The 57,671-nt window shown below is 71.4% G+C and carries 49 protein-coding genes (2 of these 49 running past the window's edge); 32 read left to right on the forward strand and 17 right to left on the reverse strand.

The features are described 5' to 3' along the window. Together ACXR8F_RS10315 and ACXR8F_RS10320 are read left to right on the forward strand one after the other, a co-directional pair. A protein-coding gene (locus ACXR8F_RS10315) for a molybdopterin oxidoreductase family protein (RefSeq protein WP_458800200.1) crosses the window boundary here: on the forward strand, positions 1-1,395 show its 3' portion. Its footprint begins 1,032 nt before the window's first position; the window shows 1,395 of its 2,427 coding nt (coding positions 1,033-2,427); its start codon lies beyond the left edge, outside the window; its stop codon occupies positions 1,393-1,395. Beyond that, positions 1,395-1,877, forward strand: a complete 483-nt coding sequence (locus tag ACXR8F_RS10320; protein ID WP_458800201.1) for a hypothetical protein — start codon at positions 1,395-1,397, stop codon at positions 1,875-1,877. Before ACXR8F_RS10315 ends, ACXR8F_RS10320 begins: the two co-directional genes overlap by 1 nt. Positions 1,878-1,915: 38 nt before the next feature. On the opposite strand, the gene ACXR8F_RS10325 is transcribed toward ACXR8F_RS10320, so the two are convergent. Beyond that, positions 1,916-2,824 carry an SDR family NAD(P)-dependent oxidoreductase gene (locus ACXR8F_RS10325; RefSeq protein WP_458800203.1) on the reverse strand — a complete coding sequence of 303 codons (909 nt, stop codon included), beginning with the start codon at positions 2,822-2,824 and terminating at the stop codon, positions 1,916-1,918. 145 nt (positions 2,825-2,969) lie between these two features. On the opposite strand from ACXR8F_RS10325, the gene ACXR8F_RS10330 reads away from it, so the two are divergent. The 4 genes from ACXR8F_RS10330 (at position 2,970) to ACXR8F_RS10345 (ending at position 6,332) form a co-directional block, all read left to right on the forward strand. Further along, complete coding sequence (locus tag ACXR8F_RS10330; RefSeq protein ID WP_458800205.1) at positions 2,970-4,568, forward strand: phytoene desaturase family protein; 1,599 nt, start codon at positions 2,970-2,972, stop codon at positions 4,566-4,568. Beyond that, positions 4,565-5,011, forward strand: coding sequence for an SRPBCC family protein (locus tag ACXR8F_RS10335; RefSeq protein WP_458800207.1), 447 nt, complete (start codon positions 4,565-4,567; stop codon positions 5,009-5,011). The genes ACXR8F_RS10330 and ACXR8F_RS10335 overlap by 4 nt, the downstream gene beginning before the upstream one ends. 124 nt (positions 5,012-5,135) lie before the next feature. Then, the gene (locus ACXR8F_RS10340; protein WP_458800210.1) at positions 5,136-5,552 is read left to right on the forward strand and encodes a hypothetical protein; all 417 of its coding nucleotides are present in this window, start codon (positions 5,136-5,138) and stop codon (positions 5,550-5,552) included. 81 nt (positions 5,553-5,633) lie between these two features. Further along, the gene (locus tag ACXR8F_RS10345) at positions 5,634-6,332 is read left to right on the forward strand and encodes a DUF6766 family protein (protein ID WP_458800212.1); all 699 of its coding nucleotides are present in this window, start codon (positions 5,634-5,636) and stop codon (positions 6,330-6,332) included. A 189-nt stretch (positions 6,333-6,521) separates the two neighbouring features. On the opposite strand, the gene ACXR8F_RS10350 is transcribed toward ACXR8F_RS10345, so the two are convergent. Both ACXR8F_RS10350 and ACXR8F_RS10355 read right to left on the reverse strand, forming a co-directional pair. Further along, positions 6,522-6,854, reverse strand: coding sequence for a hypothetical protein (locus tag ACXR8F_RS10350; protein WP_458800215.1), 333 nt, complete (start codon positions 6,852-6,854; stop codon positions 6,522-6,524). Between the two features lie 123 nt (positions 6,855-6,977). Then, positions 6,978-7,820, reverse strand: a complete 843-nt coding sequence (locus ACXR8F_RS10355) for a sigma-70 family RNA polymerase sigma factor (protein ID WP_458800216.1) — start codon at positions 7,818-7,820, stop codon at positions 6,978-6,980. Positions 7,821-7,983: 163 nt separating this feature from the next. Here ACXR8F_RS10355 and ACXR8F_RS10360 point away from each other — a divergent pair, with 163 nt between their 5' ends. Further along, positions 7,984-8,919 (forward strand): SDR family oxidoreductase, encoded by a 936-nt coding sequence (locus tag ACXR8F_RS10360; RefSeq protein ID WP_458800218.1) that lies wholly within the window; start codon positions 7,984-7,986, stop codon positions 8,917-8,919. 75 nt (positions 8,920-8,994) lie between these two features. On the opposite strand, the gene ACXR8F_RS10365 is transcribed toward ACXR8F_RS10360, so the two are convergent. Further along, positions 8,995-9,369: a hypothetical protein gene (locus ACXR8F_RS10365; RefSeq protein WP_458800220.1), complete on the reverse strand. Its 375-nt coding sequence runs from the start codon at positions 9,367-9,369 to the stop codon at positions 8,995-8,997. Positions 9,370-9,400: 31 nt separating this feature from the next. Beyond that, the gene (locus ACXR8F_RS10370; protein WP_458800222.1) at positions 9,401-10,582 is read right to left on the reverse strand and encodes a zinc-dependent alcohol dehydrogenase; all 1,182 of its coding nucleotides are present in this window, start codon (positions 10,580-10,582) and stop codon (positions 9,401-9,403) included. Between the two features lie 87 nt (positions 10,583-10,669). Here ACXR8F_RS10370 and ACXR8F_RS10375 point away from each other — a divergent pair, with 87 nt between their 5' ends. The 3 genes from ACXR8F_RS10375 (at position 10,670) to ACXR8F_RS10385 (ending at position 12,645) form a co-directional block, all read left to right on the forward strand. Further along, a complete protein-coding gene (locus ACXR8F_RS10375) occupies positions 10,670-11,644 on the forward strand; it encodes an SDR family NAD(P)-dependent oxidoreductase (RefSeq protein ID WP_458800224.1) in 975 nt (324 codons plus the stop codon). 88 nt (positions 11,645-11,732) lie between these two features. After that, complete coding sequence (locus ACXR8F_RS10380; RefSeq protein ID WP_458800226.1) at positions 11,733-12,002, forward strand: DUF7218 family protein; 270 nt, start codon at positions 11,733-11,735, stop codon at positions 12,000-12,002. Positions 12,003-12,030: 28 nt separating this feature from the next. Then, a complete protein-coding gene (locus tag ACXR8F_RS10385) occupies positions 12,031-12,645 on the forward strand; it encodes a flavodoxin family protein (protein WP_458800228.1) in 615 nt (204 codons plus the stop codon). A 9-nt stretch (positions 12,646-12,654) separates the two neighbouring features. Here the strand turns inward: ACXR8F_RS10385 and ACXR8F_RS10390 are convergent, their stop codons facing one another. The 3 genes from ACXR8F_RS10390 to ACXR8F_RS10400 all read right to left on the reverse strand — a co-directional run bounded on the left by ACXR8F_RS10390 (position 12,655) and on the right by ACXR8F_RS10400 (position 15,417). Beyond that, positions 12,655-13,407: a phosphodiesterase gene (locus ACXR8F_RS10390; RefSeq protein ID WP_458800230.1), complete on the reverse strand. Its 753-nt coding sequence runs from the start codon at positions 13,405-13,407 to the stop codon at positions 12,655-12,657. A 184-nt stretch (positions 13,408-13,591) separates the two neighbouring features. After that, a complete protein-coding gene (locus ACXR8F_RS10395) occupies positions 13,592-14,107 on the reverse strand; it encodes an FMN-binding protein (RefSeq protein ID WP_458800232.1) in 516 nt (171 codons plus the stop codon). Next, positions 14,104-15,417, reverse strand: coding sequence for a ferredoxin reductase family protein (locus ACXR8F_RS10400; protein ID WP_458800234.1), 1,314 nt, complete (start codon positions 15,415-15,417; stop codon positions 14,104-14,106). Before ACXR8F_RS10400 ends, ACXR8F_RS10395 begins: the two co-directional genes overlap by 4 nt. Before the next feature lie 212 nt (positions 15,418-15,629). On the opposite strand from ACXR8F_RS10400, the gene ACXR8F_RS10405 reads away from it, so the two are divergent. Together ACXR8F_RS10405 and ACXR8F_RS10410 are read left to right on the forward strand one after the other, a co-directional pair. Beyond that, positions 15,630-16,331: a response regulator transcription factor gene (locus ACXR8F_RS10405; protein ID WP_458800236.1), complete on the forward strand. Its 702-nt coding sequence runs from the start codon at positions 15,630-15,632 to the stop codon at positions 16,329-16,331. Positions 16,332-16,393: 62 nt separating this feature from the next. Next, positions 16,394-17,656, forward strand: a complete 1,263-nt coding sequence (locus ACXR8F_RS10410; protein ID WP_458800238.1) for a sensor histidine kinase — start codon at positions 16,394-16,396, stop codon at positions 17,654-17,656. Positions 17,657-17,953: 297 nt separating this feature from the next. Here ACXR8F_RS10410 and ACXR8F_RS10415 read toward each other — a convergent pair whose 3' ends face one another. The 4 genes from ACXR8F_RS10415 to ACXR8F_RS10430 form a co-directional block, all read right to left on the reverse strand. Beyond that, positions 17,954-19,072 (reverse strand): DUF3800 domain-containing protein, encoded by a 1,119-nt coding sequence (locus tag ACXR8F_RS10415; protein ID WP_458800240.1) that lies wholly within the window; start codon positions 19,070-19,072, stop codon positions 17,954-17,956. Between the two features lie 93 nt (positions 19,073-19,165). Continuing rightward, positions 19,166-19,933, reverse strand: a complete 768-nt coding sequence (locus tag ACXR8F_RS10420; protein ID WP_458800242.1) for an amino acid ABC transporter ATP-binding protein — start codon at positions 19,931-19,933, stop codon at positions 19,166-19,168. Beyond that, a complete protein-coding gene (locus ACXR8F_RS10425) occupies positions 19,930-20,721 on the reverse strand; it encodes an amino acid ABC transporter permease (protein WP_458800244.1) in 792 nt (263 codons plus the stop codon). The genes ACXR8F_RS10420 and ACXR8F_RS10425 overlap by 4 nt, the downstream gene beginning before the upstream one ends. A gap of 35 nt (positions 20,722-20,756) precedes the next feature. Then, positions 20,757-21,587, reverse strand: a complete 831-nt coding sequence (locus ACXR8F_RS10430; protein WP_458800246.1) for an ABC transporter substrate-binding protein — start codon at positions 21,585-21,587, stop codon at positions 20,757-20,759. 326 nt (positions 21,588-21,913) lie between these two features. On the opposite strand from ACXR8F_RS10430, the gene ACXR8F_RS10435 reads away from it, so the two are divergent. From ACXR8F_RS10435 to ACXR8F_RS10485, 11 genes are all read left to right on the forward strand, one after another. Beyond that, complete coding sequence (locus tag ACXR8F_RS10435; protein WP_458800248.1) at positions 21,914-22,630, forward strand: hypothetical protein; 717 nt, start codon at positions 21,914-21,916, stop codon at positions 22,628-22,630. Positions 22,631-22,676: 46 nt separating this feature from the next. Beyond that, the gene (locus ACXR8F_RS10440; protein WP_458800250.1) at positions 22,677-23,525 is read left to right on the forward strand and encodes a YcnI family protein; all 849 of its coding nucleotides are present in this window, start codon (positions 22,677-22,679) and stop codon (positions 23,523-23,525) included. 17 nt (positions 23,526-23,542) lie between these two features. Further along, the gene (locus ACXR8F_RS10445) at positions 23,543-25,177 is read left to right on the forward strand and encodes a copper resistance CopC/CopD family protein (RefSeq protein ID WP_458800252.1); all 1,635 of its coding nucleotides are present in this window, start codon (positions 23,543-23,545) and stop codon (positions 25,175-25,177) included. A 340-nt stretch (positions 25,178-25,517) separates the two neighbouring features. Continuing rightward, entirely contained in the window at positions 25,518-25,700 is a 183-nt protein-coding gene (locus ACXR8F_RS10450; RefSeq protein WP_458800254.1) for a hypothetical protein, read from the forward strand. Between the two features lie 315 nt (positions 25,701-26,015). Continuing rightward, positions 26,016-26,945 carry a YihY/virulence factor BrkB family protein gene (locus ACXR8F_RS10455; protein WP_458800256.1) on the forward strand — a complete coding sequence of 310 codons (930 nt, stop codon included), beginning with the start codon at positions 26,016-26,018 and terminating at the stop codon, positions 26,943-26,945. A 348-nt stretch (positions 26,946-27,293) separates the two neighbouring features. Then, entirely contained in the window at positions 27,294-29,246 is a 1,953-nt protein-coding gene (locus tag ACXR8F_RS10460; protein WP_458800258.1) for a hypothetical protein, read from the forward strand. Between the two features lie 8 nt (positions 29,247-29,254). Further along, on the forward strand, positions 29,255-29,908 hold the full coding sequence (locus ACXR8F_RS10465; RefSeq protein ID WP_045192627.1) for an MBL fold metallo-hydrolase: 654 nt from the start codon (positions 29,255-29,257) through the stop codon (positions 29,906-29,908). Between the two features lie 20 nt (positions 29,909-29,928). Further along, a complete protein-coding gene (locus tag ACXR8F_RS10470; RefSeq protein WP_458800259.1) occupies positions 29,929-30,735 on the forward strand; it encodes an ABC transporter ATP-binding protein in 807 nt (268 codons plus the stop codon). A gap of 59 nt (positions 30,736-30,794) precedes the next feature. Then, on the forward strand, positions 30,795-32,282 hold the full coding sequence (locus ACXR8F_RS10475; protein WP_458800261.1) for a hypothetical protein: 1,488 nt from the start codon (positions 30,795-30,797) through the stop codon (positions 32,280-32,282). Positions 32,283-32,783: 501 nt separating this feature from the next. Further along, a complete protein-coding gene (locus ACXR8F_RS10480) occupies positions 32,784-33,854 on the forward strand; it encodes an AfsR/SARP family transcriptional regulator (RefSeq protein WP_458800263.1) in 1,071 nt (356 codons plus the stop codon). 121 nt (positions 33,855-33,975) lie between these two features. Next, the gene (locus tag ACXR8F_RS10485; protein WP_458800265.1) at positions 33,976-39,810 is read left to right on the forward strand and encodes a peroxidase family protein; all 5,835 of its coding nucleotides are present in this window, start codon (positions 33,976-33,978) and stop codon (positions 39,808-39,810) included. A gap of 159 nt (positions 39,811-39,969) precedes the next feature. On the opposite strand, the gene ACXR8F_RS10490 is transcribed toward ACXR8F_RS10485, so the two are convergent. Further along, positions 39,970-41,550 (reverse strand): serine/threonine-protein kinase, encoded by a 1,581-nt coding sequence (locus tag ACXR8F_RS10490; RefSeq protein ID WP_458800266.1) that lies wholly within the window; start codon positions 41,548-41,550, stop codon positions 39,970-39,972. A gap of 328 nt (positions 41,551-41,878) precedes the next feature. Between ACXR8F_RS10490 and ACXR8F_RS10495 the strand changes: the two genes are divergently transcribed. Together ACXR8F_RS10495 and ACXR8F_RS10500 are read left to right on the forward strand one after the other, a co-directional pair. Continuing rightward, positions 41,879-42,598, forward strand: a complete 720-nt coding sequence (locus ACXR8F_RS10495; RefSeq protein ID WP_458800268.1) for a cytochrome b N-terminal domain-containing protein — start codon at positions 41,879-41,881, stop codon at positions 42,596-42,598. Beyond that, entirely contained in the window at positions 42,595-43,527 is a 933-nt protein-coding gene (locus ACXR8F_RS10500; RefSeq protein WP_458800269.1) for a serine/threonine-protein kinase, read from the forward strand. The genes ACXR8F_RS10495 and ACXR8F_RS10500 overlap by 4 nt, the downstream gene beginning before the upstream one ends. 39 nt (positions 43,528-43,566) lie before the next feature. On the opposite strand, the gene ppgK is transcribed toward ACXR8F_RS10500, so the two are convergent. Both ppgK and map read right to left on the reverse strand, forming a co-directional pair. Continuing rightward, entirely contained in the window at positions 43,567-44,325 is a 759-nt protein-coding gene (gene ppgK, locus ACXR8F_RS10505) for a polyphosphate--glucose phosphotransferase (protein WP_045192619.1), read from the reverse strand. Positions 44,326-44,429: 104 nt separating this feature from the next. Next, entirely contained in the window at positions 44,430-45,308 is an 879-nt protein-coding gene (gene map, locus ACXR8F_RS10510) for a type I methionyl aminopeptidase (protein ID WP_045192618.1), read from the reverse strand. Between the two features lie 122 nt (positions 45,309-45,430). Between map and ACXR8F_RS10515 the strand changes: the two genes are divergently transcribed. Then, on the forward strand, positions 45,431-45,640 hold the full coding sequence (locus ACXR8F_RS10515; RefSeq protein ID WP_045192617.1) for a methionine aminopeptidase: 210 nt from the start codon (positions 45,431-45,433) through the stop codon (positions 45,638-45,640). Between the two features lie 85 nt (positions 45,641-45,725). On the opposite strand, the gene panB is transcribed toward ACXR8F_RS10515, so the two are convergent. Next, on the reverse strand, positions 45,726-46,628 hold the full coding sequence (panB, locus tag ACXR8F_RS10520; protein WP_082081105.1) for a 3-methyl-2-oxobutanoate hydroxymethyltransferase: 903 nt from the start codon (positions 46,626-46,628) through the stop codon (positions 45,726-45,728). Positions 46,629-46,903: 275 nt separating this feature from the next. On the opposite strand from panB, the gene ACXR8F_RS10525 reads away from it, so the two are divergent. From ACXR8F_RS10525 to ACXR8F_RS10540, 4 genes are all read left to right on the forward strand, one after another. Continuing rightward, complete coding sequence (locus ACXR8F_RS10525; RefSeq protein WP_458800272.1) at positions 46,904-49,210, forward strand: immune inhibitor A domain-containing protein; 2,307 nt, start codon at positions 46,904-46,906, stop codon at positions 49,208-49,210. A gap of 249 nt (positions 49,211-49,459) precedes the next feature. Next, complete coding sequence (gene glnA / locus ACXR8F_RS10530) at positions 49,460-50,797, forward strand: type I glutamate--ammonia ligase (protein WP_458800274.1); 1,338 nt, start codon at positions 49,460-49,462, stop codon at positions 50,795-50,797. Positions 50,798-50,811: 14 nt separating this feature from the next. Beyond that, entirely contained in the window at positions 50,812-53,844 is a 3,033-nt protein-coding gene (locus ACXR8F_RS10535; protein WP_458800276.1) for a bifunctional [glutamine synthetase] adenylyltransferase/[glutamine synthetase]-adenylyl-L-tyrosine phosphorylase, read from the forward strand. Next, complete coding sequence (locus ACXR8F_RS10540) at positions 53,841-55,109, forward strand: MFS transporter (protein ID WP_458800278.1); 1,269 nt, start codon at positions 53,841-53,843, stop codon at positions 55,107-55,109. The genes ACXR8F_RS10535 and ACXR8F_RS10540 overlap by 4 nt, the downstream gene beginning before the upstream one ends. Before the next feature lie 47 nt (positions 55,110-55,156). On the opposite strand, the gene ACXR8F_RS10545 is transcribed toward ACXR8F_RS10540, so the two are convergent. Then, positions 55,157-56,155 carry a peptidoglycan-binding domain-containing protein gene (locus ACXR8F_RS10545; protein ID WP_458800279.1) on the reverse strand — a complete coding sequence of 333 codons (999 nt, stop codon included), beginning with the start codon at positions 56,153-56,155 and terminating at the stop codon, positions 55,157-55,159. A gap of 520 nt (positions 56,156-56,675) precedes the next feature. Here ACXR8F_RS10545 and ACXR8F_RS10550 point away from each other — a divergent pair. Continuing rightward, positions 56,676-57,278, forward strand: a complete 603-nt coding sequence (locus ACXR8F_RS10550) for a sensor histidine kinase (RefSeq protein ID WP_458800280.1) — start codon at positions 56,676-56,678, stop codon at positions 57,276-57,278. 12 nt (positions 57,279-57,290) lie between these two features. Further along, a protein-coding gene (locus ACXR8F_RS10555; RefSeq protein WP_458800282.1) for a response regulator crosses the window boundary here: on the forward strand, positions 57,291-57,671 show its 5' portion. 273 nt of this gene lie beyond the right edge of the window; only the first 381 of its 654 coding nucleotides appear in the window; it begins with the start codon at positions 57,291-57,293; the stop codon falls past the right edge of the window.

Genomic DNA, 57,671 nt, shown 5'->3' on the forward strand with positions numbered 1-57,671 from the left:
GCGGTGCAGGTCAACAACGTGCACCTCGTGCGCGGCATGATCGGTCGCCCGGGATGCGGCATCCTCCAGATGAACGGGCAGCCGACGGCGCAGAACACCCGTGAGTGCGGTGCGGACGGCGACATGGCGGGGTTCCGCAACTGGAGCAACCCGGACCACGTCGCCGATCTGGCGAAGGTGTGGAACATCGAGCCGAAGCAGATCCCGCACGCCACCCCGCCGACCCACGCGATGCAGATCATGCGCTACGTCGAGGACGGCTCGATCCGCCTGCTCTGGGTGTCGGGCACCAACCCGGCGGTCTCGATGCCCGAGCTGGCCCGGATGCGCGAGATCCTCTCGCAGGACCGGCTCTTCCTCGTCGTCCAGGACATCTTCCTCACCGAGACCGCGCAGCTGGCCGACGTGGTGCTCCCGGCAGCCGCGTGGGGCGAGAAGACGGGCACGTTCACCAACGTCGACCGGACCGTCCACCTCTCGGAGCAGGCGGTCGACCCTCCGGGTGAGGCGCGTTCGGACCTCGACATCTTCGTCGACTTCGCCCGCCGGATGGACCTGCGGGACAAGGACGGTGGCCCCCTGGTCAAGTGGAGCACGCCCCAGGAGGCCTTCGACGCCTGGCGCGAGTGCAGCCGCGGCAGGCCGTGCGACTACAGCGCCCTCAGCTACGACAGGTTGCGGGACGGCGGGGTGCAGTGGCCCTGCACCGAGGGCGCCCCCGACGGCACCGAGAGGTTGTATGCCGGTGGCGTCTTCTGGGCGTCACCCGAGGAGTGCGAGAGCTACGGCCGCGACCTCGTGACCGGGGCGCCGTTGGAGGCCAAGGACTACCGGGCCCTCAACCCCTTCGGTCGCGCCGTCATCAAGGCGGCCGACTACCGCTCACCGCACGAGATGCCCGACGACGACCATCCGCTCCAGCTGATCACCGGCCGCACCGTCTACCACTTCCACACCAGGACCCGGACCGCCCGTGCACCCGAGCTGCAGGCCGCGGCGCCGGAAGTCTGGGTCGAGCTGTCAGCACACGACGCCACCATTTTCGGGATCGCGGAAGGCGACCTCGCGGAGGTGCGCACGGCACGAGGCGCGGTCCGCGCGAAGGTGCGGGTCAGCGGCATACGCCCGGGAGTGGTCTTCCTGCCGTTCCACTACGGCTACTGGGACACTCCCGAGGGGTGGCGTCCAGGAGAGCACGGCAGGGCGGCCAACGAGCTCACGCTCACGGACTGGGATGCCGCATCCAAGCAGCCGATCTTCAAGACGGCGGCCTGCTCGGTGAGCAAGGTGGCCGACGGGGACGGTTCCCCGTCCCCTGCACCGGTCGGGCTCTCGTCGACACCCGTGACGCCGCGGGCGGCCGTGGTGGACCACTCCGCCGGAGGAGAGCAGTGATGAAGATCGGGATCGTCCTGCGGGACCTGCACCAGGACGAGACGGAGCTGGCGAGGACCCTCATGCAACTGGCCTACGAGCACCATGTCGATCATGAGATCCAGCACCTCGGCTATGACCTCGCCGACTGGTCGTTGCGTCACGTGCGCGAGATCGCCCGCGTGGCAGAGCAGTTCGGTGAGAACCTCGAGCCGGCTCCCGACGGGACGCCGCCGCTGGTCGACCGGGCCCGGCGCTGGGCCTCGGAGCGCACGGGTCGTTCCAAGGACGCCGAGCTCGTCATGGTGCGAGACCTCAAGGACGTCTACCTACGGGCCTCGGGCGTGCTCACCGACTGGGAGATGGTCGGCCAGGCGGCCCAGGCGATCGTGCACGACGAGCTCGTCGAGCTGGCGACACGGTGCCAGGCCGAGACGAAGCGGCAGATGACGTGGGCCAACGCGAAGATCAAGGAGGTCTCGACGCAGGCGCTCGTCGTCTGAGCGAGCCAGTCGCCCGCGCACCCGGCCGGCGGTCGGGCTCAGCCGCGGCGGCGCAGCAGGCCCGCCACCGTCGAGAAGGCCGCCCGCAGCCCGGAACCGTGTCCGCCGCCGAGGCGGTTGCCCCCCGGGACACTGCGCTCGACGTTGCCCTCCTGCGGCGGCAGGTGGGTCGAGGGATCGGAGGCGAAGCGGTCGAAGAGGGGGCCGACCCAGGCGTCGTAGACGCGGGGGAGCAGCGTGAAACCGAGACGCGTGACGCCGTCGAACGCACCGCCGTGCACGACCGGTCGCGAGCGGTCGAGCGCATGCACGACGACGCAGGCCGCCTTGTCGGCCGACCACACCACGGGCGGTGGGCGCCCCGCCGGGCCGCCCACGTACGCTGCCTGCCGGTAGATCGGGGTGTCGACCCCCGGCAGCGACACGTAGGACACGTGGAGCCCGGGGACGTCGCGGTTCTCGAGCGCGGCCTGGCGGGCCAGGGCTCGCACGCCCCACTTGCTCACGGTGTAGGCGCTCATGGTGGGCACGGCGATGTGGCCGATCATCGAGCCGATCAGCACCACGGCGCCGGCGCCCGCGTCACGCATCCCGGGCAGCGTGTGCCGCAGGACGTTCGCCGAGCCGAGCAGGTTGGTGGCTACGACGCCGTCGAACGTAGCGGCCGGCAGCTCGTCCAGCCGGCCGTAGGCGACGACGCCCGCGCTGGACACGACGGCGTCGAGCGGACCCTGCGACGCCGTGAGCTCGCGTACCGCGTTGCCGACAGCGGCGTCGTCGCGCACGTCGACCGCGAGGGCGCCGACCCATGGGGCTCCGACGGCCCGACACTGCTCGGCCGCGCGCTCGAGCGGTCCCTCGCCCCGCGCCAGCAGGGCAAGACGCCGGCCCTGCCGCGCGAGACGGAGAGCCGTGGCCAGCCCCACCCCGCTCGAAGCACCCGTCACGAGGACGAGGGGGCCGCGGGCCGCACCTCCCGATGATGTCTGCACCCTTGTCCCGTGCCCGTCGCGTGCCCGCTTCTAACGCGTTTGGTGGCCGGGTGGCCGGGGTAGGACACCAGCGGCAGCGCCCCGCCAGTGAGAGGACGACGTGACGACGACGGACGCCGTGGTGATCGGCAGCGGCCCGAACGGACTCGTGGCCGCCAACCTGCTCGTCGACGCGGGCTGGTCGGTCGTCGTGCTCGAGGAGCAGGAGCGTCCCGGCGGGGCGGTCTGGAGCGACGACAGCGTCGCACCCGGTCACGTGCACGACACCTTCAGCTCCTTCTACCCGCTCGCGGCAGGCTCGCCGACGATCGCGGGACTGGAGCTCGAGCAGCACGGCCTGGAGTGGGTGCAGGCCCCGTCGGTCGTCGGGCACTCCTTCCCGCACGGTCGGTGGGGGGTCCTGCACCGCGACCGGCACGACACCGCGACATCCCTCGACACGGACTTCCCGGGCGACGGCGAGGCGTGGCTGCAGCTCTGCGACACGTGGGACCGCGTCGGCGACGACCTCATCCAGTGCCTCCTGACCCCCTTCCCCCCGGTTCGAGGAGGTGCGGGAGTCGCCCGGCAGGTCCTGCGCCCGGGAGGGTTCGAGCTCGTGCGCGAGATGCTCATGCCCGCACGCACCCTCGTCGAGACGCTCTTCGGCGGGGAGGCAGCCCGGCTGCTCGTCGCCGGGAACGCGGCGCACGCGGACATCGGCTTGGAGGCTCCCGGGTCGGGCGCCATGGGCCTGCTCCTCGTCCTGCTCGGCCAGAGCGTCGGCTTCCCCGTGCCCCGTGGCGGTGCCGCGAGCTTCTCGGGCGCGATGGTGCGCCGACTCGAGCAGAAGGGCGGCGAGCTGTGCCTGCGTGAGCCCGCCACGGGCGTACGCGTCGACGGCGGACGAGCGGTCGCCGTGCGCACGCCGTCGCGGGAGATCACCGCGCGACGCGCCGTCCTCGCCGATGTGTCTGCGCCGGCGCTCTACGGCGGTCTCGTGTCGTGGGACCACCTGCCAGCCCGGCTGCGCCACCGCATGGACAGGTTCGAGTGGGACCCGTCCACGGTGAAGGTCGACTGGGCGCTGGACGGCCCCGTCCCCTGGGAGAATACGCCCGACGCCGTGCCGGGCACCGTGCACATCGCCGACTCCCTGGACCAGCTGTCACTGACCGGCGCCAAGGTCGCAGCCGGACTGGTGCCCGAGAGGCCCTTTCTGCTCGTGGGACAGATGGGCGTTGCCGACCCCACGCGCGTGCCGCACGGGGGCGAGGCGCTCTGGGCGTACACCCATGTGCCGCAACGCGTCCGGGGTGACGCCGCCACGGCCGGCGACGGGCTCCCAACCGTGCGCGGCACCTGGGACGACGCCGACCTCGAGGCCATGGCCGAGCGCGTCGAGGCGCGGATCGAGAGCCGGGCCCCCGGCTTTCGCGACCGCATCACGGCGCGACGGGTGCTGGGCCCCAGACAGCTCGAGGCGATGGACGGCAACCTGGTCGGGGGCGCCATCAACGGCGGCACGGCAGGGCTTCACCAGCAGCTCGTCTTCCGTCCTGTCGCCGGCTCCGGGCGGGCTGAGACGCCCGTCCGCAACCTCTACCTGGCCTCGGCCTCGGCACACCCCGGCGGCGGGGTGCACGGCGCCTGCGGCGCCAACGCCGCGAGAGCAGCCTTGTGGCACCACCGAATCCGCACACCATGGAGGCGATCGTGAGCACGACCAAGCGCATCATCCACGCCTCACCCGACCGGGTCTTCGACGTCCTGGCCAACGGGTGGAGCTACAGCCAGTGGGTGGTCGGGGCCTCGCGCGTGCGTGACGTCACGCCGGACTGGCCCGAGGAGGGCGCCGAGATCCACCACTCGGTGGGTGCGTGGCCCCTCCTCATCAACGACCTCACCACGGTCGTCCGCTCGGAGCGGCCCACCCTGCTCGAGCTGACGGTGCGCGCCTGGCCGTCGGGTGAGGGGGTCGTCCGGGTCACCTGCCGTCAGCAGGGTGATGACACCGAGGTCACGATGGAGGAGGACGCCAAGAAGGGCCCGGCGCTACTCGTCCCACGCATCCTGCGCGACGTCGCCCTCGACCAGCGCAACCGGGAGGCGCTGGCGCGCCTGGCGATCCTCGTCGAGCGCGCGGGAGCCGACGTGACGTGAGGGACGAGCCGGCGCGCGTGCTGGTCGCCGCGTGCCGCGCCCCGATCGGACCCCTCGGAAGGGCGCCGATCCCGCGACTTCCACGTCGGAGTTTTGGTCGGTCCGGAGGGGGTATCGATCCTGCGTGATGACGACCCTCCGCAGGGCTGCGGCTGTCGCTGCCGCCCTCATCGTGACACCGGCGCTGACGGCGTGCTCGTCCGTCGACGAGCCGGAGGCCCGGCGGGTCGCCACGGAGTTCGCCCGACTCGCAGGCACCGACCCGACTGCCGCCTGCGCACTGCTGGCGCCGCGCACCCTGGAACAGGTGATCCAGGATGGTGACGGAGACTGCGCCGAGGGACTGCAGTCGGAGTCCCCCCGTCCCGCCTCCACAATCACGTCGGTCTCGGTGGCCATCAACGGTGCACAGGTGGTCATGGACAACCAGGTGCTCTTCCTGGCCCACTTCGACACCGGCTGGAGGGTCACGGCGGCCGGCTGCACCCGCGACGCCGCCGACGACGCCGTGCCCTACCAGTGCAGAGTGAAGGGGGCGTGACGTGAAAGTCATGTTCTGGACCTACGTGCTGGTGATCGCAGCGGGCCTGGCCGCTGCCTTCGCGGTCGGGCTGGCGAGCCGATGAGCAGGCGTCACGAGCTCGGACCGCGGGCCGCCTGGCGGCACAACAGCCTGACGATCGTGTTCGGCGTGCTGCTTCTCCTCTTCGTCTTCGGGCAGGCTGTCGCAGGCACGGCCGAGTACAACGAGACAGCGAGGACCGACGGCGTGCAGGAGATCTCGTTCGTCCGCTACGTCGGGTCCTCGTCGTTCATGGTGGACCTCGTCGAGAACTGGCAGTCGGAGTACCTCCAGTTCACGCTGTACATCCTGCTGACGATCTGGCTCGTCCAGCGGGGGTCCTCCGAGTCGAGGAAGCCGGGGGACACCGGGCGGGAGACCGACGAGCAGCAGCTCGTCGGCCGGTTCGCCAGGCCCGACTCCCCCCGCTGGGCGCAAATCGGTGGCTGGCGCCGTGCCGTCTACTCGCACTCCCTCGTGATCACCATGACCGTGGTGTTCGTGTTGTCGTGGCTCGCGCAGGCCGTCACGGGGCATGTTGCCGAGAACGAGCAGCGAATGCGTGATCTCCTCGACCCGGTGTCTCTGGGCGACTACGTCACCGGTCCCGACTTCTGGTCACGCACCCTGCAGAACTGGCAGTCCGAGATGCTCGCGATCGGCTCGATGGCCGTCTTCGCGATCTACCTGCGAGAGCGGGGATCACCCGAGTCCAAGCCGGTCGGGATGCCGCACGACGTCACGACGGCGGACGAATGAGCGGCCGACAGCGGACGACAGGCGCCGCTTCGTGGGTGCCGGCATGTCCGGACGTCGCCCCTCTGCGCATGGCCCTGCCGGGCTGCCGCGAGTGCGAGACGGCGGGGAAGGCCGTCTTCGGTCCCGGGTTCCGGGTGGGCGTCTCGCGTGGCACGCGGCTCCACTGGCCCGAGGCGCCCGCGGGCGCGTTCAGGCCTGCCGCCGCGCCCACGACGACCCACGCGGCTGCGGGCCTGCGGTCTCGCGCCCGGGCTGCTGCACGGGCTGCCTTCGTGGCGCGTCTCGTGGCGGCTCGTGGACCGGTCGAGCGTTGAGCCGACCAGACGCGGCGGCGCGGTCCTCGATGACCAGGCGCGCCAAGCGGACGGCCGGTATGCCGGCATGCGAGGCCGCCGCGCGGATCCGGTCGCGCACGTGCTCGGCAGTGAGCTCGCGCTCCGCGGCGAGCAGCCGCGCCGCGCGGGCGACCTCGTCACGGTCGCTGCAGGAGAGTGCGTCTTGCGGGATCGGTGTCGTCCTCACCACGGCCTCGTACCCGGCCGAGCCCGGCTGACCCACGGATCTTGCTGGTGGGCGCTGGAGGCTCCTGCTCGTCGGAGGCAGGTGAGGTCACGACACCTGCCACCGGGCGCGGGGGCCGCCACGCTAGGAGGCAGTCGTCAGCGGTGGTTCCTCGGCGTGGCCCTCGACGGCCCCCTCGTCGACGAGGTGGTCGTGCAGGCGCACGGTGATGCGTCGAAGGGTGCGCGAGACCTGCATCTGGCTGATGCCCCGGGCGTCACCGATCTCGCGCTGGGTCATGCCCTCCACGTAGCGCATGAGGAGCAGCTCGCGCTCCTCGTCGTCGAGCTCGGTGAGTGCCTCGGTGAGGCAGACGCGGTCGTCTGCGCTCTCGAGGGCGTGGTCGTCACAGGCCAGGTAGGACTCCAGCCCGGGCCGGTCGTCGTCGGCCGGGCTGCAGTCGAGGGACAGGGGGCTGAAACCCGTGGCCGCGACGTCGACCTCTCGCACGTCGTCGACCGTCGCCCCGAGCGCGTCGGCGACCTGGGCGTCGCTCGGGGTCCGGCCCGACTGCTGCTCGAGTGCGGCCCGCGTCGTGTTGACGTTCGCCCTCAGCTCCTGGAGGCGACGCGGTGGTCGCACGACCCAGCCACGGTCACGGAACCACCGCTTCAGCTCGCCGCTGATCGTCGGCACCGCGTAGGCGGCGAACGACGGCGCGTGGCCGGGCTCGTACCGGCGGATCGCCTTGACGAGCGCGAGACGGGCCACCTGCACGAGGTCGTCGTGCTCGATGCCCCGGCCGTCGTAGCGGGCGGCCATGCGGGTGCACAGGTCGAGGTAGAGCAAGGTGATCTCTTCGACGAGGTGCTCTGCCTCGTGCTCCGAGGCGACGGAGAGTCGTCGGAAGAGCTCGGTGGTCTCGGCGTCACGTTCGGCGAACGACGGGCGAAGCAGGGCGGGGTCGGTTGACTCGGAGAACGACATCACACATCTCCCAAGGAATGGGCGACGGAGTCGGCGCTGTCGTTGGACCGCTCGGCCACTTCGACCATTGCACGGATTCGTCTCGTATGCAATGGGAGGTGGCCTCAGGAGGGCCGGTCCAGGTGTCCGCTTGCCCCGGCGGAGCGGTGGGTACGGACCGTGCATGGAGCCCCGACCTCAGGACGAAGGACGTGCCGTGTCAGAGATCGCCGACCGCGCGGAGCAGCTCGTGCGCCACGACGAGAAGGGCGGTTTTCCCGCCCAGCAGCAGGAGCCGCCCGGGCTCACGAGCGAGATGCACCCGGTGCCCGACCACGGCGAGAAGACGTACGTGGGCCACGGGAGGCTCGAGGGCCTGCGGGCCCTCGTGACGGGTGGCGACTCCGGCATCGGGCGCGCGATCTCCATCGCCTACGCCCGTGAGGGCGCGGACGTCGCGATCAGCTACCTGCCGCCCGAGCAGTCCGATGCCGAGGACACTGCACGCCTCGTGGAGGAGGCGGGGCGGTCGTGCGTGCTGCTGCCTACTGACCTGGTCGACCGTCAGGCGTGTCTCCAGGTGGTCGCCGATGCCGTGCGCGGTCTCGGAGGGCTCGACGTGCTGGTCAACAACGCCGGCTACCACTGGGACCGCGGGCCCAGCGGGCTCGAGGGACTCCAGCCGGAGCACGTCGAACGCGTGCTCCGCACGAACCTGCACGCCGTCATCTGGCTCTGTCAGGCGGCCCTGCCGCACCTCGGGCCGGGATCGTCGATCATCAACACGACGTCCATCCAGGCCTACGACCCGTCGCCGGCGCTGCTCGACTATGCGGCGACCAAGGCGGCTCTCAACAACCTCACCGTCAATCTCGCGGCGGCACTGGGTCCCAAGGGGATCCGAGTCAACGCGGTGGCTCCGGGTCCGATCTGGACGCCGCTGCAGCCGGCGACCAGGGAGGCGAAGAAGATCGAGACGTTCGGTGCCGACACGCCGCTCGGTCGCGCCGGGCAACCCGGGGAGGTCGCACCGGCCTACGTCTTCCTGGCTTCACCGTCCGACGCGAGCTACGTCTCAGGCACGGTGCTCGGCGTCACCGGCGGTGGCGCCGTGTTCTGATCCGCGGCGGCGCGGGAGGCAGCAGGACGAGCAGGGGCGCCGACCCCGTGGTCGGCGCCCCTGCCCTGCAACGGCTCAGCCGTCGTCCCGCTCCCACGGGGGGTCCTCGTCCATCTTGGCGTAGTACTTCGCCAGGTGGCTGCGCACTCGGTCACGGTCCTTGTCCGGAAGGTCGACGCCACCGCGCGATCCCTGCATCACCGCCGCTGCAGCCATGACGCCGCGGGGGACGGCGCGCAGCCGGCCGTCGACGACGTCGGCGATGAGGAGCTTGTACGCCGTGAAGTTCTCCTTCTTCCCGGCGTCGTACCAGACGTGCGCATCGCGGTACTTCTCGTTCGGCCCGTCCTCCGCGCCCGCCCAGCTGCGCACCCGCTTCTCGGCGGCGTCGCCGTCCCACTCGCGGTTGCGGTCGGCCAGCGGCAGGTCCTGGAAGCTCGTGACGCTCATCGGTTCTCCTTCCGTCGAGGGGTCTTCCCGGTCAGGGGGACAGGACGACCTTGAGGCAGCCGTCCTGCTTCTCCTGGAAGAGCTTGTACAGCTCCGGGGCATCCTCCAGCGAGGCGTGGTGGGTCGCGAACGACTCCATTCCGAGGACGTCCTCCTCACCCCGCACGATGTCGAGCAGCTCGTCGCTCCAGCGGCGCACGTGGCACTGACCCATGCGGATGGTGAGCCCCTTGTCGAAGAGGTCCATCATCGGCATCGGGTCGGCCATGCCGCCGTAGACGCCGCTGATCGAGAGCGTGCCACCGCGGCGCACCGAGGCGATGGCCGTGTGCAGCGCGGACAGCCGGTCGATGCCGAAGTGCTCGATCGCACCCCGAGCGATCGGTTTGGGCATGCGGCTCGTCGCCCCGATCGCCTTCTCCGACCAGGGGTTGCCATGGGACTCCATCCCCACGGCGTCGATCACGGCGTCCGGGCCACGGCCGTCCGTCAGGTCCTTGAGAGCCTGCGCCACGTCGGTGTCGGAGGCGTCGACCACCTCGGCGCCGGTGTTCCGGGCGAGCTCGAGCCGGTCCTGCACCAGGTCGACACCGATGACCCGCCCGACCCCGCGATGCAGGGCGCTCCTCACCGCCAGCTGGCCGACAGGGCCCAGACCCAGAACCGCCAGCGTGTCATTGCCGTTCACCTCGGCGTACTCCACCGCCTGCCAGGCCGTGGGCAGGATGTCCGACAGGTAGAGGAAGCGCTCGTCGGGATGCTCGGCCGGCAGCTCGATCGGCCCGAAGTCCGCGTGCGGCACCCGGACGTACTGCGCCTGTCCTCCCGGCACGGCGCCGTAGAGGCTCGTGTAGCCGAAGAGGCTCGCCCCCTTGCCCTGCTCGGTGTTCTGGGTGACCTCGCACTGGGCGAAGAGGCCGCGCTGGCACATCCAGCACCGACCGCACGAGATGTTGAACGGGACCACGACGCGGTCACCCGGTGCCAAGGTCGCGACGTCGGGCCCGACCTCCTCCACCACGCCCATGAACTCGTGCCCCAGCACATCGCCGGGCTGCAGGTAGGGCGCCAGCACCTTGTACAGGTGCAGGTCGGAGCCGCAGATCGCCGTGGAGGTGACGCGCACGATGGCGTCGGTGGTGTCGATGATCCGTGGGTCGGGTACGTCGGTCACGCGGACGTCTTCGATGCCGTGCCAAGTCAGTGCTCTCACGTCGGGCCTCCTACCCACGGCCGCGGGCGCGGAAACGACGCGACGCGCAAGCGACTCCCGAGACCCACCGACGCCGAGGAGGCAGGCATGACCGAGCAGCCGAACGACACCGACGCGCAGTCGAGCACCCACGCCTCCGGGCCGGTGGCCGTCGTCCTCGGGGCGTCGCGCGGTCTCGGTTTCCTCGTGGCCCGCGAGCTGGTCGACCGTGGTCACCACGTCGTCGTCGCCGCCCGCGACGGCGCGGAGGTCGACGAGGCCGTCGCAGACCTCGCGCACCGAGGTGAGGTCACCGGCGAGACGTGCGACGTCCGCGACCGTCACGACGTCGGCGAGCTCGTGGGGCGGGTCGAGCACACCCTCGGCCCGATCGAGGTGCTGGTGACCGTCGCGGGCATCATCCAGGCAGCGCCGGCGGAGTCCCTGGTCCTGCACGAGTTCGAGGACGCCATGGACACCATGGCCTGGGGCCCGATCAACGCAGCGATGACGGTGCTGCCCCACATGCGCCGGCGAGGTCGGGGTCGCATCGGGACGGTCACGTCCATCGGCGGCATGGTGTCCCCGCCCCACCTGCTTCCCTATGCCACGGCCAAGTTCGCCGCCGTCGGCTTCTCGGACGGCCTCGCCGCCGCCCTGAGCGGAACGGGCGTCACCGCGACGACCATCGTCCCGGGTCTGATGCGCACGGGGGGCCACGAGCACGCCAGGTTCGGTGGTGACGCGGTCGCGGAGTACTCATGGTTCGCGCCGGCGGCGTCGTTGCCGCTCGTGTCGGTCGACGCGGACCGGGCCGCGCGGCGCATCGTCGACGCAGTCCTCGCCGGCCGGCCGATGGTGGTGCTCACGCCCCTCGCCTGGCTGGGAATCCGGGTGCGTGGGCTGGCGCCGGGCACGACCACGCGCGTGATGGGGCTGGCGGGACGCCTGCTCCCAGGTCCACCGCCGCGAGCCGGAGCCCGCACGGTCGAGGGCGAGCAGGCCCGCTCTCGCGTCACCTCTCGCGTCGTCCACGCCCTGACCCGCCTCGGTGACGAAGCGGCGCGTCGCAACCACGAATGACGCTGGGCTCTCGAGACGCAGGGGACTGCATGCGTTGCCTTGGAGTCGGGTAAGAGCCGATCAGCTCGTCAGAACCCGAGGAGGCGCCATGCCACGCAAGGACCCCGGCCCGTCGGTCAAGGACAAGAAGATGTACGAGGCGCTCCGCGACGACGGCGCGAGCAAGGAGAAGGCCGCCCGCATCTCGAACGCTGCCGCCGCCAGCTCCCGCTCGAAGGTGGGGCGGAAGGGCGGTCGTGCCGGCGACTACGACGACATGACCAAGGAGCAGCTCATGCAGCGGGCGCGCGACGTCGGCATCAAGGGCCGGTCGAAGATGAGCAAGAAGGAGCTCGTCTCCGCGCTGCGCAACCACTGACCACGCAGCACCGATCGAGAGGTTTCCGATGCCCCTGACCGCTGTCGCCCTCAACTGCACCCTCAGCCCGTCGCCGGCCGAGTCGAGCACCGAGCTGCTGGCCCAGCAGGTGCTCGATGCCTTGGCCGAGCACCACGTCACCGGTTCGATGGTGCGCGTCGTCGACCACGACGTGCGCCCGGGCGTCGAGCTCGACATGGGGGAGGGGGACGCCTGGCCCGGGATCCGTGAGCAGGTCATCGCGAGCGACATCCTCGTGCTCGCCACCCCGACGTGGCTGGGACAGCACAGCAGCGTCTGCCAGCGTGTCCTCGAGCGCCTCGACGCCGAGCTGTCGGAGAAGGACGAGCAGGGCCGGCTGCAGACGTACGGCAAGGTGGCGGTGGCCGTGGTCGTCGGCAACGAGGACGGCGCCCACCACATCAGCGCGGTCTGCTTCCAGGCCCTCAACGACGTGGGTTTCACGATCCCGGCCGGTGGCGTCACCTACTGGAACGGCGAGGCCATGCACGGGACCGACTACAAGGACCTGCCCGAGACCCCCGACACCGTCACAAGCACGACGCGGACCCTGGCCGCGAACGCCGCCCACCTCGCCGCACTGCTCGCGGAGCACCGGTACCCGGCGTCGGGGGAGGGGTAGTCGCGCGGGCTAGTGGTGGCGCGCGGGAGCGCGCGTCCCCAGGCGTCGAGCCCAGCGGTATGCCGGCTCGCGCAGCGCGACGACCCACGGGGGTGGCGTCGTGCCGGACAGCTCGTTGACGAGCGGGTCGTAGCGCACCTCGTCGTCCGCGCGCTCCTGCTGCAGGTCGATCAGCCCGACCGGTCGCCACGTCCCACCGTCGGCAGCCACGGAGAGCTCGTACTGCCGAGGCCTCTCGTCGCGCGTCGTCGGGCGCAGGAGGAGCACGAGCGACCGTCCGCCCGCCTGCGTGGGAAGCAGCGTCGTCAGGGCCTGCTCGGTCGCGCGTCGCACTGGCCGCAGCACGTGTCGGGTCGCGCGGCCGGTCCCTGTCGTCGCGAAGAGGAGGTCCGCAGGTCCCGAGTCGGGTCCGGCGCCGGGGAGCCGGAGAGCCAGGCCACCGATGTCCCACCAGCCGCTGGGCGTCCCGAGCGCTCGGGAGACGCGGACCGTGCACGCGTGCGCACCGCGGTCCTCCAGGACGGGGACCCGCAGGTCGGGCTGCGGCTCGTCGATGCGCAGCTGCGCGTCCCACGTGGTGCCGACGGCGTGGAGCGGCTTGCGGCGGGTGAGTGCCGCGACGGTGCCCAGGGCTCCGGCGAGGACGATCCCGAGCGTGCGGGGAGCGACGTCGAGCGCATCGACCGCGTCGGTGTCGGAGGGCCGGCGTCCCGAGCCGGGCTGCGGCGCAGCGAAGCCGCTGGGCGAGAGGCGAGCGATCACGCCGTACTCCTACCCACGCACGCGCGCCTCTGACGTCGTCCGCGCCCGCTGATCCGGTGCTCGCAGACCTTCGCGGCGCAGTGGGTTCCTACGCGCTCGGGGTGAGGAGCCGGTTCGACCCCCGGCAGCATCCGGGCGGTCCCGACGCACCGGCCGGGGCCCTTGGTCCGGGAAGCGGTCGCCGTCAGGGGAGGTGGGCGGCGTCGATGGCCGACTGCAGGCTCTGGCGGTAGGCGTCGCTCGTGTAGGTGGCGCCACTGACCATGTCGATCTGGGCCGACTGCCTGCGCAGGGCCTCGGAGCGCAGCATCGGCGCTGCCTGGGCGCTGATGCGCACGGAGTGGCGTGAGCTGTCGGTCAGGTGCAGTGGCGTGACGTCGGTGATGCGCGAGCCGACCACGGTGATGCTCACCTGCACGTCGCCGTACTGCGTGTGCGCGACGCCCCCGTCGACGGTGCGCGACCGCGGCACGGCAGACGAAGCCTTCGCGCCGGGACGCTCGTGCGCCTGCGGTGAGCTCGCAGGCCCACGTGCCGGCCGGCGGCCTGTGGATGCGTCGGTGGAGCGACCTGCCGCCGGTGGCGCCGACAGCGTGACCCCGCTGACGGTGTCGTGCTTCGGCGTGAGACCGGCGGCCCACGACGCCCCGATGGCGGAGGCGCCCGCGACGCCCATGATGACCGATGTCGCCTTCCTCACCAGCCGAACCTCTCGTCGTGGATGTGGGTCCTCGGGACACCTGCGCGGTGAACTGCCTTGTGCACCAGCGACATCCAGGCAGGAGGCCCGCACAGGTAGACCTCGTGCCCGGCGAGCCCCGGGACGAGACGGGCCAGGCGCGACGCGTCGGACCCGTCCCCGCCGGCACCGGCCGGCAGGAGCGACCCGACCTCGGGCGGACCGACGAGGGTCTGGAGCCGGTGGCCGGCGAGGTCGGCGAGCCTCTCGAGCTCGCCGTGCAGCGGCAGCTGGTCCGTCGCGTCCGCGCGGTAGAGCACGTGGACGTCACCGGGCAGGGCGTGGCCCTCGCGGACGAGCTCCTCGAGCAGGGCTCGCACCGGGGTCACGCCGATGCCGGCAGCGATGAGCAGCACCTGGCGACGCACCCGGGCTCGGGTCGTGAAGGCGCCGTAGGGGCCTTCCGCGAGCACGAACGTGCCCGGCTTCAGGTGGCGGACGGCAGCCGAGTGGTCGCCGAGTCCGCGCACGGTGATGCGCAGGGACCGCCCGTCGGGGGCTGCCGACAGCGACCACGGGTGGGCCGAGAGCAGCAGTCCCGGTGTCACGAAGCGCCAGTTGAAGAACTGCCCGGCGCGGACGTCGAGCCGGTCCAGGTGCCGGCCCCTCATGACGACCGACCACACGCCGTCGGACTCCTCCACCACGCGGTCGACGCGCAGACCGTGGCGTGCGCTGCGCACGACCGGGAGGGCGACCCGCCACAGCAGGACACTGCCCGCGACGAGAAGCCACAGCGACCACCAGTAGGCGCGCGTCCACGGCGACGCCGTGAAGTCCGAGCCCAGCGACAGCTCGTGCGGGACGGAGAGGACGACCGCGGCGTACGCCGTGAGGTGGACGACGTGCCAGGCCTCGTAGCCCAGGCGTCGACGGGCGATCTGGACCGACGTGACGGCGATGACGACGAGCAGGAGCGTGGCGATGGCGGCCATCAGCAGGTCGTCGCCGCCCGTGACCATGGCGAGCAGCTCGCGCAGGGCGCCGCCCGGCCCGGTGCGGCCGTCGCCGAGGGCGGCACCGACGACGATGGTCCCGACGTGCACCAGGACGAGCGGGACGGTGACCCGTCCGAGCACCCGGTGCGCCTTGAGCGCGCGGTCCATGCCGTAGACATGGTCGAGCCACGGCACCCTGGCCGCGAGGACGAGCTGGACGAGGAGCAGGTCCATCGCGACGAGCCCGGTCAGGCGACCGACCGCGGTGAGCCGGTCGCCGGCGGCCCCGGTCAGCAGGTCGTGGCTGCCACCGTTCACGAGGAACTGGGCCACGACGGCCAGCAGCGTGGCGAGGGCGAGCGCCTCGAGCAGGTCGGGAGGCGCTGTCGCCGACGTCGGAACGCGACGCCGCGGCCGAGGGCGCGCCGCACGCGCTCGCTCGTGCCCGGGTGCGCCGGGCGCTGGGATGTCATCGTGTTGCTCACGCAGCTGATGATCTGCACCGGATCTCAGAACTTATGAGACGCAGGGACGAGAGTGGCGGCATGACCGAGGATGCGTCTGCCGGCGCGGGGCCGTCTCCTGCGCGTGCGTCGTCCCCGCGGCTCCTGCTCGTCGAGGACGACCGGGAGCTGTCGACGATGCTCGCGCGGCTGCTCACCGAGGAGGGGTACGCCGTCACCGCCGCTCGCGACGGGCAGGAGGGGCTGCACCAGGGCCTCGTCGGTGACTGGGACGTCCTCGTCGTCGACCGTGGCCTTCCGGGCGTCGAGGGGGTCGACCTCGTCACGCGCCTTCGCAGGAAGGGGGTGGCGGCGCCGGTGCTCCTCCTCACGGCACGAGGCACGGTGGCGGACCGCGTGGAAGGCCTCGACGCCGGCGCCCAGGACTACCTCGTCAAGCCGTTCGACGTCGACGAGCTGCTCGCCCGGCTGCGCGCGATGCTCCGCCCGCCCGCCTCCCTGGCCGAGGAGCTGCCGTTGGGCGCCCGGCGGTTCGTGGGGGAGCACCGCGTCGTCGGGCCGGGGGAGGACGTGCTGCTGTCGACGAGGGAGGCCGCCCTGCTCGAGGTCCTCGCGCGGCGGCCCACGCGCGTCTTCACGCGCGACGAGCTGCTCGACACCGCCTTCACCCGGGCCGACACGCTCGGCGCCGTCGACACGTACGTCTACTACCTGCGACGCAAGCTGGGCCGCGCCGTCGTCGAGACGGTCCACGGGGTCGGCTACCGTCTGGGTTCCTCGTGACGAGGCCGGCTGCGGCGCGACGCGACCCGTTCGCGCGAGCCTCCCGTTCGATAGCCGCACGTGTGGGCGCGACGACCGCCGTCGTCGTGCTCGTGGCCATCGTGGGCGCAGGCCTGCTCTTCGACCGGCAGCAGGCGGCGGACGTCCGACGACAGGTCGAGGCGTCGGTCGCCACGGCGGACGACGTCGTGGACGCCCCCGCGGGCGTCTGGCTCGTGGAGGTCGGCCCGACCGGCGTGCAGACGACGACGGGCACGCCCGCGTCGGTGGCCACGGCGGCCGGGGAAGCCCTTCGCTCGGGGGTCGCCGGGACTCCGGGGGCCGCAGCGGGGCAGGGCACGACGATCCCGCTGACCGTCGTGGCCGAGGGCAGGGAGTGGCCCGCGGCCGGGGTCAGGCGGGAGGACCGCCTCTTCGCAGCCGTCTACGACGTGCGTCTGCACGCGACCCAGGAACGCAGCCTGCTCGTCGCCATGGGCCTCGCCGGGCTCGTGGGCGTGGTGCTGTCGGCGCTCACCGGTCTGCTGGCGGGGCGGCGCGCCGTGCGGCCACTTGCCGAGGCGCTCGAGCTGCAGCGCCAGTTCATCGCCGACGCGAGCCACGAGCTGCGCACCCCCTTGGCGGTCATCAGCACGCGGGCCCAGCTGCTGCGCAGGAGCATCCGTGCGGGCCAACGAAGCGCGGGCCGGGAGCCCGGAGACCTGGGCGGGGGCGGCGACGTGGTGCGCGAGGCCGACCAGCTCGTCGACGACACCAGGGCGATGGGCGAGGTGCTGTCCGACCTGCTCCTGTCTGCGCAGCTCGATGCCGGCGAGGCACCGCGTGAGGTCGTCGACGTGTCCGCCGTGGCCCGCGACGTCGTGGTGTCGCTGCGGCCGTATGCCGCCCGGTCGGGTGTCGCCGTCGAGTGGCGTGGCGTGCTGCCGGGCTCACGGGCTCTGGGCGGGGAGGAGGACGCGGACCCGGGAGACCCCGTCGTGGACGGGGTGTCGACGAGCCTGCGACGCGCCGTGCTGGCCCTCGTGGACAACGCCATCGCCCACTCCGACCCGGGCGCCTCCGTCGAGGTCGCCGCGCGCTGCGCCGGTGGCGAGGTGCGTGTCGAGGTCGTCGACCACGGGCCGGGGGTGGCGGCGGAGGAGGTGGAGGCGCTGACCCGCCGGTTCGCCCGTGCCCGACGCGACACCGCCGAACGCCGGTTCGGGCTCGGCCTCGCCCTGGTCACCCAGGTCGTCCGGCACCACGGGGGCTCTCTCGAGGTCGCACCCACCGACGGTGGCGGAGCCACCTTCACCCTCGTCCTGCCGTCGTCGACGAGTCGTTGACCGCTGGGCACACGTGCGACATGGGGCGACGTGGTCTCACGGCACCGGCTCACGCCCGTCGGTCCACGTCACCGGTTCACGTCACCGGTTCACGTCATGCACCGCCGTCCGGCGCGTCGTCAGGGGTGAGGAGCCCTGGCGCGTGCTCGCGAGGTGAGGCAGCGCCTGGGACGGAAGGAGCGAGATGTCGATGCTCACGCTTGCGACACCGGTGGTCGGCCTGGTGCTGATGGTCAGCCTGCAGAAGGTCGAGGAGTGGCTGCTCGGGAGGGAGGTCCGCCCCCCGGGGAGCCGGGATCACGGCCGAGTGTGAGGGGCGGCGGGGTCGAGGGCGTCACGACAGGCGGGGTCGCGCAGCGAGGTGGAGGTGAGGAAGGGCCTCAGCAACGGGTCCCGGTCGATGTCGGGTGACCGGCGCGCGACGCCTGCGAGCAGGTCCGCCACCTGCACACGCGGGTCGTCCCGCGAGTCGACCGTGACCAGGCCCGCGAGCGGTGACACCTGCTCGGTCCCCGAGCCGTCGGGCGCCGGCGCAGTGCGAGCGCGGGAGGACCACCTCCCCACCCACTCCGGAGCCTCGGCGAGCACCTGCTGGAGGCGCCGGAGGCGCGTGGCCGTGAGAGCGCTCTGCTCGTCGTGCACGACGAGCACCTGCCGACGAGCACCGCTCCAGAAGAGCACCGTCTCGGCCAGCGCGGGCAGCATCGGCTCCAGCGGTGGGGGCACGGCCGGGTCGTCTCCGGCGAGCCGCGCCAGGACGGCACGGGTGCGGGTCCGCGTCAGGGCGGCGAGGACGGTCGCTGCGTCGGCGTCGGGGCCTTCGCCGGCGAGGCCCTCGGCGAGCGCGTCCCGCGCCCGGAAGAACGCGCCGACGAGACGTCGCTCCGTCGGGTGCCGCTTCTTCGTGCGCACCAGCTCGACGAAGCACGACAGGAAGGCGTGCCACTCGTTACCGCGCGACCGTCCCGCCCGGTAGAGAGCCAGGGCAGCGGGGCGCTGGTCGACGCTGAGACTGGTCCCCGCGGCATACGACGGCTCGGCCAGGAGGAGGTCGACGACTCGTGTGGCCAGGAAGAGCTCCTTGTCGACGACCTGCACGTGGGCACGGTCGGTCAACGCGGCGAGCAGGGGCTCCAACGACTCCCGCGCACGCGGCCCGCGCAGGAGCTGCCCCGACTTGAACTCGCCCGGAGGCCAGGAGGATCGGGACTTGAGCCCGTCGACGAGGTCAGCCGCCTCGTCGAGGCGCAGGTCGACGCTCGCGTGGGTGAACACCGGGGTGGCGGCATCGAGCAGGTTGGTGCCGGAGAACCCGGACTCGTCGCAGGCCACCTCGATGAGGGGCAGGACTGTCCTACCGGGAGTCTCGAGCGGCGGAAGCCCGCCCTGGAGGGGCAGGCGCGCGTGCAGGTCCACGCGCTCATGCTCACCCGGAGGCGCCCGACGCACCAAGGACTTTTCGACGGGACCGCACCCGACGGCATACGCGACGGGCGTGCGACGGCGGCGTCAGAGCACCTGCGAGAGGAAGCGCTGGAGGCGCTCGGTGCGGGGTGCCTCGAAGACCTGCCCGGGCTCGCCGGCCTCGACGACCCGGCCGTGGTCCATGAACAGCACCTGCTGGGCGACGGACCGCGCGAACCCCATCTCGTGGGTGACGACGAGCATCGTCATCCCCTCGGCGGCGAGGTCGGCCATCGTCGCCAGCACGCCCTTGACGAGCTCGGGGTCGAGCGCCGACGTGGCCTCGTCGAAGAGCATGACCTCGGGCTCCATCGCCAGGGCTCGCGCGATGGCGACCCGCTGCTGCTGGCCGCCGGAGAGGTTGCCGGGACGCACGTCGGCCTTGTGCGCCAGGCCGACCCGGTCGAGGTGGACGAGGGCGCGCTCCGCGGCCTCGTCCTTCGACAGTCCCTTGAGGCGGGTCAGCCCGAGGGTGATGTTGGCCCGAACCGTCTTGTGCGGGAAGAGGTTGAAGTGCTGGAAGACCATGCCGACCCGCTGCCGCAGCACGTCGGGGTCGTCCCCGAGCACGCTCCGGCCGTCGAGCAGCACGTCGCCGCTGTCGGGCTCCAGCAGTCGGTTGACGACGCGCAGGAGCGTGGACTTGCCGGAACCGGAAGGGCCGATGACGCACGCCGTGGACGCCGCTGGGACCTCGAGGTCGACACCGCGCAGCACGTGGTTGGAGCCGAACGAGAGCTGGACGTCGCGGGTGGCGACGCCGACGCCGCCGGTCAGCGCACCGGTGTGCGAGGAACGGGTCTGCTGGGTCATCGGGGCTCCTGGCTGATGGCGAGCTCGGGGCGGGAAGCGGGATCCGTTGTGCCCTCGGGGGTTTCGGAGGGCCCGCCGTCAGCCCGGCGCCCCTCCCGCAGACGCCGGTCGATCGCGTTGACGACGTGGGTCAGCGGCACGGTGATGAGCAGGTAGCAGAGCCCGGCCAGCACGAGGGCCGACTGGTTGCCGGTGTTGGCCGCGGCGTCCTGCCCGATGCGGAAGAGGTCGCGCTGACTGGCGAGCAGCCCCAGGAAGTAGACGAGGGACGACTCCTTGATGAGGGCGATGAACTGGTTGACGAGGGCGGGCAGCACCCTCCGCACGCCCTGCGGGATGACGACGAGCCGCATTCCCCACGGGCGGCTGAAGCCCAGGGCTCGCGCGGCCTCCAGCTGCCCGGGGTCGACGCTCTGGATGCCCGAGCGGAAGATCTCGCCGATGTAGGCGCTGGCGATGAGCGACAGGGCCAGGATGCCGAGAGGGTAGGGGTTGGGCCCCCAGATCTCGAGGCCGAGCGGCGCGAGCCCCACGCCGATGAGCAGGATCGTCACGGCGGCGGGCAGCCCGCGGAACACGTCGGTCCAGACCCGTGCCGGCCAGCGCAGCCACCGCTGCTGCGAGAGCCCGCAGACCGCGAGCACCATGCCGAGCACGGTGCCGATGACGGCCGAGAAGAGGGCCAGGACGAGCGTGTTGGGCAGCCCGACGCGCAGCATGTCCGGCAGCGCCGCCCTCATGGCGTCGAGGTCGAAGAAGGTGTCCCACACGGTGTTCAGGGCGTCCATCCAGCCCTCCTCTCGGGGTGTCTGGTGCGGTTGGGTTACTGGGCGGAGGTGCCGCTGCCCGGCTTGAAGTCGGCCGGGATCTCGCGGCCCGGGTAGTACTGCTGCTGGAGCTTGGCCCAGGTGCCATCGGCGACGACCTCGTCGATCGCCTTGTCGAGCGCAGCGCGCAGCTTGTCGTTGCCCGGTGCCACCGCGTAGGCCATGCCACCCGGGTCGAGCTGCTTGGCGACCGAGAGGACCTTGCCGCCGGAGTCGGCAGCGGTCTTCTCGCCGATCTCGGCGGGCGTGATCCAGGCGTCGGCCGTGCCGGTCTTGAGCTGGTTGAGGGCGGCGTTGTAGTCGGGGACACGCACCGGGTTGAGGTTCGAACGCGTGGCGTAGTCGTCCTGGACCGTGCCCTGGACGACGGCGACGCGCTTGCCCGCGAGCTGGTCGAACGACGTGATGCTCGAACCCTTCGGCACGTCGAGGCCGAGGAAGCCGAAGTCGTACTTGTTGGTGAAGTCGACGGTCTTCTTCCGGGCCTCGGTGATGCTGATTGAGGAGGAGCCGACGTCGAACTTGCGCGTCTTGACCTGCGCGAGGAGCGAGCTGAACTCGGTGCCCACGAACTCGACCTTGAGGCCGAGCTTGCCGGCGACGGCGGTCAGCAGGTCGTTGTCGAAGCCGGTGAACTTGCCGTCCTTGAGGAAGACGTTGGGCGGGGCGTCGGTCAGCGTGCCGGCGCGCAGCACGCCGGCCTGCTGGAGGCCGTACGGGTTGTCGGCGGCGTCCGCGCCGGTCGAGGATCCGCCGCCGCACGCGGCGAGGGACAGGGCGGCGACGGCGACGACGGAGGCGGTGAGCGTCCGGCGGGACAGGTTCATGCGAGTTCCTTCTGGTGTGGGTCAGTCAGTGCAGCACCGGCAGGGCAGCACGGGCAGGGCGAAGCAGCCGGGAGCCACGGCTCGGGCGTGCCCGTCAGCAGCGGTGCCGACGAGGGCGCGGGGTGCGTCGGGGCGCGGCACATGCGCGGTGCCGGGGGCTCCAGCGCGGTTCCTTTCGCGAACGTCACGTTATAGGACACCAAATGTGAAGTGATAATCGGTCCGCCCGACGGACCGATGTCCTCGAGCAGGTGTCCTCAAGAAAGGCTCAAGGTCGCACCCGTAGCGTCGACTCCGTCGAGGGCCGCTTCGAGGGGGTGGAGCCGGTGGGGAACCCGACGTACGTGCGCTGGGTGCGCGCCGCGGTGCTGACGCTGCTCGTCGTCGCCAGCACTCTTGCCGCGCACGTCACCGGCGGGGGAGTGCTGCCCGGCCCGACGATGCTGCTCCCCGTCTGCGCGCTGGCGACCCTTGCCTCGGCGGCCGTGCTCCGACGCCCCCTGTCGTGGTGGTGGTCCGCGACCGTGCTGCTCGCCGGACAGACCGCGCTGCACGGTGCGCTCCAGCTGCTGACGGCGACGGCGACGGCGACGGGGACGAGCGGCGGGACGGCCGGGATGGCCGGACATGCGGCACAAGCTGTCCCATCGCACCTCGGGGTCGATCCCGGCGGGACGACCCTCAGGGCGCTGACCGAGTGGAGTGGCGACGCGCGCATGGTCGGAGCCCATGTCGGCGCCGCCGTGCTGGTCGGCGCGTGGCTGGCGGCCGGTGAACGCGCCATCCGGTCGGTGCTGGCCCTGGCCGCCGGCTCGACGAGGAAGGCCTGGCTGCGCCTGCTGCACGTCCTGCTGACCCCACTCACCCCGACGTTCGCCCTGGCGCGGCGCCGGCCCGCACCGCGGGTCGCCGCGGCCGTGCCGTCGAAGAGCCGGTGCGCCGGCTCCGGCGCGACGCGCCGGGGTCCACCGACAGACGGCCGCGCCCACCTCCTCTGGACAGGTCGCCTCTGGCGGGTCGAACGGGGCTGCGGCGCAACGTGATCCAGCCGTACGCCCCGTGGGCCCATCGTCAGAATCGAGCCTTGCCATGTTCCAGAAGTCACGACGCACTCTGCGCTGCAACGTCATCCGCGGCGGCGCGGGCGTGGGTCTCGCCCTCGCGACGGCCCTCGCGCTGCCGAGCGTCGCCTCGGCCCATGTCAGCATCCAGCCCGGCACCGTCGAGGGCGGCGAGGGAGCGGTCATCGCCGTACGCGTGCCCAACGAGCGGGACGACGCCAGCACCACCGCGCTGAAGCTGGTGCTTCCGGTCGAGACACCGATCGGGTCGGTGCGCACCACCGAGATGCCCGGATGGCGGGCGACCACGGCCACGCGCAAGCTCGCGCAGCCCATCGACGTCTTCGGCCGCAAGGTCGACACCGTCGTCTCCCAGGTCACCTGGACGTCCACCGACGGCGTGGGCATCCGTCCCGGGCAGTACAAGGACTTCAACCTGAGCCTGGGCCCGCTGCCCCAGTCGGGCGAGCTCGTCTTCTCGGCCGTGCAGACCTACTCCGGCGGTGAGACGGTGAGCTGGAACGAGGTCAGCGCCGACAAGACCACCGAGCCGGAGTACCCGGCGCCCGTCCTGCAGATCACGCCCGCAACCGGCGCCGCAGGCGCCGCCGGAGCCGCGGGCGCGGCCGGCGCCAGCAGCGGCAAGGACGCCTCGCCCGAGGCGACCAACGTTGCATCGGCTGCCACGGCTGCCGCACCCACCGCCGCAGACGGGGCCGGGACCGCCTCGCTCGCACTCTCGGGAGCAGCGCTCGCCGTCGCAGTCTTCGCCGCCGTCCTGGCGTGGCGCCGGGGCCGTCCCGTGGCCGCCGCCTCGGTTGCCCAAGCCCCGACCCACGGTGCCACGGAGCGGGCGCCGGAGGACGCGCGGCCCTGACCGGCGCGGACACGTCCATGAGACGCTCACGACGACTGGTGCGCCTGGTCATCGCCACCCTGGCGCTGGCCTTCTCCGGAATCGCCCTGGCCGCCCCTGCCTGGGCCCACGCCGAGCTCGTCAGCAGCACGCCTGCGAACGGGACCCGCCTCGAGGCGCCGCCGCGATCGGTCCAGCTGACGTTCACCGAGTCGGTCGACCTCGTCGACGGCGGTCTGCGGCTGCTTGACGGCGCCGGCGGAAGGGTCGCCACCCCCGAGCCCGTCGCGGCCGGACGCACCGTCACGTGGCCGATGCCCTCGACCCTCGGAAAGGGCGCCTACGTGGTGACATGGCGCGTCGTCTCCTCCGACGGGCACCCGGTCGACGGGGCCTTCACCTTCGGCGTCGGCGCCGCCCCGGGAGCGCTCCCCGACGCCGTCGGGGCCGCATCGTCCGGGCGCTCCTCGACCGCACCGGCATACGTGGTCGTGGCCCGGCTGGGCGGCTACCTCTCCCTCGCCGCGTTCGCGGGTGTCGCGGCCTTCGTGCTGTGGTGCGCCGGGGGAGCGCGGAACGACCCCACGCTGCAGCGGATGGCCCGCGCGGGCATCGTGGGCGGCGCGTCCTTCGCGTTCGTCAGCCTGCTCGCCCAGGGCCCGTATGCCGCCGGCCGACCCGTCCTCGACCTGTTCGACCCGCAGCTGGTGCGGGACACACTGGGCACGTCGTTCGGGCTGGCGACGGTGTGGAGGATGGCGCTCTACGGCGTGCTCGGGGCGCTGGCCTGGCGGCTCCCTGCGGTCGTCGGCCGCGTGCGTCGTCGGGTCGTCCCCTGGGTCCTCGGTGGGGTGGCGGTGACGATCGCCGCGTCGGGCCACGGGGCCGCATCGGGTTCTCCTGTCGATCTCGCCGTCGTGGCGGTGCACGCCCTGACCGCGGCGGTGTGGGTCGGCGGCCTCGTCGTCCTCGTCCTCGTGGGACGCTCCGTCGAGCGGCGGGCGCTGCTCGACTTCTCGAGGCTCGCCATGGTCTCGGTGCTCGCCCTGGTCGCGACCGGCCTGCTCAACTCGCTCCAGCACGTACAAGCCGTCGAGCAGCTCTTCCTCACCCGCTACGGTGCACTGCTGTCGGCGAAGCTCGCGCTCGTCGCCGCCGCCCTGGTAGCCGCTGCGGTGTCGCGCGGGCGCCTCGGCCGCGGGGAGTCTCCGCTGCTCTCGGTGCGGAGCGAGGCCCTGCTGACCGTGTGGGTGCTGGCCGTCACCGCGGTCCTCGGCACGACGACGCCGCCGCCGACTGTCGCGGCCGCGACGGGGAGTCCCCGCCCGGGGGTGACGGCCACCGCCGACGCCAACCGGCAGGTGACGATCCCGCTCGGCGACGGCCGCCGCGCCCTGCTCGCCGTCCTGCCCGCCACGACCCGGGGCAGCACGCTGCGGGTGCTGGTGACGACAGGCACGGGCGCGCCCGCCGACGTCCGGCGGGTCGCGCTGAAGCTGGCCAACCCGAGCCGCAGGGTCGGGGCGATCCCGGTTGTGTTGGCTGCGAGGGGCGGGTTCTGGGAGGCCCGCTACACCTTCCCGCTCAGCGGCACGTGGAGGGCCACCCTGACCGTCGAGGACCGGAGCGAGAGGGCGGTCGTCGCCGGCGGGGACGTCGTCGTGGCTCCCTGACCACCGGAGCACTGAACGAGTGCCGTGGGCAGCGCTGCCGACTCCCTGCCCCTGGAGTCGGCAGCGCCCACCTCCACCGGCGGGGCGCACTCGCTGCCCGCAGCGCTCCTCGCCCGGTGGCCTCACACCCGTTGCGCGCGGAGGCAGAGTCAACGGTGCCACGCGGCCGCGGTGTCGGCGCGGCAAACGCGCAAACCCCCGTTACGGTCACTTGCACCTTTCTTGGGACTTTCTTGCATTAATTCGGGCATTCGCGACCTAGTTCGCGATTGCGACTGGTACACCTTGCACCAGCACCGGCGAAACCTCGGCCGCCGGCAGACCCGAGCAGGAGAATCGCATGAGCGCACCGACGCTGGTCGACGACGACGCCACCGTGACGGCGCTGACCGGTAGTGAGCGTGCAGCGATCCTCGAGCGCCTGACGCAGGCCTGCGCGACGAGCGTCGTCGCCCCCGTGCGCAGCCGGCGTCACCGGGCCAGCCACACGGGTCGCTCGTCGGGCATGTGGCGCTGCCAGTGACCCACCGGCGCTGACCTCGCGCACGTGAGGTCACGCGCCACCGGTCAGGTCCGTCCTGCACCCTCCGGTGACGACGGCGAGTGAGAGGGCCGTCCCACGGGGTACGCCTCCGGTATGTCACCGACCCCCAGCGGCGACAGCCGCCGACCCCCGACCGCAACCGAGCCTGCCCCGGACCACCGGGACGAGGCCGACCCGCGACATGATGCCGACCCGCGACACGAGTCCGAACCAGGATCCGAGTCCGACCGACGGCACGAGTCGGAGCCTCACCCCGAACCCGAGTCACCGACCGACCTGTCGAAGCCGTCGCTGGTGGCGGTCGTCAAACGGGCTCGCCGCGAGTTCAAGCGCGACAACCTCACCGATCTCGCTGCGTCCCTGACCTACTACGGGCTCCTGTCGATCGCTCCTGCGCTCGTCGTCCTCGTGGCGGCGCTCGGGCTGCTCGGCAAGGACGCCACCGCACAGGTGGTCGACCAGGTGCAGGCCGTGGCGCCGGGCTCGAGCGCGGAGTTCGTGCGCACCCTCATCGCGCAGGCGCAGGCGAACCGCACGGGTGCAGGCCTCGGCGCCGTTCTCGGCCTGCTCGTGGCCCTCTGGTCCGCCTCTGGCTACGTGTCGGCGTTCATGCGGGCCTCCAACGTCATCTACGACATCCCCGAGGGCCGGCCGATCTGGAAGACCATCCCCATCCGCGTGGGAGTGACCGTCTTCGCCGTCGTCGTCATGGTGGTCAGCGCCGTCATCGTCGTCGTGAGCGGCCCCGTGGCCCGGCAGATCGGGCAGCTCGTCGGCGCCGGTGACACCGGCCTGATGCTCTGGAACGTGCTCAAGTGGCCGGTCCTGCTGCTGCTCGTGTCGGTGCTGTTCGCGGTGCTCTTCTGGGCCAGCCCGAACGCGCGGCAGGGTGGCGTCAAGTGGGTGAGCCCGGGAGGCATCCTCGCGGTGCTGATCTGGCTCGTCGTCTCGGGACTCTTCGCGGTGTACGTGGCCTACTTCTCCTCGTACAACAAGACGTACGGCTCCCTCGCGGGTGTCGTCGTCTTCCTCGTCTGGCTGTGGCTGACCAACATCGCGATCCTGCTCGGCGCCGAGGTCAACGCCGAGCTCGACCGCGGGCGTGCCATCGCCGCAGGGGTGCCCGAGGACCTCGAGCCGTTCGCGGAGCCTCGCGACACCCGGGCGATGTCGGACTTCGACAGGGCCGCGGTGGAGGAGGCGGCCGAGCGTCGACCGCACTGACGCGCCTGTCGGCGCCTCGTGGCGTGCGCGTCGGGGCGTGCCCGTCGGGGCGTGACCGTGGGCCCGCGTGCCTCGTTGTGCCGAGCGGGGGTCGACGGGAGGAGCTGACTGTGCCGGATCACGGATGCGGGCCGAGGCGACCTGGTGCCCCCGCCCCCTGCTGGACCTGGCCCGCCGCGGAGCTGCAGCGGAGGTCGGCGGGGACCTCGCGCATCGGACGGGCGCGGCGGCGCACGGGTGGTGCTCGGCTCGGGCCGCCGCTCGGCGGGGCGCACCGTGGGGGCCCTGCTCCGGGGGTCTGACCCCGACCACGCGTGGCCGTGCTCGTGCAGCGACAGGGTCAGCAACGTGTGGTCTGCTGTCGCCATGGGCGATGCCGGGCCGCGCCGTGCCGCAAGGGCGGCCGTCGTCGTGCTGCTGTGCCTCGCCGCCTTGCTCTCGACCGTGCCCGCGGCTGCGACGGCGCCTCCCCGCGCCCCGGTGCCGGCACGCCACCTCGCGCCGTTCGTCGACGACGAGGCCGCCGAGCAGCAGCTCGCCGAGCGCTACGCACCGGTCGTCGTCGTGCGCACCCAGGCGCAACCGTGCGGCGACGGTGAGCCCTTCCTCCCCACCCGTGTCGACGCCGTGCTCGGCCGACCGGACGTCGTGCTGCGCACCCCGCGGGGTGACGTGCGCGCGCCGCGGGCGGCCGACCTGTATGCCGCCCCGCCGGGCTCCAACCTCGACCTGCCCGGTCGCGTGCTGTCCCCGGGCTGCGACTACGAGCGCTGGGCTGGCACCCTCCAGGAGCGACCCATCGTCTACGCCCGCGTGGTGACGCAGGCCGGCGGGCTCGTCCTGCAGTACTGGTTCTGGTGGGTCTACAACGACTGGAACGACCGCCACGAGGGCGACTGGGAGATGGTGCAGCTCGTCTTCGACGCGCCCGACGCCCGCGCTGCGCTGACCGTCCCACCCAGGCAGGCGGCGTACGCCCAGCACGAGGGGGCCGAGGTGGCCGACTGGACCGACCGCGACCGCCTTGCGCTGCTCGACGGGCACCCCGTCGTTTATCCGGGGCAGGGTTCGCACGCCGCGTACTTCACCCAGGCGGTCTGGTTCGGGCGCAGCGCAGCCACCGGGTTCGGCTGCGACGACACGAGCGCGCCCGGGACCGCCGTCTCGCCGACGGTCGAGCTGCTGCCGACCGACGTGCCGCGCTCGGGCTCCGACCCGTACGCGTGGCTGGCCTACGAGGGTCGCTGGGGACAGCGGGCGCCAGGCTTCAACAACGGGCCGACCGGCCCGGCGGCCAAGCAGCAGTGGGCCGCTCCCGTCACGTGGGTCGAGCAGGAGGGGCGGGAGGCTGCCGTCGCCCTGCCGCCGGTGCCGGGGCTGGCCGCCGAAGGGTTCTGCGCACTCGTCGCCGGTGGCTCCGTGGTGCTGCTGGAGGTCCTCGAGCGGCCGGTCTTCGTAGCCATGGCCCTGCTCGCGCTCGTGGTCGCTCTGGTCGCGCTCGCGAGGTCGACCCGATGGCGTGGCGGCGACGCACGGCAACCGGACCGGGAGCGGCGCACCGGGCAGATCCTCGTCGACGGTGCGGCCGTCGCCGTCGGCCTCCGGGGCCAGCTGCTGCCGGCGAGCCTGGCGCTGCTCGTCACGGGAGTGGCCGCCTCGTACGCGCGGCAGTGGTCCGTCAGGCCCGGCGCCGATGCCGGCATCACCGAGGTCAACGGCAGTCGCAACGCGTGGGTCACCGTGCCGGCATCGACCGGGGCGTGGCTCGTCCTCTTCGTCGTCCAGGCAGTGGTGGTGACGGTCGTGCTCGACCTGCTGGCGCAGCGGGCGCGGGCCGTCCAGCCGTCCGTGACGGCCGCCCTCCGTCGGCTCGTGGAACGTCCCGCCCCCGCGGTCACCTACCTGCTCGGCGCGGGCGCCGTCACCGTCCTGTTCAGCAGCTTCTGGCTGGCTCCCGTCGGCCTCGTGCTGCTGTCGCTGTGGTGCGTGTCGTTCGCCGCCAGCAGCATCGAAGGACTCGGTCCGCGAGCGGCGTTCGCCCGCAGTGCCGCCCTGACCCGGACGCGGCGGCTCAAGTCGACGATGCTGGCGCTCGTGCTGCTCTACTCGGCGACGCTCTGCGGGCCGGTCGTCGGGGGGCTGCTGCTCCTCGTCACGGGTTGGCCGGTCGCGCTGTGCAACGTCGTGGCCGCCGCCTGCACCGCCCTCCTCGTGCCGGTGCCGACGATCGGGATCGGCCTGCTCTTCTTCGACCTGCGCCGCGAGCACAGTGCCGCCGAGATGACAGCGGTGCGTGGTTAGGTGGAGCCATGCGCGTGACTCATCTCGGACATGCCTGTCTCCTCGTCGAGATCGCAGACCGGCGCCTCCTGATCGACCCGGGCAGCTTCTCCACGGGGTTCGAGCAGCTCACCGACCTCGACGCGATCCTCGTGACGCACAACCACGCCGACCACTTCGACCCCGAACGGGCGGCGGCCCTCGTCCGAGCCAACCCGTCGGCCACCGTCCACACCGACCCACTGACGGCCGAGAAGCTCCGCGTCGAGGGTCTCGCGGTCGTCCCCTCGAGGCAGGGCGAGGACTTCGCCGTCGGTGACGTGCGGGTGACGCCGGTGGGGGAGCTGCACGCGTTCAACCACCCTGACATGCCCCGCATCCCCAACGTCGGTGTGGTGCTGCGCGCCGACGGCGAGCCGTCCTTGTTCCACCCGGGTGACGCCTACGACGGCGAGCCCGGCGACGTCGACGTGCTCGCCCACCCGCTCAACGCCCCGTGGGCGGCGAGCCGCGACTCGATCGCCTTCGTCGGTCGCATCGCGCCGAAGGTGTTCATTCCCATCCACGACGCGCTGCTCAGCGACGTCGGGCACCGGATGTACTCCGGCCACATCGAGCAGTTCGCCGGGGTCGACGGTCTCACCTACACCCCGCTGCGCGACGCCGAGTCGGCGACGTTCTGACGGCACCCTCCCGCCAGCCCATGGATGACACGTCGGATCTGCCTGCGCCGCAAGGCAGCCCGAGCGAAGGCCCAGCCATCGCCATGCGCGGCCTCGGCAAGCGGTTCGGTGACGTCGTCGCGGTCAAGGGCATCGACCTCGACGTTCCCCGTGGGTCGTTCTTCGGGCTGGTCGGACCCAACGGTGCGGGCAAGACGACGACGCTGTCCATGGTGACCGGGCTCCTGCGGCCCGACGCGGGAGAGGCGTTCGTGCTGGGCCACGACGTGTGGGCCGACCCCGTCGCCGCCAAGCGCCTGCTCGGCGTGCTGCCCGACGGGCTGAGGCTCTTCGACCGCCTCACCGGGCTCCAGCTCATCACGTATGCCGGCCTGCTCCGCGGCCTGTCGCGTGAGCTCGCGTCGGAGCGGGCGGCCGAGCTCGTCGTGGCCCTGGGGCTGGCCGACGCGCAGGGCAAGCTCGTCGTCGACTACTCGGCCGGCATGACCAAGAAGGTCACGCTCGCCTCGGCGCTCGTCCACGGCCCGCGGGTGCTGGTCCTCGACGAGCCGTTCGAGGCCGTCGACCCGATCTCGGCGGCCACGATCCGCCACATCCTCTCCGGCTACGTCGAGTCCGGCGGCACGGTCGTGCTCTCCAGCCACGTCATGGACCTCGTCGAGCGCACCTGCACGCACGTCGCGGTCATCTCCGAGGGCGTCGTGCTCGCAGCTGGTGGGCTCGACGACGTCCGCGGGGCCCAGTCGCTGGAGGAGAGGTTCGTCGACCTCGTCGGCGGCTCGACCGAGGTGGTGGGGCTGTCGCGGTTGCGCACCTCGTCCGACTGAAGCTGACCCTGCTGCGCAACATCTTCCGTCGCAGCCGCACGCAGGCCATCGGTGCCGTCGTGGGCATCGTCTACTTCTCCGTCCTCGTCGCGGGTCTCGCGCTGATCCTCGCCTCGTTCCGCAGCTCGCTCGACGCGGCCCAGGTGGTGGTCCCGCTCGCCGGGGCGGCCGGCACCGTCCTCTGGACGGTCCTGCCGCTGTTCTCCTTCGGCTCCGACCCAACGCTCGACCCCGGCCGGTTCGCCACCTTCGCCGTTCCCCAGGGCGACCTCGCCGTGGGGCTGGTCCTCGCGGCCCTCGTGAGCCTGCCGTCGATCGCCTCGATGGTGCTGTCGGTGGGAGTCGTCGTCGCCTGGTCGCAGACGGTGGCGTCCACGCTCATGGCCGTGGCGTCGACGGCAGTCGGGCTCCTCACTGCGATCACGACGAGCCGATGGGTCTGCGCGTCGCTCACCAACGCCCTGTCGAGCCGTCGGGGCCGCGACGTCGTGGCCGTGCTCGGTCTCGTCCTCTTCGCACTCGTCGCGCCCGCGACCGCGATCCTGGCCAACCTCGGCGGCGCCCTCGGGCCGGCTGCCCGTTCAGCAGCGAGCGTCGTCGCCTGGTCACCGCTCGGGTGGGCGTGGGCCGCGCCGGGTGACGTCGCGGCAGGTAGGCCTCTCTTGGGCGGCGTCCGACTTGCCCTGGCCACAGGGCTGCTCGCCCTCGTCTTCGTCCTCTGGTCGCGCGTGCTGCGGGTGCAGGTGGAGAATCCCCGAGCCGTGTCGCGATCCGACTCCGTCGCCTCCGCCGGAGACGACATCGGGCTGCTCGCCCGCCTGCCCGGCACCCCATCGGGCGCCGTCGCCGCGAGGGTCCTCACCTACTGGAGACGCGACCCGCGCTACCAGACCAGTATGGCGATGACGCCCGTGCTGCCTTTGGCACTGCTCATCCCCGTCTTCACGAGCGACCTGACGTGGCCGCCGCTGCTCATGGGCCCGCTCCTCGCCTTCCTCATCGGGTGGAGCGGCCACAACGCCGTGTCCTACGACTCCGACGCGCTGTGGCTGCACGTCGTGGCCGGCACGACCGGCACCGACGACCGTCGCGGGCGGGCCCTCCCCGACCTGCTGCTCGCCCTGGCCCTCGTGCCGCCCTACACCGTCGTCGGGGTCGGTGTGAGCGGCTACTGGGGCCTGGCGCCGGCCGCGTTCGGGGTCTCGGCGGCTCTGCTGGGTGCCGGTCTCGGGGTCTCCAGCGTGATGAGCGTCGTGCTGCCCTATCCGGTGCCCGAGCCCGGGGCGAGCCCGTTCGGCACCCCGCCGGGCGCTGCCGGCATCGCGGTCGCGGCCCAGTCCGTCGCCAGCGTCGCCACGCTGGTCATGTCGTCCCCAGCGCTGGCCCTCGCGTGGGCCGCATGGTCAGGCGTGGCCGGAGTCGCCTGGGGTGCGGCCCTGGTCGGCGCCGGCGTCGGGGCTGCGGCCGCCGTCCTGGGCGCCAGGACGGGGGCCCGGATCTACGACCGGCGGGCGCCGGAGCTGCTGTCCTCGCTGCGTCACGCCTGAATCCGGCCCGCAACCGTGGGCCAGCGTGCGCGTCCGCGCACCGAATGTCCGAATTGTTCACTCGCACAACCGATCCGGCGCTGATCAGGCGAAGCAATTTTCTTGTTTTGCATCGTCTGTGATGTGACTGGGAGCACACTGCAGAGCAGACAACAACAAGGGAGGAACCGGGGGACAGAGGGGCCTTGGGCTCCCTGGGGGAACGAGTCGCGGGGGCGACGCCCAGACCGTGAGCAGCCGTGGGGGAGACACGTGCGCGCGGACGATGGGTCATGCCATGCCGTACCTCCAGGAACAGCCCGGGGCGTCATGCGTCGACGGTCCGACAGTGCCTGGCACTGTCGATCGCCACACGTGACGCTGTGCCCTGCATGCCTCCCGTCGAGGGTCCTCGGTGGCGCACCATGCGCCACGCGGACCGGGGGAGTCGCCGACCCAGGTCGGCCACGCCCCAGGGGTGACCGGACGACGCCGTCCGGGCGACATGGGCGGGGAGGGCCGATGAGCGCAGTGGCGAGCGATGCGATCGACATGCAGGAATTGATCGCAGTGCAGCTCTTGGGTGGCGTGAGCGTGCGCGTCGACGACCGCGAGATGGGCCCCCGGGACATCGGCGGCACGAAGGTCCGACACCTGCTCCTCGCGCTGCTCTTCGCGGACGGCATGCCTGTCGCGAAGGACGAGCTCATCTCGATGCTGTGGCCCGGCGAGCGCGGATCTGCCTGTGGCGCAACGCTGGAGACCTACATCTGCCTGCTGCGCAAGCGCCTGCGTCCTACTGGCGCCCCGAGGTGGAGTCCCATCGAGACCGGGTCGGGGTGCTACCGCCTGGACGCCGACATCGTCGACCTCGACCTGCACCGTCACCGTCGGGTGGTCGAGCGCGCCCTGTCCCAGGTGGACACCGAGGCGGCGCTCGTCCAGCTCCGGCCGTCCCTCGCGCAGCTCGTCCGCCCGTTCCTCCCGGGAGAGGGTGACGCTGCGTGGCTCGAGGACGCGCGGTGGCGACACGGTAGCCAGGTGCGAGCGTGGCTGGTCGCCGCGGCCGAGAAGGTCGTCGACGTCGCGCCCGGTGATGCAGCCACGTGGGCGCGCGCCGCGATCGACCTCGACCCGCTCGACGAGAGCGCGTGGTGGGTGCTGCTGCGCAGCTCAGAGGTGCAGGGACGTCACGCCGACGGCCTGCGCTCCTACGAGCAGTGTCGCCGCCGCCTCGCCGCCGAGCTCGGCTGCCAGCCCGGCCCGCGGCTGCAGGAGATCTACACGCGGCTGCTGGGCGGACCGTCCGAGTCGGCCCCTGACCTGGCCCTGCTCATCGAGTCGGTCATCTGCCTCTACGTCACCATCACCGGTGAACCCGCCTCCGCCGTCGCCGGTGTGCCGGTGCCCGCCGGTGGCGGGCCGTCCGTCGAGGACGCCCGGCGCACCATCGACGCCCTGCTGCGGGGGCTGTCCCGCTCCGACGCCGTGACGACGCGAAGCGCTGCGCGCGTCCGGCACCTCACCCGTGGACGCCGACCGGCGCCTTCTGTCACCAACTCACAACTTCACCCAGCAGTTCTCACGAGATAGGGATGCCATGAACTGGATCACTGGCAGGTCGCCCGGAGCGCCGAAGACGCGGTCCCTCTGGGGTGTGCGTCGACATGGGGGCACAGCGTGGCATCCGACGAAGGCCAAGCGCTTCCGGCGCGTGGCCGCAGGAACGGCGATCGCCATTCCCGTCGCGATGCTCTTCCCGTCGGCCGCGCTGATGGCGCAGGCCGCTGTAGCACCCGTCGGCGAGGGCTTCACGGTGTCGCCGTCCGACCTGGCGTACATCCTCAAGCAGATCAAGATCGCCGAGAGGCATGCGGCAACGCTGTCACCCGCGCACCCGTGCGACACCCTCATCGGCACAGGGCCCGATCAGATTGCCAGTCCGCTGGTTTCGTTCGGTCTGCGCACCGTCGACGGCTCGTGCAACAACCTGCAGCCGGGCCAGGAGACGTTCGGCGCCGCGGACCAGAAGTTCCCGCGCCTCGCCACGCCGGTGTTCAAGGCGGCGGAGAACTCACCTGCCGGCTTCGGCCCGACGACTCCGTCGACGTATGCGCAGAAGAAGGGGAACGTCTTCGACTCCGAGCCCCGTGTGGTCAGCAACCTGATCGTGGACCAGACCTCGACCAACCCGGCAGCCATCGCCGCGGCCGGCAACCCGGTTCGGACGCAGGGTTCCACGGGTGTCGTCCCGTGCACGACCGACCCGGATCCGCTGGCCACGCCTCCCGTGATCGGCGTGCCCGCGGACTGCGTGCCGTCGCACACCACCTTGTTCATCCCGAACGTCACGACGGACGTCGGGCTGTCCCCGCCCTACAACTCGATGTTCACGCTGTTCGGTCAGTTCTTCGACCACGGCGTCGACCAGACGGTCAAGGGCGGTGGCACGGTCTTCGTCCCGCTCCGCGCGGACGACCCGCTGCGCACCCTGGGTCCGGACGGCAAGCCCACGAGCGGTGACGAGGTGCCCGCCAGCCAGGCCTTCATGGTGATGACCCGCGCCCAGAACCAGCCCGGACAAGACGGCGTCCTGGGAGACAACCCCGCCACGCCTGTCGACGAGAGCCTCGACGACGTCCAGGACGCGAACAACACGGACTCGCCCTGGGTCGACCAGAGCCAGACCTACACCTCGCACGCCTCGCACCAGGTGTTCCTGCGTGAGTACGCCAACAACGCCAACGGCAGGCCGGTCTCGACGGGCAAGCTGCTCGGCGGCCCCGCCGGACCCACCGCAGGTGGCATGGCGACCTGGGCCACGACCAAGGCCCAGGCCTCGGCGCTGCTGGGAATCAAGCTGCTGGACAAGGACGTCCTGAACGTCCCCATGCTGGCTGCGGACCCCTACGGCAAGTTCATCCCCGGCCCGGCGCGTGGACTCCCGCAGTTCGTGACGTCCACCGGCCTGGTGGAGGCGAACCGCGCCGACAACGGCGGCACCGGCACGCTGGTCCCGGCGAACGTGCGGTACTTCGACACCCCGTTCCTGACGGACATCGCGCACAACGCCGACCCGTCCCCGCAGGACACCGACCGCAACCCGGCGACGCCGCCGGTGGCGCCGACACCGGACCCCGACACGACTGCTTCGGCTGACTTCGCGAGCCAGGCACCCGGAACCTACGACGACGAGATGCTCAACGCGCACTTCATCGCCGGTGACGGCCGCGTCAACGAGAACATCGGTCTGACCGCGATCCACCAGATCTTCCACTCGGAGCACGACCGGCTCGTCGGCGACGACACCAACCCCGCAGTCGGCAGCATCAAGAACGTCCTGCTGAACGACACGACGCCGAGCGGTGTGGCTGCTCTGGCCGAGTGGAGGCTGGCCGCAGGCGCCAACGGCTGGAACGGTGAGCGCCTCTTCCAGGCCGCTCGGTTCATCACCGAGATGGAGTACCAGCACCTCGTGTTCGAGGAGTTCGCGCGCAAGGTCCAGCCCGCGATCAACCCCTTCCAGCCGTTCGCCTTCACCCAGACCGAGCTGAACCCGGCCGTCAAGGCCGAGTTCGCCCACGCGGTGTACCGCTTCGGCCACTCCATGCTGACCGACACGATCTCTCGCCGGAACGAGGACGGCGTCGGCCCCGATGGCGTCTTCGGCACCTCCGACGACACCAAGGGCAGCCAGAACGACATCTCGCTGCTCGACGGCTTCCTCAACCCGCCGGAGTACACGAACGGCGGTCCCGCGGGCCCGCTGACCTCGGAAGAGGCCGCCGGCAGCATCATCATGGGGATGTCGGACCAGGTGGGCAACGAGCTCGACGAGTTCGTCACGGAGACGCTCCGCAACAACCTGCTGGGACTGCCTCTCGACCTGGCCACCATCAACATGGCCCGGGCGCGTTCCGAGGGGATCCCGCGGCTGAACGTCCTGCGCCGAGAGATCTTCAACTCGACGAACGACGGCCAGCTGCAGCCCTACGTGAACTGGGTCGACTTCGGCGAGAACCTGAAGCACCCGGAGTCGCTCGTGAACTTCGTGGCGGCCTACGGCCTGCACCCGACGATCACGGCGGCCACGACCGTCGTGGCCAAGCGGGAGGCTGCACGCCTCATCGTCAGCCCCAACACGGGGGAGGTCCCCCCGGCTGACGCCGCCGCGTTCATGACCAGCACGGGCGCCTGGGCCAACGCCGGCACGAGCTCGATCACCGGCCTGGACAACGTCGACCTCTGGGTCGGCGGCCTGGCCGAACGGACCAACCTCTTCGGTGGACTGCTGGGCAGCACGTTCAACTACGTGTTCGAGAAGCAGCTGACCGACCTGCAGAACGGTGACCGCCTCTACTACCTGGCACGCACGCCGGGTATGAACCTCCGGGCCCAGCTCGAAGGGAACTCCTTCGCCGAGCTGATCATGCGCAACACCAACGCGCACAGCCTGAAGGCCGACGCGTTCGCCACTGCGGACTGCAAGTTCGAGCTCAAGAACCTCGCGGGCACCGCCGCCGGCTTCGCAGCGTCCGGTGGAACCGTGGCGGACGACCCGAGCTCGGACTGCAGCGAGACGGACCTGCTGATCCGCATGCCTGACGGCACGATCAAGTACCGCGCCCGGAACACCGTCGACCCGGCCGGCATCAACGGCCAGAGCGTCTACAACGGCACGGCCGGCGTCGACCGCATCTACGGCGGCAACGACAACGACACGTTCTGGGGCGGTGCCGGCAACGACATCATCGAGGGCGGTGACGGAGCCGACATCGCGTTGGGTGGTGAAGGCAACGACATCATCACCGACCTCGCGGGTGACGACGTGCCCAAGGGCGGTCCGGGCAACGACGCCATCGACGCCGGCCCCGGTCTGGACATCGTCATGGGCGGCGACGGCAACGACTTCACCAACGGCGGCGCCAACATCAACGAGACGTTCGCCGGATCCGGTGACGACTTCGTGATCGCCGGTCAGGGTGAGGACGCCGTGTTCGGTGACAGTGGAGACGACTGGCAAGAGGGCGGCGACCAGCCCGACCTCCTGCAGGGAGACAGCGGAAACCTGTTCTTCCTGGATGACTCCCAGAAGCCTGGGCACGATGTCCTCATCGGTCAGGGCGGCGACGACGACTACGACATGGAGGGCGGCGACGACATCGGTGTCGCCGGGCCCGGCATCGAGAAGGTCGCCGGAGCCTCCGGCTACGACTGGGAGATCGGTCAGAGCGACCCGCAGCCGCAGGACGCTGACCTGGCTCTGCCGATCCTGCCGCTGGACATCCTGCAGGTCGGCGTCCGCGACAAGTTCAACGAGGTCGAAGCCCTCTCCGGCGCCAACCTCGACGACAAGCTGCGCGGCGACGACATCGTTCCCAGCCAGCGCGGTGGGGGCGGCTTCATCGGATGTGACGTGCTGGACCAGAACGGCGTCAACCGCGTTGCCGGCCTTAACCGGCTGTTGCCGGCCCTGGCGACTCCGCTCGCCGGCGTCATCGCGGCTTCGGCGTCCAAGGACTGCCCGGTCCTCAGCGGCACGAACGTCTGGGGCGAGGGCAACATCCTCCTCGGAGGTGCCGGCAACGACACCATCGAGGGACGTGGCGCCGACGACATCATCGACGGCGACAAGGCCCTCTCGGTGCGCATCAGCGTCCGCACCTCCACGGGTACCGAGCTCGGTTCCACCGACCTCATGGAGAACACTGCCAAGTCCGGCACCTTCGGTGCGGGCACGGCAGGGATGACCTTGCAGCAGGCAGTCTTCGCCGGACTCGTCAACCCGGGCAACCTGGTCACGGTGCGCGAGGTCACCGCGGGCACGGCCGCGCCGGACTGCTCGGCCACGACGCCGGCTCCGACGGCCACCTCGGTCAACTGTGACACTGCAGTCTTCAGCGGTCCGCTGTCGAACTACAGCATCACCTCCGTCGCCGCCTCCGGCACGACGCTCGCGAGCACCCGGGTCACCCAGACGGGTGCGGACGTCGTCGGCCAGAAGGTCAGCGACGGGGTTGACACTCTTCGCAACGTCGAGCTGCTGAAGTTCTCCGACCAGACGGTGCCTGCCACCGGCGCAAACGCCCCGTCCAACGTCGTGGCCATCGCGTCGTCGGGCGCCACCGCCACCGGAACGGCAACCGTCACCTGGACCGCCCCGGCCGCGTCGGCCTCGCCGATCACCAGCTTCAGGGTGGTCGTGCGCGACGGCGCGACGGTCGTCCAGACCATCAGCGGGATCCCTGCGACGGCGACGAGCCGCACGGTCACCGGCCTCACCAACGGCATCAGCTACACCCTGTCGGTGAGTGCGGTCACGGCCCTCGGCACCGGTCCGGAGGGCACCTCGAACGCGGTCACGCCACGCGGTCTCCCCGGAGCACCAACGGGCGTCACGGCAACGGGTGGGAACACGCAGGCGACAATCAACTGGGTCGCGCCGGCGAGCGACGGCGGTTCGCCGATCACCAGCTACACCGTCGTCGTCCGTAGCGGAGGCACCATCCTCCGTACCGTGACGGGGATTCCGCCGACCGCCCGGACGAGCACGCAGACCGCTCTGACGAACGGGACGAGCTACACCCTTTCGGTCAACGCCGTGAACGCGTTCGGGGTGAGCACCGCCGTGGCGGCCCCCGCTGTCACGCCGTTCTTCGGAGTTCCCGGCGCACCCCGGAACGTGGCCGCGACGGCCAGCTCCGGGGCGACGACCACCGGGTCGGCGACGGTCACCTGGCTCGCGCCGCTGCCGAACGGCTCGGCGCCAATCACGAGCTACACGATCGTGGTCAGGGCAGGCGGCCTAGCCGTGCGTACGGTCACGGGAATCCCCGCGACAGCCACCAGCAACACGCTTGCGTCGCTGACGAACGGAGTGAACTACACGATCTCCGTGAACGCGGTCAACTCGTCCGGTGCAGGGCCGGCAACCGCGGCTCCCGTTGTCACGCCGCGGGGTCTGCCGGGCACGCCGACCGGCGTGACGGCGACGCCTGGCAACACGACGGCGGTCGTCTCGTGGGTTGCTCCCAGCAACGGTGGCTCGGCCATCCTGCGCTACCAGGTCGAGACGGTGCGCGGAGGCGTCGTGATCAGCACGGCGTCGACTGTCGGCACGCCGACGTCGATGACGATCACGGGTCTGCCGAACGGCGTGGTGCACACCTTCCGGGTGCGGGCCGTGAACGCTCTCGGCACGGGCGCCTTCTCGGCGCCGGTGACGGCCACGCCGAGGACGGTCCCCGGCGCGCCGACCATCGGGACGGCAGCTGCGGGCGTGGCCGGTGGCACCATAACGGCAACCGCCAACTGGACCGCTCCGACCTCCACGGGTGGCTCGCCGATCACGGGCTACCGGGTGTCGGCGCTCCGCATGGCGGCCGACGGGGTCACCGTGCTCAGCACGACCGTCGTCACCGTCGGGGCGACGCTCCGTACCGCGTCGCCAACCCTGGTCGCGGGCAACTACCGGTTCAGCGTGCAGGCGGTCAACGCCGCCGGCAACAGTGCCGCCTCCGCGAGGTCGAACCTCGTGACAGCGCGGTGAACCGGGTGGGGGGCCCGCGTCTGTAGGGCCCCCGTCCCGACACAGCAGGGGAGGTGCCCCAGGTCCATTGCGGACCCGGGGCACCTCTCATGAGCGGTGCGCCGGGCGCGGACCTCCAGCCGGTGTGCCGCCGAGAGGCGAGGGCAGGTCTGGCGCAGATCAGGCGCGCCGGCTGGACCGGACGGTCGAGCTGTCGATGAGCAGGGCGTCGCCGTCGCGCACCAGGGTGTAGGAGGTGACCTCCTCGACGCGTCGGCCGTCGTCGAAGTCGTAGCGCACCGTGGCGGTGACGGAGTCGGGGGCGGTGCCTTTCACCTGGCGGGTGCTCACCTTGTCGATCGACTTCCAGAAGGCGTCGTAGGTGTCGCGGTCGGTCGCCGTGGTCTGCTGGTAGCGGGGCGAGAGCCGTTCCCAGCCGGCGTCGCGGTTGTCGGGGAGCAGCGCGTAGTAGTCGCGAACCGCACGCTCGAGGTCCTGCGCGCTGACCGGCGCCGGCGCGGCGGTGCTGCTCGTCGTCGGGCGCGGCGCCGATGTCGTGGAGGTGGCCGCCTTGCTCGTCGGGGGTGAGCTCGTGCGCGACGGCGAGGGCTTCGACGTGGTGGGCGAGGTGGACGCCGGCGGCGCGGCGGTGCCGTCAGGCGCTGCTGTGTTGCGCGAGGCCAGGAAGGCGATGGCCCCGGCCGCCAGCACGAGGAGGACGAGCGCGGCCGGTAGCCATGGCCGGGAGCGTCGGGTGCTGGCCGGGCCGCCCGTCGAGGTCTCCCGCGCTCCCGTGGGCCGTGCGGGCGGTGGCGACGCCACGGCTGGAGGCGGTGCTGCCGGGTCGGGAACCGGGGCTGCGGTCGACCGGGGCGTCTGGGCGGGGGGAGCGACGGGCAGGACCTGGGTGCGGGCGGGCGCCGCGTCGAACGCGACGGTGCGCCCGGCGGCCACGTCGGCCAGGGAGCGCGCCACCTCGCTCATCGACGGCCGCGCCGCCGGGTCGGCGTCGAGCATCCGCGCCAGCACGGGCGACAGGGCGCTCGCCCGAGGCTCCGAGACCTTGCCGGAGGCGACCCGGTGCAGCAAGGCCATGGCGTTCTCGCCCTGCCCGAAGGGCGGTGTGCCCTCGAGGGCCGCGAAGAGCGTCGACCCGAGGGAGAACACGTCGGAGGCAGGGCTCGAGGCGGTTCCTCGGGCGACCTCGGGCGCCAGGTAGGCGGGGGTCCCGGTCACCAGTCCCGTCGATGTCAGCGAGGCGTCACCGAGGGCGTGGGAGATGCCGAAGTCGGTGATGCGCGCCGTGCCGTCGTCGCCGACGAGGATGTTGCCGGGCTTGACGTCCCGGTGCACGATGCCGGCGTCGTGGGCTGCGGCGAGCCCGGCCGCCACCTCGCTGCCGAGGCGAGCCACCTCGCCGACGGGGAGCGTGCCGGCCTCGGCCAGCACGTCCTGGAGGCTGCGCGAGGGCAGGAACTGCATGACGAGGCACGGCCTGCCCTCGTGGTCGACCACGTCGAAGACCGGGACCGCGTTGGGGTGCTGGAGGCGTGCGGTGATGCGCGCCTCGCGCATGGCCCGTTGCCTCGCCGTGTCGGCCTCGGCCTCGGGCAGGCCGACAGGTGAGTGCAGCAGCTTGACGGCGACGGTGCGCCCCAACCGTTCGTCGCGTCCGCGCCAGACGTGTCCCATGCCGCCGGCGCCGATGCGCTCCAGCAGTCGGTAGCGTCCGGCGATGAGGAGGTCAGGCTGCTCCGTCACGTCGCCATCCTGCCAGTTCGGGTCTCGTGGTCGGTCGGGCCGGTGGGCGTCGTCGGTCTCCGAGCCCGTGCGACGGACGCCACGAGCGTAGTCTTACAGCATGTAGTAGTGGTCCCTGGACAGGAGCAGCTCACTCGATCCCTCGTCCAGGAGGTCCAGATGACCAGTCAGCTGCTCGCCACACCACAGCCGGTGCCCGCCGGCGCGATCGTCCAGTGGGGGTGGCTGACCATCACCGTCGCCAACCTGCTCGTCGTCCTCGGCATGATCGTCGTCTTCGCGCTCGCACTCGTGCTGCCCTTCCTTCAGCGCACGAGGACGACGAGCCATGAACGGGCCGGCCACGACGCCCGGACCGACGAGCCACGGCAGCTGGACCGCGGCCCTGACCCGTTGGGTGGAGGGGCTGGTCCCTCGCGGACAGTGGCTTCCCGACCGTCGGCCCGTCTACGTCGCCTCGTGGATCTACGTCTTCGGAGTGGCCTGCCTCGCCAGCCTCGTCGTCATCATCGCGTCGGGGCTCTTGCTCACCCTCGGTGGGGTCACCTGGTGGCACGCCAGCACGTTCGGCCACTTCGTCAACTCGGTACACCTCTGGAGCGTCGAGCTCTTCTTCGCCACGATGGTGATCCACCTCTGGGGCAAGTTCTTCATGGCCTCGTGGCGCGGCAACCGCGGACTGACCTGGGCGACGGGGGCGCTCGCCTTCTTCGGCTCGTTGGGCACGGCCTTCACCGGCTATCTGATCCAGACGAACTTCGACTCCCAGTGGATCTCGACCCAGGCCAAGGACGGTCTCAACGCGGCGGCGATCGGTGCCTGGTTCAACGTCATGGACCTCGGCCAGATGGTGCTGTGGCACGTCTCGCTGCTGCCGCTCGTCGTCGGGCTCATCGTCGGGGTCCACCTGTTGCTCGTCCGGCGCCGCGGTGTCGCCCCGCCGATCGACGCCGTCGAGCCGCTGTCCCGACCGGAGTCCCGACCGGAGTCCCTCCCGGCGCCCGAGCGGACGTCACCTGCCTCTGCGCCGGCGAGGAGCCGGACATGAGCACCCGCAGCGGTGGTTGGGGCCCGACCCCCGACTCCCACGCCTTCCCGACCCGCCGGTACGACCTCGTGCGGGAGTTCGTCGTCGCGCTCGTCGTCATGACGGTGCTGTCGGTCGTCGCAGCAGTCGTCTTCTCCTCACCGGACGAGCCTGCGATCTCCTTGCAGCAGTGGGCGCGTCAAGCCCCGGCCGACGTCGTGGCGACGGCCGCCGGCGAGCTGGCAGGCACGACGACGACCGGGGGCTACGGCCCGCCGTACAACGCCGGGTCAGAAGGGCAGGTCCTCGGTCCGCTGTCGTTGCAGAAGCTGCCCGGCGTCACCGAGCCGGTCGACGCCGCAAAGGATCTCGTCCTCGACCCGGTGCGCACGGCGAGAGGGGACGCCGCGGTGACGGCGGCGCTCGGAGCGTGGGACGGCGCGACCCCCGACCGGCAGCAGGCCTGGGCGAGCGCGTACTCCGATGCGCTCGGGCAAGCGCCGGAGGGCGACCCCGCGAAGGTGGCGACCGGCGACTACGGTCCGGTGCCGGTCATCGCCGCCGAGGAGGAGAAGCTCGCCGAGAGCGGTGCCCTCGAGGGACTGCTCACCTCGCGGACGAGCTTCTTCGGGGTGGACAGCACGAGGGCCCTGCTGCTGCTCGCCGACGGGACGTACCTCGAGGACGCGGCCCGGGCGCAGAACCTCGGCGGTGACCAGTGGGGCATCATGAACGAGACCGGCAACTACCCTGGCCAGCCGTGGCTCTGGCTCTACTCGTTCTGGTACCAGGTGCCGCCCTTCGCCACCTCCGAGAACGCGGACGTGCAGGTCTGGGCCCTGATGATCCTGCTCAGCATCGGGTTCGTCTGCATCCCGTGGACCCCGGGCCTGCGCACCCTGCCCCGGCACCTCGGGGTGCACCGGCTGGTGTGGCGCGGGCAGCGGTGACCGTTCGGCGCCGCCCCGTCGTGGGGCGGCGCCCCTCGGTCAGGCCAGGTCGACCGCGAGGTGCGCGGCCCCGATGATCCCGGCCTGGTTGCGCAGCTGGGCCGGGACGATCGGGCAGCGGGTCTTCAGCTTCGGGATGAACTCGTCGCCGTCCTTGCTGATGCCGCCGCCGACGACGATGAGGTCGGGGGAGAAGAGCTTCTCGATCGTGTCGTAGTAGACCTGCAGCCGCTCGACGTACTCGTCCCAGGAGAGGCCCTCGATGTCCTTGCGCGACGAGGCTGCCCGGTCCTCGGCGTCGTAGCCGTCGATCTCGAGGTGGCCGAGCTCGGAGTTCGGCACGAGGCGTCCGTCGTGGATGAGCGCAGAGCCGATGCCGGTTCCGAGGGTGGTGAGGATGACGAGGCCCTTCACGCCCTTGGCTGCGCCGTAGTACATCTCGGCGAGGCCTGCGGCGTCGGCGTCGTTGAGGACGGTGACGGCTCGGCCGGTGTGCTCCTGGATGAGCGCCTCGGCGTCGGTGTCGATCCACGTGGGGTCGATGTTGGCGGCCGAGAGCACGGTGCCGCGGATGACGACGGCGGGGATGGTGACCCCGATGGGGGAGTCGCCCGTGACGTCGGCGAAGTGGTCGACGATCTCGTCGACGACCTCGGCCACGGCGTCGGGAGTGGCCGGCTGCGGGGTGTCGATGCGCAGCCGCTTGCCGGCGAGCTCGCCCTTCTTGAGGTCGACGGGTGCGCCCTTGATGCCGCTGCCGCCGATGTCGATGCCGAGGGGCGTGCCCTTCTTGGCCATGGTCCCTGCTTCCTTGTCGAGGACGTCGTGGTCGTTGAGGTTCGTTTGAGGTTCGTTTGAGGTTCGTTTGAGGTTCGTCGAGGTGGTGGGTGGCGCACCGGCGCCTACGGCTGGGCGCCGTCGGCGAGGGTGAGGATCTCGTTGCCGTCCTCGGTGATGAGGATGGTGTGCTCGAACTGTGCCGAACGGGAGCCGTCGCGCGTGACGACCGTCCATTTGTCGTCCCACATGTCCCACTCGTGGGTGCCGAGGTTGAGCATCGGCTCGATGGTGAACGTCATGCCCGGCTCGATGACGGTGTCGTAGTGGGGCGCTGCGTCGTAGTGCGGGACGATGAGGCCCGAGTGGAACTCGAGGCCGATGCCGTGGCCGGTGAAGTCGCGCACGACCCCGTAGCCGAAACGCTTGGCGTAGCTCTCGATGACGCGGCCGATGACGTTGAGCTGGCGGCCCGGGCGAGCGGCCCGGATGCCTCGCATCATCGCCTCGTGGGTGCGCTCGACGAGCAGGCGCGACTCCTCGTCGACGTCGCCCACGAGGTAGGTGGCGTCGGTGTCGCCGTGCACCCCGTCGATGTATGCCGTCACGTCGATGTTGACGATGTCGCCGTCGTCGAGGGGGCGTGAGTCGGGGATGCCGTGGCAGATGACCTCGTTGACGCTCGTGCACACCGACTTCGGGAACGCCTTGTAGCCGAGCGGGGACGGGTAGGCGCCGTGGTCGAGCATGTAGGCGTGGGCGATGGCGTCGAGCTCGTCGGTCGTCACGCCGGGCGCGATCGCCCTGGACGCCTCGACCATCGCGTTCGCGGCGATGCGTCCGGCCACCCTCATCTTCTCCACGAGCTCGGCGTCCTTGACGTGCACGTCGCCGTCCTCGCGCGGGTTGACCACGTCGACGTAGTGCGGACGCGCGATCGATGCCGGCACTGCCCGGCGCGGACTGACGGCGTGCGGGGACACCCGCGGGTGGAGCAACGGCATACGGTGGAGTCTAGGTCGTTCGCGGACGGCGTCCACGACGGGCGCCCACGAGACGGACCCGGTTCGACCACTCGTCCGGCCACCCCTCCGCGACGAGATCCTCGAGGAGAAGGAGTGCGCACGTGAGCTTCTGGTACAACGTCGACACCGGCCAGGTCGAGACCGACGAGAACCGCAGCCGCGGTGAGCAGGTGCTCGGCCCGTACGCGTCCGAGGCCGAGGCGCGCGCTGCCCTCGACACGGCTCACAAGAAGACCGAGGAGTGGGACGCCGAGGACCGGGAGTGGAACGAGCGCGGCGCCGCCGGCAAGGGCGACGGCGCCTCGTCCTGACGTCGGGTCCTGACGTCGAGTCCTGACGTCGAGTCCTGAGCAGGCTCCCGCCCGCCCGCTCACAGACCGGGCGGGCGACTCGAGCTCAGGACTCGAAGGAGTGGCTCGCGTCGGGGAAGGCGCCCGACTCGACGTCGGCGGCATACGCCCGGGCGGCGTCGAGCAGCGTGCCGCGAAGGTCGGCGTACTTCTTGACGAAGCGCGGCGCCTTGCCGCTGCGCAGGCCGGCGAAGTCGCTCCACACGAGCACCTGGGCGTCCGTGCCGCTGCCGGCGCCGATGCCGATGGTGGGGATCTCGAGCACCTCGGTCACCCGCGCCGCGACGGGCGACGGGACCATCTCGAGCACCACCGAGAAGGCGCCCGCCTCCTGGAGCGCGCGCGCCTCGTCGACCAGGGCGTCGGCCGCGTCGCCGCGCCCCTGGACGCGGTAGCCGCCGAGCTGGTGCTCGCTCTGCGGGGTGAAGCCGACGTGCGCCATGACCGGGATGCCGGCGCCCGTGAGCGCCCTGACGAGCGGGACCATCGCGGTGCCGCCCTCGAGCTTCACGGCGTGCGCGAGCCCCTCCTTCATGAGGCGCACGGCGCTGGCGAAGCCCTGTTCGACCGAGGCGCCGTAGGAGCCGAAAGGCAGGTCGGCGACGACGAGGGCACGACGGGCGGCCGAGGAGACGGCGCGCACGAGCGGGATCATCTCGTCCAGCGTGACGGGCACTGTCGTCTCGTAGCCGTAGACGTTGTTGCCGGCCGAGTCGCCGACGAGCAGCACGGGGATGCCTGCCTCGTCGAAGATCTGCGCGGCATACATGTCGTATGCGGTGAGCATCGCCCAGCGGCGTCCCTCGGCCTTCATCGCCTGCAGATGGGGGATGCGCACGCGTCGTGGGAGGGGTGCGGTCCCGCCGGGTGCGCCCGACGTGGCGGGAGGCTCGCTGCCACGGCTGCCCGAACCGTAGGGACTCTGCTCCTCGGGGGCGTCAGTGCTCATGGCCGGAGCATAACGGCGGCCTTGAGCAGCCCTTCGCGGCCCGTGGACGCTCAGCAGGGTGCCTCTGTGACAGATGTGGTCTTTATCCGAGACAGAGGCATCTTGGGAAGGGTTCGGGCGGAGTCCTTTACGAACAATTTACGTTCTTTGCCCCGAACTGCCTTGCTGCACAACTTTTTTCGATTTCTGTCCTGCTACTGGCCACTTTGTCCTTTCTGTGTGTTGTCATACCCGAGGCGCCGGATGGACGGCGTCTGTGACCAGGAGGACAAACCTTGAACAAGCGTCAGTGGAGCGCTGTCTCGGGGCTGGCCGTGGGGGCGCTCGTCGTCACCGGCCTGACCGCCCCGATGCAGGCTCAGGCAACGCCCGTCGCGAAGGCCCCGGTCAGCGGAGACCCCGCTGCCATCCAGGCCTCGCAGCACGACAACCTGCCCAACCCCCTCGCCGAGGCCAAGTCCGCGGAGCGCCAGGACGCCGTCCGCAAGCTCCTCAAGGGCGAGGCCACGACGAAGACCATCGGTGGCAACCGCGTCATCGAGGTCAAGACGACCGCCAAGAACGGCAAGGCAGGCAAGTCGCGTTACATCGACTACCCCGTGAGCCGTGAGGAGGACATCTTCACCATCCTCACGGACTTCGGCACGCAGACGAAGGACGGTTTCAGCGCGGCCCCCGGGCCGGTGCACAACCAGATCGCCAGCCCCGACCGCAACTGGGACGGCAACGCGACCGACGACAACTCGACGTACTGGACCAAGGACTTCAACCGGGACCACTACCTCGACATGATGTTCGGCGACGGCGAGTCGTTCAAGGACTTCTACCTCAAGCAGTCGAACGGCCGGTTCCTCGCCAAGGGCGACGTCTCCGACTGGGTGACGGTGCCTTTCAACGAGGCCCGCTACGGCGCCAAGAACAACGCCGACGGCTACTGGAACTACGTCAAGGACACCGCTGCCGCCTGGTTCGCCGACCAGAAGGCCAAGGGCAAGACCGACGCGGAGATCGCCGACTACCTCAAGCAGTTCGACAAGGTCGACCGCTACGACTACGACGGCGACGGCAACTTCAACGAGCCCGACGGCTACATCGACCACTTCCAGGCGATCCACGCCGGAGAGGGCGAGGAGGCCGGCGGCGGTGCCCAGGGCGCCGACGCGATCTGGTCGCACCGTTGGTACGCCTACTCCACCGACGCCGGCAAGACGGGCCCCGAGCAGAACAAGCTCGGCGGCGTGCCGCTCGGCAACTCGGGCATCTGGATCGGCGACTACACCACCGAGCCCGAGAACGGCGGCCTCGGCGTGTTCGCCCACGAGTTCGGCCACGACCTCGGTCTGCCCGACCTCTACGACACCAACGGCGGCGACAACGGCACCGCCTTCTGGACCCTCATGAGCGGCGGCTCGTGGCTCAACCACGGCACCGACTCCATCGGCACGACGCCCGGTTACATGGGCCCGTGGGAGAAGCTGCAGCTCGGCTGGCTCGACTACAAGACGGTTCCCTACGGCACCGACATGACGGTCAAGCTCGGCCCCGCCGACAAGGCCAGCAACACCAACTACCAGGCGCTGGTCGTGCCGCTGCCCGAGCGCACCGTCTCCTCCAAGCGCAACACGCCCCACTCCGCCTCCGGTGAGTGGTGGAGCGGCTACGGCGACAACCTCAACGCCACCCTCTCGCGCACCATCGACCTGACCGGCGCGACGACGTCGGCCTCGGTCGACGCGTGGGTCCAGGGCAACCTCGAGGTGGACTACGACTACCTCTACGGTGAGGTCTCCGCCGACAACGGTGCCACCTGGACCCAGGTCGGCTCGCCCGTCAACGGTGTGTTCGCGTGGGCGCAGAAGAGCTTCGACCTGTCCGCCTACAAGGGCAAGTCGGTGCAGTTCCGCTTCCGTGTCGCCACCGACGGCGGCGTCTCCAGCGAGGCCTTCGTCGACGACGTCACGGTGAAGACCGACGGCGTCACCGGTCCGGTCGACGACGTCGAGTCGGGCGCGGGCGCCTGGAAGGCCAACGGCTTCAGCATCATCGACGGCACCTCGTCGAAGAAGGTGCAGGACGTCTACTTCGCCGAGAACCGCGTCTACAGCGGCTACGACAAGACGCTCCAGACCGGCCCGTACAACTTCGGCTGGGGCACCACGAAGCCCGACTGGGTGGAGCGCTTCCCGTACCAGAACGGCATGCTCGTCTGGTTCGCCAACGGTGAGTACGCCGACAACAACACGAAGGACCACCCCGGTGGTGGCGAGGTCCTGCCGGTCGACGCCCGTCCGGCGCCGGTCATGCTCGACGGCAACGTCCGCCTGGGCAACCGTCGTCAGCCGTTCGACGCCACCTTCGGCCAGGAGCGCACCGACGCGGTGACGTTCCACCGCAACGGCGTCCCGACCACGGTCCCGTCGCAGCCGGCGATCCCGACCTTCGACGACCGCGACCCGAACCGCTACTGGTCGGCCGCGAACCCGTGGGCGTCCACCAAGGTGGCCGGCTCGGGCACGACGATGACCGTCGCGAAGACCGCCGACGGCGGCAACGAGCTGCAGGTCATGGTCAAGTTCAAGTGACCGCAGGGTCATGACCGCGAGGGCCCCCGGGGACGAACCCCGGGGGCCCTTCGCGTCCCCGTCGGAAAGTGGGCACTCGAGTGAAGCTGGCATCGAGTGCCCAGTTCCCGACGGGCCCCACCCGTCGAGTGCCCAGTTCCCGACGGGCCCCACCGGTCGAGTGCTCGGTTCCGGACGGCATACGGGAACGCACGTCCACAAAACGTGTCACGTCACATGCACGAAACAGCGATGCGGCAGGATCGACACATGAACCGTCAGGAAGAGTTCGTGCTGCGCACGATCGAAGAGCGCGACATCCGATTCGTCCGTCTCTGGTTCACCGACGTGCTCGGCACCCTGAAGTCGGTCGCCGTCGCGCCGGCCGAGCTCGAGGGGGCCTTCGCCGAGGGCATCGGCTTCGACGGTTCGGCCATCGAAGGCTTCGCGCGCGTCTACGAGGCCGACATGCTCGCCAAGCCCGACCCCTCGACCTTCCAGATCCTGCCGTGGCGCGGCGACCCTCCCGGCACGGCTCGCATGTTCTGCGACCTCCAGCTGCCCGACGGCACGCCCAGCTTCGCCGACCCGCGCCACGTGCTGCAGCGCGCCCTCGGCAAGGCGGCCGACCTCGGCTTCACCTTCTACACCCACCCCGAGATCGAGTTCTTCCTGCTCGAGCAGGGCCGCGGGCCCGACGGCCGCCCGGTGCCCGTCGACGACGCCGGCTACTTCGACCATGTGCCGCACGGCACCGGACACGACTTCCGCCGCGCCGCGATCACCATGCTCGAGAACATGGGCATCTCCGTCGAGTTCAGCCACCACGAGGGCGCGCCCGGCCAGAACGAGATCGACCTGCGCTACGCCGACGCCCTCAGCACGGCCGACAACATCATGACCTTCCGCACGGTCGTCAAGGAGGTCGCCCTGACGCAGGGCATCTACGCGACGTTCATGCCGAAGCCCTTCTCGGAGCACCCCGGCTCGGGCATGCACACGCACCTCTCGCTCTTCGAGGGCGACTCCAACGCCTTCTACGAGGCGGGAGCCCCCTACCAGCTGAGCAAGGTCGGTCGTCAGTTCATCGCGGGCTTGCTGCGGCACGGCGCCGAGATCGCGGCCGTGACCAACCAGTGGGTCAACTCCTACAAGCGGCTCTGGGGTGGGGGAGAGGCGCCTGCGCATCTCACGTGGGGTCACAACAACCGTTCGGCGCTGGTCCGCGTGCCGATGCACAAGCCCAACAAGGGCCAGTCGACGCGGGTCGAGGTGCGCTCGCTGGACGCCGCCTGCAACCCGTACCTCGCGTTCGCCGTGCTGCTCGGTGCCGGGCTCAAGGGCATCGAGGAGGGCTACGACCTCCCGCCCGAGACCGAGGACGACGTGTGGAGCCTCACCGACGCCGAGCGTCGCGCGATGGGCATCAAGCCGCTGCCGGCGTCGCTGGGCCGGGCGCTCGAGGTGATGGAGGAGAGCGAGCTCGTCGCCGACGTGCTCGGCGAGCACGTCTTCGACTTCTTCCTGCGCAACAAGCGCCAGGAGTGGCTCGACTACCGCCACGACGTCAGCCAGTTCGAGCTGAACCGCTACCTGCCGAGGCTGTGACCCGCCAGACGCCGATGTCCTCACGCACCAGCACCACCGAGGGAGCCCTCGCGCGCCTCGGCTTCGCCGACCCGAAGCGTGCCGCCGGGCTGCTCGACGACCGCGCGCTGCTGCCGCTGCGCGCGGCGTTCCCCGACGGCCAGCTCGACGACCTGGTCGGCGTCGTCGGCGACACGGCGGATCCCGACCAGGGGCTGCTGGGGCTCGTCAGGGTGGCGGAGTCGCTTGCGGCACAAGGCGACCCGTCCGAGTGGGGCATCTCCGCGTTCGCCCGCGAGCTCGCGACGGACGGTCCGGGGCGCGCGCGCGTCGCCGGCGTGCTCGGCGCCTCCACGGCCCTCGTCGACGAGCTCGTGCGCCATCCCGAGCACTGGGTCGACTGCGTCGACGCCGAGCGGCGGCCTGGCGAGCAGGTGCGCCACGACCTCGTGCACGCCGTGACCGGGGGTCGCGGTGACCGCACACCGCTCGACGCCCTGCGCATCGCGTACCGGAGGGGGCTGCTGCGCATCGCCGCGCTCGACGTGACCGCCGCGGACCCACTCGCGGAGATGCCGGCCGTCGGCGAGGCGCTGGCCGAGCTCGCCGAGGCGGCCCTGGACGCAGCCCTCGCCATCGCCCGCGAGGAGTACGGCGACGGCCACGAGGCCTGCCGGCTCGCCATCATCGGCATGGGCAAGACCGGCGGCGGCGAGCTCAACTACGTCAGCGACGTCGACGTCATCTTCGTCGCCGAGCCCGCCGAGGGCGCCGACGAGGAGACCGCGCTGCAGGTCGGCACCGCGTTAGCCACGGCCACGATGCGCGCCTGCTCGGCGCCGACCCCCGAGGGCAGCCTCTGGCCCGTCGACGCGGCCCTCAGGCCGGAGGGCAAGCAGGGCCCCCTGGTGCGCACCATCCGCAGCCACAAGGCGTACTACGAGCGCTGGGCCAAGACGTGGGAGTTCCAGGCACTGCTCAAGGCGTGGGTGTCCGCGGGCGACAAGGAGGTCGGTCTGCGCTACAAGGCCGAGATCGCCCCGATGGTGTGGGAGGCGGCCGGGCGCGACCACTTCGTCGAGGACGTGCAGGCGATGCGGCGTCGCGTCGAGCAGCACGTCCCGGCCAACGAGGCCGCGCGCCAGCTGAAGCTGGGCCCGGGCGGCCTCCGCGACGTCGAGTTCAGCGTCCAGCTTCTCCAGCTCGTGCACGGCCGCACCGACCCGAGCCTGCGCTCGGCCACCACCCTGGAGGCGCTGTCCGCGCTCGCTCGGGGTGGCTACGTCGGCCGCGACGACGCGGCCATCCTCGACCGGGCCTACCGCCACCTGCGCTGCCTGGAGCACCGCATCCAGCTCCACCGACTGCGCCGCACCCACCTGATGCCCGTCGCGGAGGCCGACCTGCGCCGGCTCGGACGCGCCATGGGCCACCGCACGCACCCGGAGCGCGCGGTCGTCGCCGACCGCCAGGCGTCCGCGCGCGAGGTGCGGCGGCTGCACGAGCGGCTCTTCTACCGGCCGCTGCTCGCTGCGGCGGCCAAGCTCAGCCCGACCGAGGCACGGCTCAGCCCAGAGGCCGCCAAGCAGCGCCTCCTCGCGCTCGGCTTCCGCGACCCCGCCGGCGCCCTCCGTCACATCGAGGCGCTGACCACCGGGGTGAGCCGGCGAGCCTCGATCCAGCGCACGCTGCTGCCCGTCATGCTCGGCTGGTTCGCCGACGAGGCCGACCCCGACGCCGGGCTGCTGTCGTTCCGGCGCGTCTCCGACGAGCTCGGCACCACCCACTGGTACCTCAAGATGCTGCGTGACGAGGGCCGTGCCGCCGACCGGCTGGCGCACTGCCTCGCCCGCAGCAGATATGCCGCCGACCTGCTCGTGCGCTCACCCGAGAGCGTGTCGATCCTCGGTGACGACAACGGGCTCATGCCCCGGTCGCGTGAGGCGATCACGTCGACGATGCAGTCCGCCGCGGGTCGCCGCGAGTCGGCCGCCGACGCCGTCGCCGCCGTCCGGGCCATCCGCCGTCACGAGCTGCTGCGCATCGTGATGGGAGACCTCGTCGGTGTCGTCGACCTGCCCGGTGTGGGTGCTGCGCTCAGCGACCTCACCGCGGCGACGATCCAGGTCACGCTCGACGTCGCCGTCAAGGAGGTGGAACGCCGGGAGGGCGAGCCGATCGGCGGCGACATCCTCGTCGTGGGCATGGGCAGCCTCGGTGGCCGCGAGCTCGGCTACGCCTCCGACGCCGACGTCATGTTCGTCCACCAGGCGCACCCCGGCGCCGAGGAGAAGGACGTGCAGGCCCGCGCCACCCTCGTGGTGCAGGAGCTGCGCAAGCTCCTCTCGGGCTCAGGACCCGACACCGCCCTGGGCCTCGACCCCGACCTGCGGCCCGAGGGCAAGGCCGGCCCGCTGGTGCGAAGCGTCGACTCGTTCCGCACCTACTACGAGCGCTGGGCTCTCACCTGGGAGTTCCAGGCGCTGCTGCGAGCCACCCCCATCGCCGGGCCACAGACGCTGGCCGACGCGTTCCTCGAGCTCATCGACCCGCTGCGGTGGCCCGAAGGCGGCATCGACGCGAGCCAGGTCCGCGACATCCGCACCATGAAGGCCCGAGTCGAGAGCGAGCGGCTGCCCCGAGGAGCCGACCCGCGGACCCACATCAAGCTCGGCCGTGGCGGGCTGAGCGACGTCGAGTGGGTCGTGCAGCTGCACCAGCTCCAGCACGCGCACGAGCGCCCGGCGTTGCGCGTCACCGGCACGATGGCGGGTCTGTCCGCGCTGGCCACCGAGGGCCTGGTCTCCGCCGAGGACGTCAAGGCGCTGCGCGAGGCGTGGCAGCTCGGTTCGTCGATGCGCAACGCCGGTGTGCTCTGGCGGGGAAGGCCGATCGACAGCGTCCCGTCCGACGTGCGTGACCTCGACGGCATCGGTCGGATCATGGGCCGCCAGGCGGGCGAAGGAGCCGGACTCGCCGAGCTGTGGCGGCGTGTGGCCCGGCGCGCCCGCCACGCGACCGATTTCAACTTTTACGACACCCCACCTGGGGGTAGCGTCGTCACGTGAGCTCGAGTCAGGGGACCGGCAGCGTCGTGCCGACATACGCCGCCGTCCTACGCGTGCCTCGGTTCCTGCCGATCTTCCTCGCGAACGCCCTGTCCATGTGGGGCGACTACATCGCGCGCGTCACGATCGCAGCGGTGGTGTTCGAGCGCACCCGGTCGCCGCTGGCCACCGCGACCACCCTCGCGGTCAGCCTCGTGCCGACCTTCTTCGGCCGCAGCCTGATCGGGCCCATCGTCGACCGGTTCCCCTACAAGTGGGTGCTCATCTGGTCGCACCTGCTGCGAGCCACGTGCGTGCTCGGCCTGATGTGGCTCGTCATGCAGGGGTCCGCGCTGTGGGTGATGTTCCTCGTCCTCTTCGCGCTCGAGCTCATCGGGGGCGCCTCGGCCGCCTCGAACATGGTGCTGCTCACCGACCTGTTCGAGGACCGGCACCTCTACGCCAGGGCGGTCGGCCTCGGCGCCATGTCCGAGCAGTTCAACCAGGCCATCGGACTGGCCGTCGGTGGTGCCCTCGTGGCCCTGCTCGGCCCCGAGACCGGTCTGCTCTTCGACCTCGTCACCTTCGTCGTGGCCGCCCTCGTCATCCTCTTCGTCGTGCAACTGCGGCCGGTCACTGGCGAGCGTGGGAGAGGCCTGCGAGGTTTCGCGCGCGACCTGTCCACCGCGACCCGCGACCTGGCCCGGCACCCGGTCCTGGCGCGGCTGGTCACGCTCAGCGCCGTGGCCTGCCTCGGCATCGCGGCCCCCGAGGCGCTGGCCATCCCGATCGCCGGTCAGAACGGCTGGGGAGGCGTGCTCATGGCCGCCCCCATCGTCGGGGCCGTCGTCGGCATCGTGCTCATCGGACGCCTCGACGTGCACCAGCAGAACAGCTCGATCGTGCCCCTCGCTCTCGCCATGCCCTTGCCACTGCTCGCCCTGGCCGCGAAGCCACCGATCTGGGCCGTTGCGGTGCTGTTCTTCGGGTCGGGCGTGCTGCAGGCCTTCATGGTGCCGCTGCAGGCGACCTTCGCCCTGGTCACCGAGCCGGAGCTGCGGGGGCGCATCTTCAGCCTGGCCGGGTCGGTCTCCATCGCGGCAGCCGGTGCGTCGTACCTCGCGGCCGGGTGGATCGCCAAACACACGGGTGCCCACTGGGGCGTCACGATCTGTGCCGCCGTCTGCCTCGCCCTCGTGGCGCTGCTCGCCGCGACCTGGCCGCACCGCCGCGTGCGCACGGCCGTCGACCTGGCGTACTCGCCCACGGCCTCCCACGCGGCTTGAGCCGCATGGGAGGCCGTGGGACGAGGGCCGCTCGCGACGCGACCGGGTCAGCGGTGCATACCGTTGGCTGCAAGCATCGCTCGCCAAGTCGGGTGGTCGAGGACTCCGCTGACCTTGAGCTGGTGGGTGCTCTGCCATGACTTGAGGCGGTCGGACGTCTGCGTGAGGAAGTTGCCGGTGGCAGTCACACCGAGAACCTTCTGGATGGTCTTCACTGCGGGGCCCGTCATGCCGTAACGCAGCAGCATGCCCGACCGGGGCACCATCTCCTTGAGCAGGGCGCTCGCTCCCGCCGGAGCCTTGACGGTCGCATAGGAGGGGCAGGCACGGGGGTTGGCCGCGGAGTAGACCGCTGCCCAGTTGAGGTCCGCGGGCCTGCAGGGCCCCCAGTCGACCGAGGCGACCTTCTTGCTCCAGAACGACGTCCGGCCCAAGGCGCCCTCCCACGAGAGCGAGATGTGGATGTGGTTGCGGTGGCACGTGGTGTCGTATGCCGTCGTCGGCGTCGTCGCGCACGAACTGTAGGGACGCCAGCCCTCGGAGGGGCGGTAGGAGCTCCACATCTTGTTGTTCCAGATGATGTACATGACCCCGAGGCGGCGGGCGTTCGCGTACGGGTTGCCCGCCTTGTCGGTCGCGAGCAGCCATGCGATGAGGGCGTTGGCGTTGGTGCGCTGCGTCGTGTCGCGCACGTTGAAGAACGTGTCCACCGCGCGCCCGTCGTAGTGCTCCGACGGCTTCGTCGCCGAGGTGCACGACCGCACCAGCCCGTAGGTGTTGGCGTACGTCGCCTTGATGAGCTGGGCGAGCTTGACCGTGCCGGCCCGGTTGCGCATGTCGCAGGCGACCCCGGGCACGTAGGGCGAGAGCCGCTCGATGCCGGCGGGCAGGCCCGTGGGCGTGGGCGGGACGGGCGGCGTGCTGGTGCCACCCGCGGTGGCGGCCGGCGCGACGGTCCAGACGAGGGCGAGCGCGACGAGCGTTGCGAGCAACAGGCTGAGCGTGCCGCGTGGGGACCGGCGTCGGGACAGGGCTGTGTGGTTCATGACGAGTTCTCCGAAACAGGGTGTGCGAGACCCACCCGGGCGCAAGGCAGGGTGGCAGGGCGCGAGTGGTGTTGTGTTGTGAACCCGGTTGCGTGGAGAGGGGCCGTCAGGGGGCCGCGGCACGGGTGGGGCAATTACAACCCATTTGCCCGGTTACTGCACAGTCTTTGCAAGAACCGATGGACCGACACGCCGTCCCTTGGTCGGGGTCCTGGGGGTTGCCGGGGGGTGGGTCGACCGACCTGTCGCGACATGTCCGTCATCTACTCGCGGCAACTTCCCAGAAACCTGAAATCCATTGCGCCTAAATGGAAAAAGGCTGAAAGTTGCGGTCGAAAGCGGTGTGTTCCGGGGCTTCGGACGTAGCCTGTGGTTACGGCCGCACATGCCTCGGGGGGCGAGGATGCGGCCGCGGGGGGAGATCCGCTCGAAAAAAACTGGCGAGTCTCCCGGGCAAGGAGGGCTTTGTGCCTGGGGGTGAGAGACCATGGTCGACGACGTCGTCGGACCGAATGACACCATGACGTGGCGAGGTCCTGACACGGATCCCGTCAGGTCGCTGCTGCACGACCTGCGTGAACCGCTCGCGGCGATCCTGTTGCTGTCCGAGACGTCGCAGGGCGACGTCCGCGAGCGACTCAGCAGCATCCAGGAGCAGGCCACCTGGCTGGCCGCGCTCGTGGCGGCGAGTCTCGACGGAGCCGCCGGAGACCATCCGACCGACGTCGACGCCTGCTCGCTGGCCAAGGAGACCGCGACGCGGGCCCGGATGTCGACGTCGACGACGATCGACGTCGAGGTGGTTGGCGACGGGCACGTCATGGCGCGGCCGATCGCGCTGGCCCGGGCCCTGGGCTGCCTCGTGGACAATGCCGTGCGAGCGGCCGGCCCGACCGGCCACGTCCTCATCTGGGTGGGCACCTGTGACGACGGCTTCCACATCCGGGTGCTCGACGACGGTCCCGGCCTCGGCCGGGTCGCTCCGCGCACGTCGATCGGGCTGGCGACCACCCGGGCGATGGTGGCCGCCTGCCGCGGCCGGTTCAGGCTGGCGGCACGGCCGGACGGCGGCGCCACAGCGGACATCGCGCTCCAGTCGCGGTCCGATGCTGTCGCCCGCTGAGATGGACAGGCCATGAAGCTCGTGCTGTGCGACGACCACGAGCTCATCCTCGACACGCTCGGTGCCGCCCTCACGGGACTCGGCTACGACGTGGTGAGCACGCACGCGCCACCTGAAGCCCTCGACGCCGTGCGAGCCATCCAACCGGACGCCTGCCTGCTCGACGTCAACTTTCCGGACGGCTCGGGCCTCGACGTCCTGCCGCTGATCCGGCAGGTGTCGCCGGGCACCAAGGTGCTCATCTTCTCCGCGGACAACTCCAGCTCTGTGGTGCGCAACGCGATCGCCCTCGGCGCCTCCGGCTACGTCCGCAAGGACCGAGGGCTGCTCCACCTCATCGAGTCGATCGACCTCGCCATCGGTGGGCACCTGGCCGTGGAGCCCGGCGCCCTG

The organism is Terrabacter sp. AAH1 (assembly GCF_054456855.1).

Bases quoted from the DNA above. Each gene is read 5' to 3' on its own strand.
- ACXR8F_RS10320 (WP_458800201.1), top strand. From the start codon at position 1,395: ATGAAGATCGGGATCGTCCTGCGGGACCTGCACCAGGACGAGACGGAG.
- ACXR8F_RS10345 (WP_458800212.1), top strand. From the start codon at position 5,634: ATGAGCAGGCGTCACGAGCTCGGACCGCGGGCCGCCTGGCGGCACAAC.
- ACXR8F_RS10355 (WP_458800216.1), bottom strand. From the start codon at position 7,820: ATGTCGTTCTCCGAGTCAACCGACCCCGCCCTGCTTCGCCCGTCGTTC.
- ACXR8F_RS10360 (WP_458800218.1), top strand. From the start codon at position 7,984: ATGGAGCCCCGACCTCAGGACGAAGGACGTGCCGTGTCAGAGATCGCC.
- ACXR8F_RS10365 (WP_458800220.1), bottom strand. From the start codon at position 9,369: ATGAGCGTCACGAGCTTCCAGGACCTGCCGCTGGCCGACCGCAACCGC.
- ACXR8F_RS10375 (WP_458800224.1), top strand. From the start codon at position 10,670: ATGACCGAGCAGCCGAACGACACCGACGCGCAGTCGAGCACCCACGCC.
- ACXR8F_RS10380 (WP_458800226.1), top strand. From the start codon at position 11,733: ATGCCACGCAAGGACCCCGGCCCGTCGGTCAAGGACAAGAAGATGTAC.
- ACXR8F_RS10385 (WP_458800228.1), top strand. From the start codon at position 12,031: ATGCCCCTGACCGCTGTCGCCCTCAACTGCACCCTCAGCCCGTCGCCG.
- ACXR8F_RS10405 (WP_458800236.1), top strand. From the start codon at position 15,630: ATGACCGAGGATGCGTCTGCCGGCGCGGGGCCGTCTCCTGCGCGTGCG.
- ACXR8F_RS10420 (WP_458800242.1), bottom strand. From the start codon at position 19,933: ATGACCCAGCAGACCCGTTCCTCGCACACCGGTGCGCTGACCGGCGGC.
- ACXR8F_RS10425 (WP_458800244.1), bottom strand. From the start codon at position 20,721: ATGGACGCCCTGAACACCGTGTGGGACACCTTCTTCGACCTCGACGCC.
- ACXR8F_RS10430 (WP_458800246.1), bottom strand. From the start codon at position 21,587: ATGAACCTGTCCCGCCGGACGCTCACCGCCTCCGTCGTCGCCGTCGCC.
- ACXR8F_RS10440 (WP_458800250.1), top strand. From the start codon at position 22,677: ATGTTCCAGAAGTCACGACGCACTCTGCGCTGCAACGTCATCCGCGGC.
- ACXR8F_RS10445 (WP_458800252.1), top strand. From the start codon at position 23,543: ATGAGACGCTCACGACGACTGGTGCGCCTGGTCATCGCCACCCTGGCG.
- ACXR8F_RS10450 (WP_458800254.1), top strand. From the start codon at position 25,518: ATGAGCGCACCGACGCTGGTCGACGACGACGCCACCGTGACGGCGCTG.
- ACXR8F_RS10465 (WP_045192627.1), top strand. From the start codon at position 29,255: ATGCGCGTGACTCATCTCGGACATGCCTGTCTCCTCGTCGAGATCGCA.
- ACXR8F_RS10470 (WP_458800259.1), top strand. From the start codon at position 29,929: ATGGATGACACGTCGGATCTGCCTGCGCCGCAAGGCAGCCCGAGCGAA.
- ACXR8F_RS10480 (WP_458800263.1), top strand. From the start codon at position 32,784: ATGAGCGCAGTGGCGAGCGATGCGATCGACATGCAGGAATTGATCGCA.
- ACXR8F_RS10495 (WP_458800268.1), top strand. From the start codon at position 41,879: ATGAACGGGCCGGCCACGACGCCCGGACCGACGAGCCACGGCAGCTGG.
- ACXR8F_RS10500 (WP_458800269.1), top strand. From the start codon at position 42,595: ATGAGCACCCGCAGCGGTGGTTGGGGCCCGACCCCCGACTCCCACGCC.
- ppgK (WP_045192619.1), bottom strand. From the start codon at position 44,325: ATGGCCAAGAAGGGCACGCCCCTCGGCATCGACATCGGCGGCAGCGGC.
- map (WP_045192618.1), bottom strand. From the start codon at position 45,308: ATGCCGTTGCTCCACCCGCGGGTGTCCCCGCACGCCGTCAGTCCGCGC.
- panB (WP_082081105.1), bottom strand. From the start codon at position 46,628: ATGAGCACTGACGCCCCCGAGGAGCAGAGTCCCTACGGTTCGGGCAGC.
- glnA (WP_458800274.1), top strand. From the start codon at position 49,460: ATGAACCGTCAGGAAGAGTTCGTGCTGCGCACGATCGAAGAGCGCGAC.
- ACXR8F_RS10535 (WP_458800276.1), top strand. From the start codon at position 50,812: ATGTCCTCACGCACCAGCACCACCGAGGGAGCCCTCGCGCGCCTCGGC.
- ACXR8F_RS10545 (WP_458800279.1), bottom strand. From the start codon at position 56,155: ATGAACCACACAGCCCTGTCCCGACGCCGGTCCCCACGCGGCACGCTC.
- ACXR8F_RS10550 (WP_458800280.1), top strand. From the start codon at position 56,676: ATGACGTGGCGAGGTCCTGACACGGATCCCGTCAGGTCGCTGCTGCAC.